This window comes from Pontibacter sp. YIM B11418, from assembly GCF_059278805.1.
The window spans coordinates 345,045-397,329 of record NZ_JCAEMH010000006.1; the positions used below are offsets into that span (position 1 = coordinate 345,045).

At 50.6% G+C, this 52,285-nt stretch carries 44 protein-coding genes (1 of these 44 running past the window's edge); 20 read left to right on the top strand and 24 right to left on the bottom strand.

All coding sequences use genetic code 11. From position 1 onward, the window contains the following. Together AC4QZR_RS16495 and AC4QZR_RS16500 are read right to left on the bottom strand one after the other, a co-directional pair. Nucleotides 1-973: the 5' portion of a M48 family metalloprotease gene (locus tag AC4QZR_RS16495; protein WP_494481910.1), read on the bottom strand. The gene continues 488 nt to the left of window position 1, outside the view; 973 of the gene's 1,461 nt are visible here — the first part of the coding sequence; it begins with the start codon at nucleotides 971-973; its stop codon lies off the left edge, out of view. A 135-nt stretch (nucleotides 974-1,108) separates the two neighbouring features. Continuing rightward, on the bottom strand, nucleotides 1,109-1,507 hold the full coding sequence (locus AC4QZR_RS16500) for a hypothetical protein (protein WP_494481911.1): 399 nt from the start codon (nucleotides 1,505-1,507) through the stop codon (nucleotides 1,109-1,111). A 114-nt stretch (nucleotides 1,508-1,621) separates the two neighbouring features. On the opposite strand from AC4QZR_RS16500, the gene AC4QZR_RS16505 reads away from it, so the two are divergent. Continuing rightward, complete coding sequence (locus tag AC4QZR_RS16505) at nucleotides 1,622-2,083, top strand: DUF4268 domain-containing protein (RefSeq protein ID WP_494481912.1); 462 nt, start codon at nucleotides 1,622-1,624, stop codon at nucleotides 2,081-2,083. 93 nt (nucleotides 2,084-2,176) lie between these two features. On the opposite strand, the gene AC4QZR_RS16510 is transcribed toward AC4QZR_RS16505, so the two are convergent. Then, entirely contained in the window at nucleotides 2,177-2,419 is a 243-nt protein-coding gene (locus tag AC4QZR_RS16510) for a DUF3820 family protein (protein WP_494481913.1), read from the bottom strand. A gap of 476 nt (nucleotides 2,420-2,895) precedes the next feature. On the opposite strand from AC4QZR_RS16510, the gene AC4QZR_RS16515 reads away from it, so the two are divergent. Next, on the top strand, nucleotides 2,896-3,660 hold the full coding sequence (locus tag AC4QZR_RS16515) for an oxygenase MpaB family protein (protein WP_494481914.1): 765 nt from the start codon (nucleotides 2,896-2,898) through the stop codon (nucleotides 3,658-3,660). 63 nt (nucleotides 3,661-3,723) lie between these two features. Here AC4QZR_RS16515 and AC4QZR_RS16520 read toward each other — a convergent pair whose 3' ends face one another. The 3 genes from AC4QZR_RS16520 to AC4QZR_RS16530 form a co-directional block, all read right to left on the bottom strand. Continuing rightward, complete coding sequence (locus AC4QZR_RS16520) at nucleotides 3,724-4,782, bottom strand: ArsO family NAD(P)H-dependent flavin-containing monooxygenase (protein WP_494481915.1); 1,059 nt, start codon at nucleotides 4,780-4,782, stop codon at nucleotides 3,724-3,726. 473 nt (nucleotides 4,783-5,255) lie between these two features. Next, the gene (locus AC4QZR_RS16525) at nucleotides 5,256-8,522 is read right to left on the bottom strand and encodes a S41 family peptidase (RefSeq protein WP_494481916.1); all 3,267 of its coding nucleotides are present in this window, start codon (nucleotides 8,520-8,522) and stop codon (nucleotides 5,256-5,258) included. Between the two features lie 63 nt (nucleotides 8,523-8,585). Further along, complete coding sequence (locus AC4QZR_RS16530) at nucleotides 8,586-9,896, bottom strand: NCS2 family permease (protein ID WP_494481917.1); 1,311 nt, start codon at nucleotides 9,894-9,896, stop codon at nucleotides 8,586-8,588. A 321-nt stretch (nucleotides 9,897-10,217) separates the two neighbouring features. Between AC4QZR_RS16530 and AC4QZR_RS16535 the strand changes: the two genes are divergently transcribed. After that, nucleotides 10,218-12,686, top strand: coding sequence for a TonB-dependent receptor (locus AC4QZR_RS16535; protein WP_494481918.1), 2,469 nt, complete (start codon nucleotides 10,218-10,220; stop codon nucleotides 12,684-12,686). A 114-nt stretch (nucleotides 12,687-12,800) separates the two neighbouring features. Continuing rightward, entirely contained in the window at nucleotides 12,801-13,529 is a 729-nt protein-coding gene (locus AC4QZR_RS16540) for a Mut7-C RNAse domain-containing protein (RefSeq protein WP_494481919.1), read from the top strand. 66 nt (nucleotides 13,530-13,595) lie between these two features. Here the strand turns inward: AC4QZR_RS16540 and AC4QZR_RS16545 are convergent, their stop codons facing one another. Beyond that, entirely contained in the window at nucleotides 13,596-14,669 is a 1,074-nt protein-coding gene (locus tag AC4QZR_RS16545) for a 3-oxoacyl-ACP synthase III family protein (protein ID WP_494481920.1), read from the bottom strand. 163 nt (nucleotides 14,670-14,832) lie between these two features. After that, on the bottom strand, nucleotides 14,833-15,483 hold the full coding sequence (locus tag AC4QZR_RS16550) for a CatA-like O-acetyltransferase (protein ID WP_494481921.1): 651 nt from the start codon (nucleotides 15,481-15,483) through the stop codon (nucleotides 14,833-14,835). 172 nt (nucleotides 15,484-15,655) lie between these two features. On the opposite strand from AC4QZR_RS16550, the gene AC4QZR_RS16555 reads away from it, so the two are divergent. The 4 genes from AC4QZR_RS16555 to AC4QZR_RS16570 all read left to right on the top strand — a co-directional run bounded on the left by AC4QZR_RS16555 (nucleotide 15,656) and on the right by AC4QZR_RS16570 (nucleotide 24,627). Further along, nucleotides 15,656-16,282: a hypothetical protein gene (locus tag AC4QZR_RS16555; RefSeq protein ID WP_494481922.1), complete on the top strand. Its 627-nt coding sequence runs from the start codon at nucleotides 15,656-15,658 to the stop codon at nucleotides 16,280-16,282. A 5-nt stretch (nucleotides 16,283-16,287) separates the two neighbouring features. Then, entirely contained in the window at nucleotides 16,288-18,423 is a 2,136-nt protein-coding gene (locus AC4QZR_RS16560) for a flotillin family protein (protein WP_494481923.1), read from the top strand. 76 nt (nucleotides 18,424-18,499) lie between these two features. Beyond that, entirely contained in the window at nucleotides 18,500-19,498 is a 999-nt protein-coding gene (locus AC4QZR_RS16565; protein WP_494481924.1) for an AlbA family DNA-binding domain-containing protein, read from the top strand. Nucleotides 19,499-19,662: 164 nt separating this feature from the next. After that, nucleotides 19,663-24,627, top strand: a complete 4,965-nt coding sequence (locus AC4QZR_RS16570) for a DNA repair ATPase (RefSeq protein WP_494481925.1) — start codon at nucleotides 19,663-19,665, stop codon at nucleotides 24,625-24,627. 78 nt (nucleotides 24,628-24,705) lie between these two features. Here the strand turns inward: AC4QZR_RS16570 and AC4QZR_RS16575 are convergent, their stop codons facing one another. Then, nucleotides 24,706-25,800 carry a redoxin family protein gene (locus AC4QZR_RS16575; RefSeq protein WP_494481926.1) on the bottom strand — a complete coding sequence of 365 codons (1,095 nt, stop codon included), beginning with the start codon at nucleotides 25,798-25,800 and terminating at the stop codon, nucleotides 24,706-24,708. A gap of 497 nt (nucleotides 25,801-26,297) precedes the next feature. Between AC4QZR_RS16575 and AC4QZR_RS16580 the strand changes: the two genes are divergently transcribed. Continuing rightward, on the top strand, nucleotides 26,298-27,137 hold the full coding sequence (locus AC4QZR_RS16580) for an MBL fold metallo-hydrolase (protein WP_494481927.1): 840 nt from the start codon (nucleotides 26,298-26,300) through the stop codon (nucleotides 27,135-27,137). A 692-nt stretch (nucleotides 27,138-27,829) separates the two neighbouring features. On the opposite strand, the gene hflC is transcribed toward AC4QZR_RS16580, so the two are convergent. Further along, a complete protein-coding gene (hflC, locus tag AC4QZR_RS16585) occupies nucleotides 27,830-28,768 on the bottom strand; it encodes a protease modulator HflC (protein ID WP_494481928.1) in 939 nt (312 codons plus the stop codon). 3 nt (nucleotides 28,769-28,771) lie between these two features. Next, nucleotides 28,772-29,755 carry an FtsH protease activity modulator HflK gene (hflK, locus tag AC4QZR_RS16590; protein ID WP_494481929.1) on the bottom strand — a complete coding sequence of 328 codons (984 nt, stop codon included), beginning with the start codon at nucleotides 29,753-29,755 and terminating at the stop codon, nucleotides 28,772-28,774. 228 nt (nucleotides 29,756-29,983) lie between these two features. On the opposite strand from hflK, the gene AC4QZR_RS16595 reads away from it, so the two are divergent. Further along, nucleotides 29,984-30,601 carry a hypothetical protein gene (locus AC4QZR_RS16595; protein ID WP_494481930.1) on the top strand — a complete coding sequence of 206 codons (618 nt, stop codon included), beginning with the start codon at nucleotides 29,984-29,986 and terminating at the stop codon, nucleotides 30,599-30,601. A 45-nt stretch (nucleotides 30,602-30,646) separates the two neighbouring features. On the opposite strand, the gene AC4QZR_RS16600 is transcribed toward AC4QZR_RS16595, so the two are convergent. The 4 genes from AC4QZR_RS16600 to AC4QZR_RS16615 all read right to left on the bottom strand — a co-directional run bounded on the left by AC4QZR_RS16600 (nucleotide 30,647) and on the right by AC4QZR_RS16615 (nucleotide 33,818). Beyond that, the gene (locus tag AC4QZR_RS16600) at nucleotides 30,647-31,018 is read right to left on the bottom strand and encodes a spore germination protein GerW family protein (RefSeq protein ID WP_494481931.1); all 372 of its coding nucleotides are present in this window, start codon (nucleotides 31,016-31,018) and stop codon (nucleotides 30,647-30,649) included. 224 nt (nucleotides 31,019-31,242) lie between these two features. Further along, a complete protein-coding gene (locus AC4QZR_RS16605; RefSeq protein WP_494481932.1) occupies nucleotides 31,243-32,265 on the bottom strand; it encodes an LLM class flavin-dependent oxidoreductase in 1,023 nt (340 codons plus the stop codon). A 146-nt stretch (nucleotides 32,266-32,411) separates the two neighbouring features. After that, nucleotides 32,412-33,113 (bottom strand): DsbA family oxidoreductase, encoded by a 702-nt coding sequence (locus AC4QZR_RS16610; protein WP_494481933.1) that lies wholly within the window; start codon nucleotides 33,111-33,113, stop codon nucleotides 32,412-32,414. Nucleotides 33,114-33,188: 75 nt separating this feature from the next. Then, nucleotides 33,189-33,818 carry an NAD(P)H-dependent oxidoreductase gene (locus tag AC4QZR_RS16615; RefSeq protein ID WP_494481934.1) on the bottom strand — a complete coding sequence of 210 codons (630 nt, stop codon included), beginning with the start codon at nucleotides 33,816-33,818 and terminating at the stop codon, nucleotides 33,189-33,191. Between the two features lie 116 nt (nucleotides 33,819-33,934). On the opposite strand from AC4QZR_RS16615, the gene AC4QZR_RS16620 reads away from it, so the two are divergent. The 3 genes from AC4QZR_RS16620 (at nucleotide 33,935) to AC4QZR_RS16630 (ending at nucleotide 37,145) form a co-directional block, all read left to right on the top strand. After that, entirely contained in the window at nucleotides 33,935-34,366 is a 432-nt protein-coding gene (locus AC4QZR_RS16620; RefSeq protein WP_494481935.1) for a winged helix-turn-helix transcriptional regulator, read from the top strand. Nucleotides 34,367-34,496: 130 nt separating this feature from the next. Further along, nucleotides 34,497-35,909, top strand: coding sequence for a DUF1800 domain-containing protein (locus tag AC4QZR_RS16625; RefSeq protein WP_494481936.1), 1,413 nt, complete (start codon nucleotides 34,497-34,499; stop codon nucleotides 35,907-35,909). Nucleotides 35,910-35,933: 24 nt separating this feature from the next. Continuing rightward, nucleotides 35,934-37,145, top strand: a complete 1,212-nt coding sequence (locus AC4QZR_RS16630) for a DUF1501 domain-containing protein (protein WP_494481937.1) — start codon at nucleotides 35,934-35,936, stop codon at nucleotides 37,143-37,145. Between the two features lie 175 nt (nucleotides 37,146-37,320). On the opposite strand, the gene AC4QZR_RS16635 is transcribed toward AC4QZR_RS16630, so the two are convergent. From AC4QZR_RS16635 to AC4QZR_RS16645, 3 genes are all read right to left on the bottom strand, one after another. Further along, complete coding sequence (locus AC4QZR_RS16635) at nucleotides 37,321-38,457, bottom strand: putative sensor domain DACNV-containing protein (RefSeq protein WP_494481938.1); 1,137 nt, start codon at nucleotides 38,455-38,457, stop codon at nucleotides 37,321-37,323. Nucleotides 38,458-38,678: 221 nt separating this feature from the next. Then, complete coding sequence (locus AC4QZR_RS16640) at nucleotides 38,679-40,277, bottom strand: M20/M25/M40 family metallo-hydrolase (RefSeq protein ID WP_494481939.1); 1,599 nt, start codon at nucleotides 40,275-40,277, stop codon at nucleotides 38,679-38,681. Nucleotides 40,278-40,434: 157 nt separating this feature from the next. Then, a complete protein-coding gene (locus AC4QZR_RS16645; protein ID WP_494481940.1) occupies nucleotides 40,435-41,004 on the bottom strand; it encodes a pseudouridine synthase in 570 nt (189 codons plus the stop codon). 419 nt (nucleotides 41,005-41,423) lie between these two features. On the opposite strand from AC4QZR_RS16645, the gene AC4QZR_RS16650 reads away from it, so the two are divergent. From AC4QZR_RS16650 to AC4QZR_RS16665, 4 genes are read left to right on the top strand one after another with little or no spacing between them, the layout of a single operon-like run. After that, on the top strand, nucleotides 41,424-41,813 hold the full coding sequence (locus tag AC4QZR_RS16650) for a hypothetical protein (RefSeq protein ID WP_494481941.1): 390 nt from the start codon (nucleotides 41,424-41,426) through the stop codon (nucleotides 41,811-41,813). 9 nt (nucleotides 41,814-41,822) lie between these two features. Continuing rightward, nucleotides 41,823-42,917 (top strand): toxic anion resistance protein, encoded by a 1,095-nt coding sequence (locus AC4QZR_RS16655; protein WP_253405636.1) that lies wholly within the window; start codon nucleotides 41,823-41,825, stop codon nucleotides 42,915-42,917. Then, nucleotides 42,917-43,105: a hypothetical protein gene (locus tag AC4QZR_RS16660; RefSeq protein WP_220627855.1), complete on the top strand. Its 189-nt coding sequence runs from the start codon at nucleotides 42,917-42,919 to the stop codon at nucleotides 43,103-43,105. Before AC4QZR_RS16655 ends, AC4QZR_RS16660 begins: the two co-directional genes overlap by 1 nt. Further along, nucleotides 43,102-44,034, top strand: coding sequence for a hypothetical protein (locus AC4QZR_RS16665; protein WP_494481942.1), 933 nt, complete (start codon nucleotides 43,102-43,104; stop codon nucleotides 44,032-44,034). Before AC4QZR_RS16660 ends, AC4QZR_RS16665 begins: the two co-directional genes overlap by 4 nt. Before the next feature lie 582 nt (nucleotides 44,035-44,616). Here AC4QZR_RS16665 and AC4QZR_RS16670 read toward each other — a convergent pair. Next, the gene (locus tag AC4QZR_RS16670) at nucleotides 44,617-46,173 is read right to left on the bottom strand and encodes a protein adenylyltransferase SelO (RefSeq protein ID WP_494481943.1); all 1,557 of its coding nucleotides are present in this window, start codon (nucleotides 46,171-46,173) and stop codon (nucleotides 44,617-44,619) included. Between the two features lie 186 nt (nucleotides 46,174-46,359). Between AC4QZR_RS16670 and AC4QZR_RS16675 the strand changes: the two genes are divergently transcribed. Both AC4QZR_RS16675 and AC4QZR_RS16680 read left to right on the top strand, forming a co-directional pair. Then, complete coding sequence (locus tag AC4QZR_RS16675; RefSeq protein WP_494481944.1) at nucleotides 46,360-47,289, top strand: 2-hydroxyacid dehydrogenase; 930 nt, start codon at nucleotides 46,360-46,362, stop codon at nucleotides 47,287-47,289. Then, on the top strand, nucleotides 47,290-47,703 hold the full coding sequence (locus AC4QZR_RS16680; protein ID WP_253405643.1) for a VOC family protein: 414 nt from the start codon (nucleotides 47,290-47,292) through the stop codon (nucleotides 47,701-47,703). A gap of 98 nt (nucleotides 47,704-47,801) precedes the next feature. Here AC4QZR_RS16680 and AC4QZR_RS16685 read toward each other — a convergent pair whose 3' ends face one another. From AC4QZR_RS16685 to AC4QZR_RS16695, 3 genes are all read right to left on the bottom strand, one after another. Further along, on the bottom strand, nucleotides 47,802-48,308 hold the full coding sequence (locus AC4QZR_RS16685) for a GNAT family N-acetyltransferase (protein WP_494481945.1): 507 nt from the start codon (nucleotides 48,306-48,308) through the stop codon (nucleotides 47,802-47,804). 29 nt (nucleotides 48,309-48,337) lie between these two features. Next, nucleotides 48,338-49,225 (bottom strand): dienelactone hydrolase family protein, encoded by an 888-nt coding sequence (locus AC4QZR_RS16690; RefSeq protein WP_494481946.1) that lies wholly within the window; start codon nucleotides 49,223-49,225, stop codon nucleotides 48,338-48,340. 226 nt (nucleotides 49,226-49,451) lie between these two features. Further along, complete coding sequence (locus AC4QZR_RS16695; RefSeq protein ID WP_494481947.1) at nucleotides 49,452-50,246, bottom strand: SDR family NAD(P)-dependent oxidoreductase; 795 nt, start codon at nucleotides 50,244-50,246, stop codon at nucleotides 49,452-49,454. Nucleotides 50,247-50,580: 334 nt separating this feature from the next. Between AC4QZR_RS16695 and AC4QZR_RS16700 the strand changes: the two genes are divergently transcribed. After that, nucleotides 50,581-50,796 (top strand): hypothetical protein, encoded by a 216-nt coding sequence (locus AC4QZR_RS16700; RefSeq protein ID WP_494481948.1) that lies wholly within the window; start codon nucleotides 50,581-50,583, stop codon nucleotides 50,794-50,796. 72 nt (nucleotides 50,797-50,868) lie between these two features. Here the strand turns inward: AC4QZR_RS16700 and AC4QZR_RS16705 are convergent, their stop codons facing one another. Continuing rightward, entirely contained in the window at nucleotides 50,869-51,303 is a 435-nt protein-coding gene (locus AC4QZR_RS16705; RefSeq protein ID WP_494481949.1) for a hypothetical protein, read from the bottom strand. Nucleotides 51,304-51,459: 156 nt separating this feature from the next. Next, entirely contained in the window at nucleotides 51,460-52,005 is a 546-nt protein-coding gene (locus tag AC4QZR_RS16710; RefSeq protein WP_494481950.1) for a YfiT family bacillithiol transferase, read from the bottom strand. Nucleotides 52,006-52,285: the final 280 nt, after the last annotated feature.

Consider the following 52,285-nt stretch of genomic DNA (forward strand, 5'->3'; position numbering starts at 1 on the left):
CAAGGGTTAGTGCCATCACGGCGCTTCCATCCTTCGGCCCCATCTGTACCTGCTGCGGGGAGTTCTGGTAGCCCCAGTCACTTGGGATATTAAACTGGAATTTGAGAACCGGATGATAGAAAACCTGATTCTCTACAAAGCCCTGTTTCGGATCCTCTCCATAGACTATGCCGTCAATCATTTTGAGGTAGCTGTTGCGCCCCACCTTCGGGTCAGTCAGGTTCTGTTTCTTTTGTTCCGCATCTGCCAGTTGATGCACAGTATTGTAGCGGTCGCCCGGGTCAGGGTGTGACGAGAGGAGAGAAGGGATCGCCTGACCGCTTTCCTCCTGCTTGCGCTGCAGGGTGGTGAAAAAGTCAGCCATTTCGGAAGCATCGTAGCCGATCTTGGTCGAGTACTCCACGCCCAGCTCGTCCGACTCCCGTTCCGCATCGCGGCTATACTTGAGCATCAGCAGACCAAGTCCCTGTGATACCTCCTGGCCGTACTGCGCAATCGTAGGCGACAGAATCATACCAAGCAGCAGACCGCCCTGCGCCAGAATGGACTTGCTTTGCTGCTGTGCCGAGTGGCGCGCCGTGATGTGGCCGATCTCGTGGCCGAGTACACCGGCAAACTGCGCTTCGTTGTTGAAGTGGGCCATAATCCCACGCGTAAAGTACACATACCCCCCCGGCACGGCAAAGGCGTTGATCACAGGGGAGTCCACGATCTTGAACTCGTAGTTGAGGTTGCTGCGGTGTGAGACCTTGGCCATTTGCTGGCCTTTTTCTTTGATGAAGCTTTGCAGTTTGGGGTCCTCGTAAAGTCCAAACTCTGCTACAATCTGTGGGTCCGCTTCCTTACCAAGGGCTATTTCCTGACTCTCCGACATGAACATCACGTCTTTTTTGCCCGTAACCGGGTTGGTCTGGCAGGAGCTGCCTATCAGGAACACGGATGCCAATAATCCGGTTATTATGTTCTTTCTCATCGTTTTGTCTTTTTATGCCTCCCGGTACCACCCAAAATGCAGGTATATCGCAGAGACTGAATATGTAACAAGCAACGATAATGCAATTTTTAAGTTGCAGAAAACGCTTGTCTGGTATCACTAAGCCATTTTTTGTTAGGGAGTGTAGTCCGGTATATGAAGCCCCAACGTGATATCGCGGTTAGCGACAAGGGTATCGCCATGCCGCCTGGCCCAGCCTTTTTCATCTCCTTTTTTAGGGTATATACCTGTTGCGTCGGTGTGGTAAACGTACAGAATGACATCTTGCGCCGGCGTTTTGCCATCGGGCAGGTATACGGTACCCGTCAGCACGAGCTTGTTTTCAGCACCCAAACGAAAGTCGGGCAGGGTGTCCGTCGGGCTGAGCGGCTTATCGCCGTACTCATGCAGCGCCTCGCAACCTTCGCAGGGGCCTCCCACTTGCCGGGCAGGCTGTTGGGTTTCTTGGTTGTCCTGTGCCTGGCAGCTGACCGCTGTGACGAGCATCAGGTATAGAAGAATCGATTTTTTCATGTGTGTCCCGTTGTAGGTATAGCATCCTTTTTACGTACTATTTACCCTACAAGGCGATTAGTGCGCTGCACTTCTGATTTTGCTATTTAATTCTACAATCACCAATTTTACTGCATGTATACACGGGAACAGGCTTCAAAACTCAGACAGGCATTCTGGACAGCATTCGGACAATATATGTCCCCCGTGCTGTCAGCAGAAGGGATGCCAACCAACTGGATCAATTACAAGACGGGCCTGAAGAACGTGTACTTCCGCATGCAGGCCGATAAAAAGCAGGCTTCCATTGCCATTGAAATGACGCAGCCGGACCCGGAGATACAGCAAATGTTCTTTGAGCAGTTTGAGGCCCTCAAGGAGCTGCTGCACGATACGGTAGGAGAGGAGTGGACCTGGGACCTGCACACTACAGACGAATACGGAAAAGAAATCAGCCGCATCTATACAGAACTGAAAGGAGTGAGCGTCTTCAAACAGGATGACTGGCCCGCGCTGATCTCATTTTTCAAACCCCGCATTATTGCCCTCGATGCCTTCTGGAGCGACGCCAAATACAGCTTCGACGAGCTACGCTAGGTATAGCCCCGATGACTATAACTAAGGCGTGCGCTCTTTAGAGCTCTATTATCTGAATCAACTCTTTGTAGCCTGATGATATGAGGTATAACCCTAGCGTTTTCGGGCCTGCCGCTTAAGTGGATCCAGCAGGTATTCCAGTCCGTTAAGCTTGATCTCGTAGAGGGTGGCCAGCAGCATACCCAGCTTGCCGGGCGGAAAACCTTCGCGGGCAAACCACTCCAGGTATGAGACGGGCAAATAGCACAGCACCGTGTCTTTGTACTTGCCGAAGGGCATTTTCATGCGTACCAGTTCGGTGAGCATGGAGGAGTCGGGTTGCATAGGCGTGTTCATTTTCCCAAAGATAAGGTAAGAAGGCAGCCACTAAAAAACATCTGGAAACAAAAGCAGCGTCAGCTCAAAAAAAAACGGGTTCGTTGTACCTCATACCTCGCCTGTGGATGTATTGCTTTTCAGAAAGTTTAGAGTTGCTTAAACAGCTATTTGCTGCTCATACAGACTGAGAACTGGATCGCAAGAAAAGGCGGACCAGTCTTTAGAGTTATAGGTGGTTCTAAAAAAAAATCCGCTTAGCCCGTCCCAAATGTGTGAGGGCAGGCTAAGCGGGGTTCAGTTTGGCTAAAAGCTGAACCTAAAGATAAGCACAAAATTTTTTAGCGTGCAAGCTCTGTTTCAGAAAATAAGCATATCGTTTTATTTATGTATTTGATTATCAATGCAATAAACTGATCTTAAGCTACGTGGTATGTTATGTTACTGAATTAGCATTCTTAGCAGCACATTTTGGCCACTACCTTTGTTCTCTCATTATGGAATACTTTGTAAAGCAAGACAGCGTAGTGCGCGAGATCTGGGGAAAGGGCGACACCATCCTGTTCATTTTTGCAGGCGCTTCGGCCGAGTTTGCCCTCAACAAGGCGGTTGACTGGCTTTATTTCACCGGGCGGCTGCCGGCCGACCCACTGGGACGCCTGTTCTCGACGGTAGGCTATGCCCGGCAGATCGTGTTCTCCAGTCTGGAAGGGGCGCACAAAGCGATCGATACCATGGCCAAGATACATGCCGGGGTGGAGGCCAAACGCGGCATGGCTATACCTGACTGGGCCTATCGTGACGTGTTGTTCATGCTGATCGACTATTCCATCCGCTCCTTTGAACTGCTGGAGCGGGCCTTAACGGAAGCAGAAAAAGAAAATGTATTTGAGGTATTCTGGCGGGTAGGAATACGCATGGGGCTGCAAGGGCTGCCAAACAACTATCAGGCCTGGCTGCACATGCGACAGCAGCACTTAGAGGAAAACTTGGCCTCCAGCCATTTCACTACCGATTTGTACAAGCAGTACCGCAAGCATTTGGGACCCGTCAGGTATAAGCTGTTGCTAGAAGGGCAGAAGCTGATCGTGCCTAACACCGTGCGCATACAGCTTGGCCTGCGTAAGTGGTCGGCGCTTAGGCCTGTGCTTGGAGTGTATAAACTGAGCCGCCATTTGCGTGCCGACTGGTTGATCAAATCCCTTATCCTGCCTCCGGCTTACAAATCCGAGATAAAAGAACTGGATGTACATCCCGCCTGAGTGCTATAGTTGGTTTAGGGTTGATTATTTATGTTAAATATAAATGGCTATACCTGAGGCGCGCTATACCTGCTTTAGAAAATCTTGAATCTCCGCCACCGTCTGACGTGCGCTTCGTCCCACACCGATCAGGGTAGCAGAGGCAAAACCAGTCCAATTGCCGTAGCCGACCAGCCACAGGCCGGACTGGAGTTTGGCTTTTGTGCCCTCCACTTCTACTTTGCCTTTCTGGTCTTTTAGGTTCAAGCAGTCCAGGTGATCGAGCGCATAACCAAAGCCGGTGCACCAGATCACCACATCCACCTTTTCCTTCTGGGTGTCTGACCATATTACACCGTCTTCATAAAAGCGCTGGAAAGGCCTTACCGTGTGCAACACGCCACGGCTTCGGGCTTCTTTCACGGCAGGTACCATCACAATATTGCCTACATGAAACTGGGAGGGATTGACTTCCTTACCATGCTGCATGGCGTAGTAGCGTGCTGATGCCTGGTCAAAGAGCACACGGCCGTCCACGTCGTCGGGCAGGAAGGTCACCTCATCGAGCGTAATCCAGCTAGTATTGGCCACATTGGATACCTCCGCCAGAATCTGCGCACCCGAATTCCCGCCACCCACTATCAATACCCGCTTATCTTTGAATGGCTCTGGATTTTTGTAGTCAGAGGAATGCAGTTGCAGGTTCCGGAATGTCTCGGCACCTTGGTAGTTAGGTATAAATGGCTTCCGAAACGTGCCCGTTGCACTGATCACGGTACGCGCCAAGTAAGTTTTATGGGCGCTCCTTACTTCGAAAAGCCCGTCACGAAAGCATACCTCCTGAACCTGCACAGGACGCTCGACGGGAAATTCGTAACGTTGCTCATACTTGGTCAGGTAGTCGATCACTTCTTCACGCGATGGAAAAGGGGCTTTGCTCTCCGGCATCAGCCAACCGGGCAGACTGCTAAAGGCAGCAGGAGAGAAGAGGGTGAGAGAATCCCAGTACTTGCGCCACGAGGCACCAGGCGCTGGCTGGTCATCCAACATGACGTAGTTTAGCTTGGCTCTGCGTAGGTAATAGCCACAGGCCAGGGCGCTCTGGCCACCGCCAATCACCACCGTGTCGTAAATCTCATGCATGCTTCTGCAGGTATAGGTATGGTCCCGAAGTTACTAAAATGCCCGATAAGTTTGAGAACACCATTCTCATGAAAGGATATTGAGCCCACTCTGTCATCTCGACAGCCTGGAGAGATTTGAAATTTTCCTTTGCTCACAATATTCCAGGTTTCTCACAAAGGTCGAAATGACAATAATATGCTTTCGTTGATACAACTGGGTATGTGACTTACGCATAAACAGAAAGCCCCGCTAGTGCGAGCTTGCAGCTCGTACTGTTAATTTCAGAAGGTATAGCTGTGTAGACAGATTTTGAAACGAACTACAAGCTCGCGCCAGCGGTGGTGGTCCTTACTCACAATATTTCGGATTTCTCCCATGGCTCGGAATGACAGATTCTTACTGAAACTGATGGTACCGTGACCAACAGCCCATCAAACCAAAAAACCCCGACTACTGCCGGGGCTTTCTAGATTTTGGTATACGAGCTTAGCCTATTTCTGGGCCTGGCCTTGTGCTTCCAGGTCTTTGAGCAGTTCCTGTACGGCTGCCTCCAACTGCTGGTCTTTGCCTTTACTTACCAGTTCGTAGGCGTTGGCTACTTTCACGTCGGGCTCGGTTTGCAGGTTCTCCAGGTACTGGCCTTTAATGTCTTTCACACCCAGTGGTGGCACACCCCAGCGCACGCTACCGTTCTGCAGCATTTCCCAGCCGCCAAAGGTACAGGTGCCCGGCACTGGCATACCTACCAGCTTGCCCAGCTTCAGGTCGATGTAGCTGTAGGCGAAACAGTGGCCGTCGCTGTAGTTGGCCTCGTTGGCCAGCGCGATGCTCGGCTTGGTCCAGCGGAAGGATGGCTCAAAGCCAGTCGAGCGAGTGTCGGTGGTATAGTCCAGGAACTTCTGTCCGCTCAGGAACATGGCCAGGTCGGCTACCAGGTCACCGCCGCCGTTGTTGCGGGTGTCGACTACCATACCTTTGCGATTGGCGTATTTGCCCATCACTTCTTCATACACGGTGCGGTAGCTCGGGTCGTTCATGCCCGGTATGTGCACGTAGCCCAGTTGACCGTTGCTCAGGCGATCCACCTCTTCGGCATTGCGGCGCACCCAGCGCTTATAGAGCAGTGGATTCTCTTCGTTCTGTGCAATCGGCTTTACCGTGATGTCTCTGCTGTTTTTGCCGTTGGCGTCTGTCACAGTCAGCAAGGTATTCTTGCCGGCTTTGCGGTTCAGGAACTGCGCCAGGTCTCTGTCCGGGGTAATCGTTTCGCCGTCGATCTTCTCGATGATCATACCTGGCTTCAGGCTCAGGCCGGCTTTGTCCAGCGGACCACCTACGATCACTTCATCCAACTTAATGCCGTTGCCGGTATAGGTCTGATCATAGAAGATGCCGAGAGAAGCCGTGGCGTCACTGTTCGGATCGTTTTTGTTGTAGCTGGCACCGGAGTGCGACACGTTCAGCTCACCCAGCAGTTCGCTGAGCATTTCAGAAAACTCGTGGTCGTTGCTGATGTGCGGCAGGTAGGCTTCGTAGTCGGCTTTCAGCTCATTCCACTTGGTGCCGTGCAGGTTGGCGGTGTAGAAGGTCTGCTTGGTGCGGCGCCATACGTGCTCAAACATGAAGGCACGCTCAGCTGCCATGTCCAGGTTCATCTCGCCGTCTACTTTCACGGTTTCCTGCTTGCTGTTGCTCGGGTCCAGCTTCACGATTTTACCATCCGACTCCAGGAACAGGTTTTTCTGCTCTTTGTCCCACAGCATGCGGGCGCGGTTGGCGTTCAGCGTCACCAGCATTTTGGTTTCTTTGCTGCGCAGATTCGTCGACCATAGGTTGTAGCCTTTCTCAAACTTGGCCAAGTAGTAAAGTGTCTCGCCGTCTTTCGACACCAGGGCGTCCGACAGGCTGGAAGAGTGCAGCGTGAGTTTGGCTTTGCGGTTGGTCAGGCCATCCCAGTCAATCTGCATATCTTTTTTCGGCTCGTCCTTCTTGGCCTTCTTCTTTTTCTCCTGCTCTTTTGCCTTCTCCTTCTCTTTGGCGATTTTCTCTTCCTGTTCTTTCACCAAGGCATAGTCCTCCTTGCTCAGTCTGTACTTGTCATAAGCGTCCTGTGTAAAGAACATGGCGTAAATGTCGGACTGGGCGCCGCCGCTGTTGGCTTGGGCGCGCATGCCGTCGCGGGTGCTGTTCCAGATCAACATCTCACCGCCCATCATCCATTTGGGGGCATAGTCGCTGTAGCCGCTCTCAGTCAGGTTGATCTTTTTGCCCTTGCCGTCAGCCGCGATGATGCCCACTTCGCCATTGGCAAAACCAGGCTCCGAGTATTCAAACAAGATCCACTTACTGTCCGGGCTCCAAGTGAAGTACTGGTCGTTGTCGCGCATCGAGAACAACTCGTTGGTGTTGAGCAGCGTGCGTACCTGCTTACTGGCCAGGTTCAAGACTTTCAACGTAATGCGATCTTCCAGGAAAGCCACTTCTTTGCCGTCCGGCGAAAACTGCGGGTCGTAATTTTCCTTCTCATTTTCAATTAGAGCGGTCTCCTTGAGCAGGGTAGAGGCATAGAAATAAGGCTCTTCCTTCCGCACGATATCCGTCTTGTAGATTTTCCAGTTCTTGCCGCGCTCGCTGGCGTAGAGCAGCGACTTGCCATCGGGTGAGAAGCTCACATTGCGTTCCTGCTCCGGCGTGTTGGTGATCCGCTTGGTCACCGATCCTTCCACGGCACTCACAAACACCTCACCGCGGTATATGAACGCCACCTCTTTGCCATTTGGCGACACCGCCAAGTCACGAAGGCCACCATTCACTTTCAGGATGCTTTCGTTGTTGGTCTTGGCATCCGTCGCGATGCGCACGTTCACTTTCTGCGCCTGTCCGTTTGGCTTCTTGGTATAGAGCTCCCCATTTTGGCTAAAGCTCAAGGTACCATCCTGTGCAGCTGTCAGGAAGCGAACCGGGTGCTTTTCAAAAGAGGTCACCTGCTCGGGTTTGGCAGGCCCCTGCGCAGTCATTTTATGCACGTTCAGGGTGCCGCTCGCCTCGCTCAGGTAATAGAGCGTTTTGTCGTTGTCGGCAAACACCGGGCTGCGGTCTTCGCCTTCGTAGCTGGTGAGTTTGGTGTGCTTGCCGGTTTTGGTGTCGTATTCCCAGATGTCCCGGGTAACGGAGGACACGTGGTGCTTGCGCCACTGGTTCTCACCGCCTTTTCGGTCCTGGTACAGCATTTTGCCGCCATCACGGCTCAGTTTTACCTCCTCGGCCGGCGTCGTTAGCACTTGCTTCACGCGACCACCCGACACGGCTACCTGGTATAGTTCCGGCTGGTAAGCTGTCGGGAACTGCCGGTTGCTAGCGGCGTCGTGACGGGTAGAGCCGAAGTATACGGTTTTGTTGTCCTGGCTGAACTCATACGGATACTCGTGCGCCGAGTGGAAGGTGATGCGCTGGGCGGCACCACCGGTAGCTGGCATTACGAAAATATCGAAGTTGCCGTAGCGGTCGCTGGCAAAAGCGATCGACTTGCCATCGTGACTCCACACCGGCATGAAGTCATGCGCCTCGTGCAGCGTAAGCGGCGTTGCGTTTCCGCCTGCTGCCGGTACGGTATAGAGGTCTCCTTTGTAGGTGAAAACAATGGTTTTGCCATCAGGGGAGATGGCCGGGTAACGCATCCAGGAGGGTGCGTCCTGCGCAGCAACTGAAAGCGCCGATCCGGCGGCCAGCAATGCTGCTAGAGCAAACTTTTTGATCATAGGGTTCGGATTGAAAGCCCCTAAGATAAGGAAGATGCCATTAATATAATATAGGCAAATTGCCTAATGCGACTGCATGACGAGGGCCAGCACGCAAAACGCAACGATGACCCATAGGGTAGGGGAAATGCTTCGGGTCTGTCCAGTTGCTACTTTCAAAACAGCCCAACTCAGGAAGCCCCAGATGATGCCCTGCGAGATAGAGTGGGTAAAAGGAATCAGCACCATGGCCAGAAAGGCCGGGATCGCCTCGTCCATTTTCAGCCAGTTGATCCGTACGATCGGGCGCACCATAAAGGCGCCCACCAGCACCAGGGCCGGCGCGGTGGCAATGGCCGGAATCATGGAAAGCAGCGGCGCCAGGAACAGAAAGGGCAGGAAAAGCAAACCAGCCACGACAGCCGTCAGGCCGGTGCGGCCGCCAGCTTCTATACCTACCGCCGACTCCACATAGGCGGTGCCGGGGCTGGAACCCAGCAAACCAGCTATGGTGGTGGACAGCGCATCGGCGGTCAGCGAGCGACCTACGTTGCGGGGCTCTCCGTGCTCGTCCGTCAGGTTGGCGGCTTCGGCCAGGCCCACGAACGTCGAAAGGCTATCGAATAAATCAGTGAATACGAAGGCGAAAATGACAGGAAAAACTGCAAACTGCAGCGAGTTGACCAGATCCAGCTGCAAAACCAGGCTGAAGTCGGGAGCCGCGAACAGGCCTTGCCAGCTGATGACGGGGGCCGCATCCAACGCCCACCAGCGTCCCAGCGGATAGGCGGCCAGCGTGGTAAGCGCTATACCTACCAGTATGGCGCCTGTCACGTTGCGGGCAATCAGAATGGCCATTAAAAACAAGCCGGCCAAAAAAGTAAGAACAGAGGGAGAGAGCGGCCCCAGGCCCGTCGTGGTAGCCTCATCAGGAACAATAAAACCGGCGTTGGCAAAGCCGATGATGGTGATGAACAGGCCTATACCTGCGGCGATGGCGTAGCGCAATGGACGAGGTATAGCCTTCACAATGAGGATGCGCACTTTAAAAACGGAGAGCATCAGGAATACGATGCCTGACCAGAAAACGGCCCCCAGCGCCACCTGCCACGTAATGCCCATCCCCAGCACCGCTGAGTAAGTAAAAAAGGCATTGAGTCCCATACCTGGCGCCACAATGATCGGGTTGCGGGCATACAGTCCCATCATCAAACTACTAAAAAAGGACACCAGCACCGTTGCAGTCAAGGCTCCCGAAAAAGGCATGCCCGCCTGACTCAGGATGGCTGGATTCACCGCTATGATATAGGCTGTGGCCAGAAAAGAAGTGAGTCCGGCCAGGACCTCTGTTCGGACGCTCGTGTTGTTCTTAGTCAGCTCAAAGTATGACTCCATGCTCGGACGTGGGTTAGAAAGGATGGCACTTTAATATTAGGCAATTTATACGGGCAAGCGTTAAAAATATGTTAAAGTCCTGCCTCTTCGCTTGATTTTTCCTGCCTCCAAGCAACCCTCTCCCTGCCATCTTTCTCTTTTGCTTATACCTATCATCAGGAGGGTGTCCGAAATCAAAAAAGGGTGTTCATTTTCAGACACTTGTTATATCATGCAGCTGTAAAAAATGCATGTAATTACCTGTTAATCAAAGATTTAAACAGTTGGCACACATTTAGGATAAGCAAAATAACTCTATGAGAAAATAAATACCAGATTCACATGAAAGAACCTCTAACTCTCCAGTCTCAACGCAACGGCAAGATATACCTGCTGCTGCTTTTTTTCCTCTTTGTTTACACTTCCGCTTCGGCACAGCAGGCCACCATTGCGGGCAAGGTGCTGGAAACGGCTGACAAGCCCATGGGCTATGCCAACGTGCTCCTGCTTAAAGCGGCAGACTCCTCACTCGTAAAGGGCACGCTGTCTGATGAAAGTGGATCTTTCCTGTTTGAAGGTATAGCCGTTGGCAAGTACAAGGTGGTGGCCAGCATGGTCGGCTTCGGCAAGTCGAAGGCCATGGAAGCGAACGTAAACGCTGAAGCAGAAGCCCTCAAGCTAAATCCGATTGTAATGAGCCAGTCTGCCACGGCACTGAAAGAGGTCGTGATCGAAGCACAGAAACCGCTGATCGAGCAGCACCTCGATAAAACAGTATTAAATGTGCAGAACAGCATTGTGTCGGCGGGTAACACGGCACTTGAGGTGCTGGAGAAGGCGCCGGGCGTGGTCATTGATCAGAACGACAACATCAGCATGCGCGGTCGCCAGGGTGTGATTGTGATGGTGGACGGAAAACCGGTGCCGATGTCGGGCTCGGAGCTGGCCAACATGCTGCGCGGCATGTCCGCCAGCAGCGTGGAGAAGATCGAACTGATCACCAACCCTTCGGCCAAGTACGATGCGGCCGGTAATTCGGGCATCATCGACATCCGCCTGAAACGTGACAAAAGCCTGGGCACCAACGGAACACTCAGCGCCTCTTACGGACAGGGCCGCTTTGCCAAATCGAATCAGGGCGTGCAGCTGAACCACCGGACTAAAAAATTCAACCTTTTCGGCAGCTACAACTACGTACTGCGCAAAGATTTTAACGACCTGGACATTTACCGCCGCTTCCTGGACGAAAACGGCGAATTCATTGGTGCTTATGATCAACAGAACAGGTTCGACTTTTTATTTAACAACCACAGCGGCAGAGTAGGGGCTGATTACTTTTTGTCACCTAAAACAGTATTGGGCGTGGTGGCCAGCGGCTTTGCGTCGGACATAGACCGTGGTACGAACAACCGTTCCAGTGTGATCAACGCAGGCGGGCAGCCAGAATCCTCTTTCGTGACGGGCGCCGATGTGGAGCACGGCCGTCGCAACCAGGCCTACAACTTTAACCTGAAGCACACGATCGACAGTCTGGGCCGGGAGATCACGGCTGACGTGGACTACATATCGTACCGCAACACCGACGAGCAGAACTTCACCACCAACTACTACAACCTGAGTAACGAGCAGATCCGCGACCCCTACCTGCTTTACGGCACATTGGACGGTAACCTGACCATTAAGTCAGCACGCGCTGACTACCGGCAACCGCTGGCTGGCATCGGCGGCAATTTTGAAGCCGGTTTAAAAAGCAGCCTGGTGACAGCCGATAATGACCTGGCCTTCTACGACCGCAGCAACGGCGGCAACGAACTGGACACCGATAAAAGCAACCATTTCCTGTATGACGAGAACATCAACGCGGCCTATGTGAATGCGAATAAGAAGTGGAAAAAGGCAGTGCTGCAACTGGGGCTTCGTCTGGAAAACACCATCGCGAAGGGCAGGCAGCTGACGGATGGGCAGAAATTTGACCGCAACTATACTCAGTTGTTTCCGAGTGCAGCCGTTAACTACAGCCTGAACAAAAAGCATGACGTGGGCATGTCGGTGAGCCGCCGCATTAACCGTCCGTCTTACAACCAGCTCAATCCATTCAAGAACTTCCTGGACCCCAGCACTTACTCGGCAGGCAACCCCTTCCTGAAACCAGAGCTGTCCTACTCATTCGAGCTGACCCATACTTTCGATCAGCGCTTCATCACCAAGCTGAGCTACAGCCATACCAGCGGTGTGATGGTGCAGGTGCTCTCACCAGATCCGGGCGCAGAGAAACTTGTAGTGCAGACCTTCCGCAACCTGTCCTCGCTTGACTACTACGGCCTGACAGTGACAGCGCCTTTCTCGATTGGCAACTGGTTCAACAGCGTGAACAATGCCACAGTTTACTACGGTCATTACAAAGGATTCGTAGCGGACACCGACCTGAGCAACGGTATCCCGACCTTTAACCTGAACTCGAACAACACGATCAAGCTGCCGAACGATTGGTCAGGTGAGCTGGTGGGCGTGTACCGCGGCCGCGAGGTATATGGCTTCCTGGAGGTAGACCCGCTGTGGTTTATGTCGGTGGGCGTGCAGAAACAGTTCTGGGACCGAAAAGCCAGTTTGAAGCTGAACGTATCGGATGTGTTCTATACCAACAAAGCCAACGGCTATACCGCCCTGTCCCGCTACGAAGAGAATTTCTACCAGCGTCGCGACACGCAGGTGGCGACCCTGAGCTTCAACTACCGTTTCGGACAGGCGCAATCTGGTCCGTCGCGCCGCCGCACCGGTAGTGCCGAAGACGAGACAAGAAGAGCAAATTGAGTAAAAGTGAAAGAGTGTTAAGACTGGTTTTTGTTAATTGATAAAGCGCCCGGGTTTTGCCCGGGCGCTTTTACTTTTGGGTCCGTATACCTGATTGGCTATACCTGACGCCTTATGTTGCATACCGCCCATTTTCGGTTTCACGGCTCGCTGAACGACTTTCTGCGCCCCCGCCAACGGCATACCGCCATCAGCTATACCTTCGCAGCACACCAAACGGTAAAAGACATGATCGAGGCTATGAGTGTGCCTCATGTGGAGGTGAGAAGGGTGCAGGTGAACGGGGAGAAAGTAAGTTTTAGCCATCGGCTTGAACATGACGACCAGGTAGAGGTATACTCTTTCGAAGCAGGGGAAACGGAACTGCTGATAGGTATAGCAGACCGGCGTTTCGTGCTGGATGTGCACCTCGGCTCGCTGGCCCGCTCGCTGCGCATGCTGGGCTTCGACACGGTATACGAGCAGCAACTGCATGATTCGGAACTTGTTCAAATCTCCAAAGAAGAGCAACGGATTCTGCTGACACGCGATGTGAACCTGTTGAAGCACAATGCTATACCTGCCGGCTACTGGCTGCGCTCCCAAATAACCGAAGTGCAACTACTGGAGGTGGTCAACAGGTATAGATTGGCAGATCAGTTCCAGGCTTTTACCCGCTGTATGGTTTGCAACGGCCCCATTGTAGCGGTAGAAAAACAGACGATACTGGAGCAGCTGCCACCTAAAACCCAACTATTCTTCGATGAGTTTTACCAGTGTCAGCAATGCATGCGGGCCTACTGGAAAGGCTCGCATTACGAGCGAATGCAGGAGTTGATCCGGCGAATAAAGGAGCAGGTATAGCTGAATAAAAAATGAAGGCCTCACTATTTTTAGTGAGGCCTTCATTTTAAGGTTTAGAAGTTTAAATTATACCCGGTAGCAGATCGCGTTGATGTTCATACCTGCTCCCACCGAAGCGAATAGAATAATGTCGCCATCATGTAACTCGTGCTTCTCATCCTGACCTCTGCGCACAATGTCGTAGAGCGTTGGTACGGTGGCTACAGAGCTGTTGCCCAGGTAGTGGATGCTCATCGGCATGATGTCTTCCGGGATGTCGCGTCGGCCGTAAAGTTTGAAGAGCGCCTGTATCATGCCTTCGTCCATTTTCTCGTTGGCCTGGTGGATGAACACTTTTTTCACGTCTTTGATGTCCACACCGCACATATCCAGGCATTCTTTCATGGCCTCCGGTACCAACTTGATGGCGTACTCGTATACCTTGCGGCCCTTCATTTTGATGTAGCGCACCCGCGGATCACCGTCCGGCATGTAGGACTTGTTCATGTTGATGTAGTAGGCCTCCTCTACACTGTGGCTGCGGGCGCAACTGGCCAGTATACCACTGCCGTCCTCCGGCACCTGCTGGTACTCCACCACCGAAGCACCGGCGCCATCACTGAAGATCATGCTGTCGCGGTCGTACATGTCGATCACGCGGGAGAGGGTTTCGGCTCCGATCACGAGCGCCTTCTTCGCCATACCTGCCTTAAAAAACGCTTCGGCCTGGATCATGCCCTGCACCCAACCCGGACAGCCAAACAGAATGTCGTAAGCCACACAGTTCGGACTCTTGATCTTCAGGTTGTGTTTCACGCGACTGGCCAACGCAGGCACGGCATCGGATTGTATCGTTCCCTCTAACACATTGCCAAAGTTGTGCGCTACAATAATCATGTCCAGCGTTTCTGGATCGATGCCACTGCTGCGGATGGCTTCTTCAGCGGCGAGCGTGGCGATGTCGGAAGTAGTGAGGTGGGAGGCTACGTAGCGGCGCTCCGCTATACCTGTTATTTTTTGAAATTTCTCAACGACCACATTCGGGCAAACCCCGATTGGCTCGTTTTGATCAGTGTAGAAATTGTGAGAGGTAAAGTCCTGATTGGTTTTTACTTCTGTCGGAATATAACTGCCGGTGCCAGTAATAACGGATCGCCACATATTGGTAAGATAAAAGGTAAGAAAGATCAGTCGGGGATGAGCCTCAACTACCACCCAATATATTGGTTATCACTATATACGGCAAGATAAATTTAGGGAAAAAGTTGAAACATCAGTGCGTTTAATACTTCCCTCAGGTATAGCGCAATAAATACGTAGAATTCTACAAGGTATAGCGTTGGACTACCTGCGTCAGCTCTTCCAAAAACAGGTGCATGTGGTAGCCGTCGGCCAGGGCATGGTGCAGGCCGATGCTGATGGGCAGGTATACCTTGTCGTCACGCATTTCCAGTTTGCCATACCCAATCCTGGGTACGCCCGGATCTTCGTGGCCGGTCGAGAATGCGTGTTCCATCCCTTTAAAAGTGAACCAGGGCAACGTGGTCATGTGCAGCAGGTCTGCACCCTGATGGCCGTTGAACAGTTTGGCGCTTTGCTTTACGGCTGCAATAATACGGGCACCTTCAGCGCAAAAATCCTCTAGTTTTTCGTGGAAAGGGAAGTGGGTGAAAGCGATCTGCTTATTGTCTTTCAGAATGGTAGTAGATAGGTCCAGTCCGCTATACCTAACCACTTGTCCGTTTTCGATGCGTAGCAGAAAGTTTTCTACCGTACGGGCAGCCTGCACAGTGGCATGCATGTAGGCCAGCGAAACCGACAGGCCGTGCTGTTTACAATATAGGTATAGCGGGGTGATGTCCGCTTCCGTGTGCACGTTAAAAAACGGTTGGGTGAAAGTGCTGAAAAACTGGAATGTCTCTTCGCGTTCCCATCCTTCAATAGGTATAATTTCTTTGCTGTAGCGGCTTTGCATGTATAAGCAGGGCAGTTTTTTGTTAGACTGTCATTTGTAAATAACAGTGCAAAGATAGCGGATGGTGCTTACTTCTCTTTTCTTTCAGGAGCGAAATACAAAAAGTATATGCTTTGTTATGAATATTCTTTTATATTTATAGCACAATACTTTTTTCAACCTGCTTTTGCCTATGAACGAACTTTTACAAGCTACTTTTTCCGCCGTTAACATCCTTCCAACCGCCCTGCTGGCCTTCGTACTACTTTACTGGGTGGCCGTCATCTTCGGCCTGCTGGACCTCGACTTTTTCGATGTGGACGTAGCGCCCGATGTGGATGCCGATGGCGTGTCGGCCGTCAGTTGGCTCAACAATGTCCTGGCCTTTTTCAACCTGGGCAAGGTGCCTTTCATGGTATTTCTGACTTTCCTGGCGCTGCCTTTCTGGGCGATTTCGATCCTGGCCAATTACTACCTCAACGATGGCTATACCTTGTTAGGCTGGCTATACCTGATCCCGTCCTTTATCGCAGCGCTTTTTGTGGCTAAATTCCTGACCATGCCTTTCATTCGCGTGTTTGCTGCCATGGAAAAAGAACACGAATCGGCTGCCGCTATCATCGGGCAGATCTGCACGGTTACTTTGCCTGCCAACGGCAACGAGCTGGGCCAGGCTGCTGTGAAGACGACCGGCGCGCCACTCCTGTTGAACGTCAGAACCACCCAGGGCTCCGCTGTGCAAAAAGGCGAAACCGCGCTCGTGCTCGAGTACAATGCTGAAAACAAATTTTACCTCATAGAACCTTACCAAACCATTTAATTCGCATGCTAGAATCTTTATCCTTGTCTATCGTCATTATACTGGCGGTATTCGCGATTGGCTTTATCGCCATCGTTATCAAAATGTACCAAAAAGCCATTCAGGGCGAGGCCCTGGTGCGTACCGGTCTAGGCGATACGAAAGTGTCTTTCTCCGGCATCTTTGTAGTGCCGGTCATTCACAAGCTGGAGGTGATGGACATCACCCTCAAAACAATCGTGATTTCCCGGACAGGCTCCGAAGGATTGATCTGTAAAGACAATCTGCGCGCTGACATTAAGGTGAATTTCTTTTTACGCGTGAACAAAACGCCGGAAGACGTGATCCAGGTGGCACAGTCCATTGGCTGTAAGCGTGCCTCTGACCATTCTGCACTGGAGAGTCTGTTCGATGCCAAGTTTTCAGAAGCGTTGAAGACCGTAGGCAAGCACTTTGATTTTGTAGACCTGTACCAGAGCCGCGACGATTTCAAGCGTCAGATTCTGCAGACGATCGGTACCGACCTGAATGGCTATGTGCTGGACGACTGCGCGATCGACTACCTGGAGCAAACGCCACTGACCCACCTGAACGAAAACAACATCCTCGACGCCGAGGGTATCAAGAAGATCATCGACCTGACGGCCAAGCAGAAAGTACAGGCCAACCTGATCGAACGCGAGAAGCAGAAGACCATCAAAAAGCAGGACGTAGAGGCCCAGGAAACCATTTTGGAGCTCGAGAAACAGCTGGCTGAAAACGAAGAGAAGCAGAAGCGTGAGATTGCCAACATCAAATCGCGTGAGTTTGCCGAGATGGAGAAAGTGCGCCACGAAGAGCGCCTGAAAGCAGAAAAAGCCCGCATCGCCACCGACGAAGAAGTCAAAATTGCCGAGCAGAACAAAGACCGCCAGATACTGGTGGCCGAGCGCAGCAAGCAACGCACCGACGCCATCGAAACAGAGCGTGTGGAGCAGGCGCGTTTGCTGGAGGCCAATGAAAAAGAACGCATCGTGTCATTGGCTCAGATCGAGAAAGAGAAAGCCATTGAAGAAGAGCGCAAGAACATTCAGGGCATTATCCGCGAGCGTGTGACCGTGGAGAAAGCCGTGGTAGAAGAGGAAGAAAAGATCAAGGACACCAGGGCCTTCGCCGAAGCAGATCGTGTGAAAGCCGTGGCGATTAAGAATGCGGAGCGTGAAGCAGAAGAGTCGCTGGTGAAAGAGATCAAGAGTGCCGAAGCAGCCCGTCAGGCATCGGAGTTCCGTGCGAAGCAAATGCTGATAGACGCAGAGGCAGAGCAGGTGTCTTCTAACAACCGTGCACAGGCCATCAAGACCATGGCAGAAGCCGAGGCAGCGCAGGCAGCAGCCATTGGCCTGTCTGAAGCACAGGTAATGGAGGCCAAAGCACACGCCCGTCAGAAAGAAGGCGAAGCGGAAGCACTGGTGATCAAAGCCAAAGCCAACGCGCAGGCCGAAGCCGACGAGAAACTGGGTATGGTAACCGCCAAAGTGACTAAAGAACAAGGTATAGCTGACGCAACTGTAGTGGAAAACATGGCTACTGCCGAAGAGAAACGTGGTCTGGCAGAGGCCCGTGTGATCGGCGAGAAGTTCACCGTAGACGCCAAAGGTATAGAGGAGAAAGCAGAAGCGATGCGCAAACTGGACGGCGTAGGCAAAGAGCACGAAGAGTTCAAGCTGCGCCTGGAGAAAGACAAGGTCATCGAACTGGCCCACATCAATATCCAAAAAGACATTGCTTCTTCTCAGGCCGAGGTAATCTCCGAGGCGCTGAAGTCAGCGAAAATCGACATTGTGGGTGGCGAGACCATGTTCTTCGACCAGATTGTGGGCTCCATCACCAAAGGCAAGCAGGTAGACCGACTGGTAAGCAACAGCGAAGTGCTGAACACCGTGAAGGACACGTTCTTCCAACCAAACGCCAACGGCCATATGGATTTCAGAGAGAACCTGCAGCAGTTCATCAAGCAGTTCGGTATGACCTCCGACGACGTGCGCAACCTGAGCGTATCGGCCATCCTGCTGAAGATGATGCAGAGCAGCGCCGATGAAGGCACGCTGAATACTCTTAAGCAGCTAACTTCAGCGGCCACGGCCATGGGTATAGCGGATAAGCCTTACATTTCTTTGAACTAACCTCACCCCAAACCCCTCTCCTAAAAACAGGAGAGGGGCTTTTTTATACCTGTGTTGTAAAACATTTATATTATCAATGAGCACAGACTTAAAACAAATTATCAAATATGATTCCGAAGGATCCAATTTGGATTATAAAAAAGAAGAGTATGCTTTAGGGAAAAATGAGAAAAAGAATGAGGTTTTAAAAGACATTTCTGCTTTTGCAAATCATCATTCAGATGCTGATAAGTACATCATAATTGGAGTTAAAGAAGAAAACGGAATTGCTAGTGAGGTCTTTGAAGTTGAAATGTTAACAGACGAAGCTAAGTATCAGCAATTTTTAACAGATAATATAGAGCCTAAAATAAATTTTGAATATAAATCAGCAACTTATGAGGGTAAGCGGATTGCATATTTCAGAATCTTTGGCAACAAAAATAGACCTTACCTATTTAAAAAGAACTTGGAAAATCCAGTTACGAAAAAATCTGAATACAAAATTGGAGATGGATTTATAAGAGTTGGTTCTTCATCAAGAAAACTCGAAAGGAATGACTTTGAAAATATCTATAAAACACGGTTTTCCGAAAAAGACAGAAAAAATGATTTAAAGATTGAGTCTTATTTTGGTTCTACTGACAATGATGAAATAATAAACTGGAACATAAAATACATAGATGTTAGAATAACTAACCAGTCAAATAAATCAATCGAATTTAATATAGAAATGAAAGTTTTTAAAAATGAAAATTTTGGATTGATATCAGAAGATGAGTTAATTAAAGAATTAAAAGATAATCGAAGAAAGAATAGTAATGGCTTTGGAACTAGCTTTGAGATTATACAACCTCAAATAAAGAATTTGCATGTTGATTATCGAGAAAAAGAGGAGTATGTAGTAATTTCAAGAAATAGCCTTTCCAAAAAAACAGCAATTAGTTTAGCACAGCACTCATCAGAGAGTGATATCTTCTGTAAACATTTATTTGTTCTGGGAGAGGACGCTGATAACATTAAAGCAGAACTTACAATAAGAAGTGATGACTTTACAGAAGGCCCTTTAATCAAACAATTGCTTTTCAAAAGATAAAAACATTTTACAACACGGTTCAGCCTTTATGCTTGGTTACGCCTCGCCCATCGGCTGCACGAGTAAAGTTATACAAGCCACTTGTACAAAATAAGCCGTGATAACACTTGGCTTTAAATAAAGCCAAAAACTTACTATCATTCATTTTTAATCCTCCAACCTAAATGGAAGATACCAATACCGCCGCCACACCAGCTGCCGAAAATGTGCAGCTGGAGGGTGGTACTTATGAAATCTTACGGAACCGTCTGCAGAAAAGCGGGGCCGAACTGCGCACGCAACTCGAGCAGCTGAACCAGGAGCGGAAGAGCGTGTTTGGCGCCATTGAAACGCAGCTGATCACCACGGAGCGCATCACTACTGAGAACAACTGTGTGCCTTGGGACATGGTGCCGGTGGGCTATACCTTGCTTTTTGGCTACAACGTATACCTGGGCCTCAAGTCGGAGGTGGAGCTGTCGGATGTGTTTGGCGTCTATACCTACGAAGGCCACAGCTTCCATCAGCAGACGCTGGACGTGCTACAGGACAAGACGTTTCAGGACGATTTCCAAAAGCTCTACAAATACTACAAGAACACACAGTTCGTCAAGTTCGCACACATCGGCAACTACCTGTACATGGTGTTCCGGGTGGGCAAGGGCGTCAACGACATCAAGACCTTTAAGTGGTTGCTCAAAGGCGACACCATCACCTACATCGACAACCGCAGCGACCACGAGTATGTGTTCCCCAACCAGCACGACTTCAGCTGGAAGCGCACCACCCGCGAGGCGCAGCGCAAAGGCAAGCACCCGCACGTGTCCATCGAGGACAAGGTGTTTGTGGAGACAGTTGGCGGCGATCTCACCATCAAGGTAGAAGACAATACCGAATCGGGCCGCGGCATTTACTCCGAAGAGGTAGAGGACAAGGATCAGACGCTGGATGATTCGGAAATCTATTACGCGGTTCTCGGCAATATCATACTCCTGAAGATCCGGCCATACCGCGAGAACAACTACCGTTATTTCGTTTACAACTCCAAGTTGCAAGAAGCCCGCCGCATCGACGCGCTGGAGCACAGCTGTGTGCTGTTACCGGACGGACAGGGCATTATTTATGCCTACGGTTACTACCTGCAGACGGGCGAGTTCAAGCAATTCGATAACAACCTGCAGGACATGCTGTTTGAGAAGCGCATTGCTTCCCCAAACGGCGAGGATTTCCTGTATGTGTTTTACAACAAGGAGACGAGCGTTTACCTGTTGCTGTCCTACAACCTGATCACGCAGCAGATCGAAACGCCGATTGTGTGCCACGGCTACGCCATTTACGAAAACGGGGAGCTGTGCTATTTCAGGGCGGATGAAGAGGCACAGAAGCACCACGCCATCCAAATCTGGCAGACGCCTTACATCGGGCCGAACTTTACGATACCGGTTACGCAGGAATCCTACCTCTACAAGATCGGCAACAAGGACATTGTGCGGGCGATGGCCGAGAGCAATGAGGTGTTGTCGCTGATAAATAAAGAGGACTCCTACGCCAACCTATACCTGGACCTGATCAAGAAGACGACAGATGTACTGGACTCTTACCACTGGCTCAACCGTGCGGAAACCTACAACCTGGCGGGGCCGATTTCGGCGATAAGGCAGACGGCCACGGCGGCGGTGGAGGAGTATGAGAAGGTGCTCAGCATCAAGAAAAACACGCAGGCACAGATCAGTCAAGTGCTGGGACAGGCCGACGCGCTGATCCAGACGCTGAAGCACAAAAAGGCCGAAAGCATCAATGATTATGTGAAGTATCTGGCCGATTTGCGCGGTATACGTGGGGAGGTAATCTCACTGAAGGAGTTGCGCTATACCGACCTGCCAATAATAGATAAATACGAAGCACAGCTGCAGCAATTTGCGCAGGAGACGGCCAACGGAGCTGTAGCTTTTCTCTTACAACCCAATGCGCTGGCGCCTTACGAGAAGAAGGTAAAGGAGATTAATACTGCCATCGAAGGTATAGCTAAGGTGGTGGAGGCTGACGCGACGGACAAGGAAATTGCGGCGGTTTCGGCGGAACTGGAAATGCTGATCGATGTGGTGAGCAACCTCAAGATCGAAGATGCCACCCAGACCACCCGCATCATCGATACCATTTCTGCCATTTATGCTACCTTCAACCAGACCAAAGCCACGCTGCGCCGCAAGCGCAAAGAACTTTTGAGTCAGGAGGGCAAAGCCGAATTCAATTCCCAGATAAAGCTGATCAGCCAGAGTGTGGTCAATTACCTCGACGTGTCTGATTCACCGCAGAAGTGCGAGGAGTACCTGGCTAAACTGATGGTGCAGCTGGAGGAACTTGAGGGTCGCTTCCCGGATTTTGACGAGTTCATTGAGCAGCTCACGGTCAAGCGGGAGGAAATCTACAGCGCTTTCGAATCGAAGAAGGTGCAGCTGCAGGAGGCGCAGAACAAACGAGCCAACAGTCTGCAGCAAGCAGCAGAACGCATCCTGAAAGCGGTGCAAAATCGCGCCGGTAAATTGACTTCGATAAACGAAATCAACGGCTACTTCGCCTCCGACCTCATGATTGAGAAGGTGCGGAGTACGGTGGAGGAATTGCTCAAGATTGGCGACACCGTGAAGGCTGACACCATCCAGAGTCGCCTTAAAACCCTAAAGGAAGACGCTGTGCGTCAGCTCAAGGACAAGCAGGAACTGTTTGTAGAGGGCGCCAACATACTCAAGTTCGGCAAGCATCAGTTTACGGTGAACACCCAGCCGCTGGAACTGAGCGTGGTGCACCGCGACGAGGCCATGTACTACCACCTTACCGGCACCAACTTTTTTGAGAAGATCACTGATGACCAGTTTTTGAGCTACCGTCCGGTTTGGGAGCAAACGCTGGTGTCGGAGAACAACCAGGTATACCGCTCCGAGTACCTTGCCTTTAAAGTGCTGGAAGCAGCGCAGAGCAAAGGGACAGCCACGCAGCAGACGGAGAACAGTCTGCTATACCTAAGCATTGACGAACTGCACAAACTCACCGAGGCTGAGCTGACCGAGTACGTAAACAAATTCATGGCTGTGCGCTTCAACGAAGGCTATATGAAAGGCGTGCACGATCACGACGCAGCCTTGATTTTAGGAGCGCTGATCCGCCTGATCAAAACAGCGGATTTGCTACGCTATACCTCCATCGACCGGGCCTGTGCGCAACTGTACTGGCAAGTGTTTGTGCCGGAAGCCAAAAAGAAAACGCTCCATCACCAGCTACAAGGTATAAGCGCCATCCTGCAGGTCTTCCCCGACACCCACGAGTTTGATGACGTGAAAGCCGATCTGCAGCAGGAACTCTATACCTTCCAGCAGGAGACCGGGCTATGCGAAGAAGCCAGTGCCGCCGAGGCAGGGGAGTATCTGTTTTATGAACTCACCCGCGGCAACCAATTTGTCATCGATAGTCAGGCCGACGTGCTTTATGTTGGCTTCAAGCATTTCCTGACGGAACGCAAAGTGCTGGATCGGTTTGAAGAATCGGTGAAGGCACTGCAGGAAAATGTGGCACACCAGTTCGAACTGATCCAACACTGGCTGAAAGCCTACATCGCGCAGGCTGGGCAGCATGACAAGACGGAGTTTGTGGCCGAAGTGGCGACACTCTTGCTCACCGACAGCTACAACCCGTTGCAGGTTGTGCACACGGTGCTGAAAGAAAATCTGCAAGGTATGCAGGGCGCGCACCAGCAGGTGCAGGGCCAGCAATACCAGCTGCATTATCATGGTTTCCTGCACCGTCTCCGCGACTATACAAGCAGCACGGCCACCGCTTTTACAGCTTTCACGGAGCTTAAAAAGAACATGACACAGCAAGCCGAGCAGGCGCTTCGTCTGAATGAGTTCAGGCCGCGGGTGCTGTCTTCTTTTGTGCGCAATAAATTGATCGACCAGGTATACCTGCCGCTGATCGGCGCCAACCTGGCCAAGCAGATTGGTGCGGCCGGCGAGACCAAGCGCACCGACCTGATGGGTATGCTGCTCCTGCTCTCGCCGCCAGGCTACGGTAAGACGACCATTATGGAGTACATCGCCAACCGTCTGGGCATCATTTTTATGAAGATCAACGGGCCGGCTATCGGGCACCAGGTAACAGCGCTGGACCCGAAAGAGGCGCCCAATGCCGCTGCCCGCGAAGAGCTGGAGAAACTGAACCTGTCGTTTGAGATGGGCGACAACGTGATGATCTACCTCGACGACATCCAGCATTGTAACCCGGAGTTTCTGCAGAAATTCATCTCGCTTTGCGACGCGCAGCGCAAGATCGAAGGCGTGTACAAAGGCCGCAGCAAAACCTATGATTTCCGGGGCAAGAAGGTATGCGTAGTGATGGCTGGTAACCCCTACACCGAAACAGGAGAGAAGTTCCGCATCCCGGACATGCTCGCCAACCGTGCCGATATTTACAACCTCGGTGATATCATCGGCGACACTGAGGATGTGTTCAAACTGAGCTACATCGAAAACTCCCTCACCTCAAACACCGTGTTGGCAAAGCTGGCGGCAAAGAGTCAGAAAGATATTTACGCGCTGATTCAGCTGGCTGAGAGCGGCAACAGCGAAGGACTCGAGTTCGAAGGCAATCACTCGGCAGCCGAATTGAACGAATATGTGCTGGTGCTGAAAAAGCTGCTCAAGATTCAGGATGTGATCCTGAAAGTGAACCTCGAGTACATCCGCTCTGCCGCGCAGGCTGACGAGTACCGCACCGAGCCGGCCTTTAAGCTGCAGGGCTCTTACCGCAACATGAACAAGCTGGCCGAAAAGGTGATGCCGATCATGAACGACCAGGAACTGCAGATGCTGATTTTGTCGCACTACGAAGCCGAGTCGCAGACGCTCACTTCCGGTGCCGAAGCCAACATGCTCAAGTTCAAGCAACTCATCGGCATTATGACTGAAGTTGAGGCGCAGCGCTGGGAAGATATCAAAACCACCTTTGTGCGCAACAACAAGCTCAAAGGCTTTGGTGGCAACAACCAGGTAGGGCAGGTGCTTTCTGAAATGGAGAACATCTCCGGCGGACTGGCAGGTATAAAGGATGTGCTCAGTCAGTTTAAGCCGAGCAGATTGGAAGCCGAAGAGATTTAAGGTATAGCATTAGCCAAATAAACAGCCCCTGCAGGTATAGCTACTGCAGGGGCTTTTTTATCTTAAATGGTCGGTTACTTACTTCAACAGACTGGCCAGTTTCTCAGAGAGTTCGGCGCCTTTCACATTAATGGCCGCAATGTTACCTTCCTGATCAATCAGGAAATTATAAGGTATAGCATTTACATTGTACTTCTCAGCTAAATGGCTGTACCAGCCTTTCAAGTCAGTATAATGAATAAAAGGCATCTGGTACTTGTCCATGGCTTTTCGCATTTTCTCATCGTCCACATCGAGCGAAATAGCCAGCACCTCGAATCCCTTTTGCTTGTGGCTATCCGCGATTTTGATGAGTTCAGGCATTTCTTTTAAACAGGGTGCACACCAGCTCGCCCAAAACTCCAGCAGCACCACCTTACCTCTAAACTGATCAAGCGTGAGTTTCCGGGTGTTGTGGTCAAGGGCAAAGGCCGGGGCTTTGGATCCGACGGCAATCGTATTCTTAGGGGCCGTCATACTCATAAATTGCTGTCCCATGTCAGAGGTTTGCACTTCGGGGCTCAGCGATCTGAACAGAGCCAAAGATTCCTCCGGGTTCTCTTTATTGTAAATGGCAGGCAAAAGAAAGGCGCTTGCATAGGAAGTTGGGTGCTGCCTGATAAAGGATATGATTTCTGTTTTCATTAATGCCTCACCCTTCGCTATTCGCTCCTTTAACTCCTCCGCTCTCACCATATCTTTTCGTTTCATGGCAGCCGCAAGGCTATCCTGAATGGCAGGGATACTACCTCCGTTGGCATGCGTGATTCGCATCTCTAAATCAGCGAGTTGGTTATTCAGGCTGTTGGGAGCAGACGAGTGAATTTTTGCCTCATGTAGCTTCTTAACCCCGTTGAAAAAAATGGTTCCGGGCTCCACAAAGAAGAACTTTCCCCCGGTATGATCATCTCCTATGCTGACCATGTAAGGCTCATCAACAGGAAGCGTGAATGAAAACTCCCCGTTTTTCATGAGCACATTTTGTGACAGAGGGTAACTTTTAGAGATGGATACTACCCGGAGCGTGTCGGTTAGGCCTGAACTCAGCCTCCCCTTGATGATACACTGTTTCGTTTGTGCAAATGCTGCCATAGGCAATGCAAAAACAATAAAAAGGATGAGAAGCTTTTTCATATAGGTGAGGGTTTTGCTGAGAGATACAAATGCATTGATCAAACCTGAAGGTTGGGTTTTCTTTTATCTTTAAAGATTCAGCATGCCGCCCTATTCAGGTATAGTTGCCAAATTAGGCCAGGCAGTTGACACCTCGTTCTCCTTTTGCTGATAATGTAGGTATTTTAGAAAATGCCATGCAGCACCTGAACTTTTAATCCAGGCTAAGACTTTCTTATTTTAATCTTTAACGGAAAGTTAATATGCTTGTTAAAGTTTTAATATATCAAAAATACAATAATTATCCATCTATGCAAATGAATTTAGGTATAGCTTCTAACCCGATTCATACTCTCAGAAATTAATCATAAGAAGTATTCAGTAACACTTGGTTTTGCTTATGCGGTTGGTATAAGTAGACTGGATATTTTTGTACTCCCTTATAACAGGGTATAATCAAATTTTTGGAACTTCAGCAAGTTGACTTATCCCTTTAAAAACCCGACCTTTGTACTTCTATGCAATTAGCCATCACCTCATTAAATTCCGGCAGCAACGGCAACTGTTACTACATCGGCAACGAGCAGGAAGCCGTGCTGGTGGACGCAGGCATTTCGTGCCGCGAGACTGAAACGCGTATGCGCCGGTTGGGTCTATCCATGCGCAAGGTGAAGGCTATTTTTGTGTCACACGAGCATTCCGATCACATCAAAGGTATACCTGTGCTGGCGCGTAAGTACAAATTGCCGGTTTACATTACAACCAGTACATTGTACCGTTCCCGCATGGACCTGAGTGGGGTGGAGGTGGTGTCCTTCACAGGATACGAGCCGGTGCAGATTGGTGGCTTGTCCGTGACCGGATTCCCGAAGTTTCATGACGCGGCCGACCCGCACAGTTTTGTGGTGGAAGGTAATGGCGTAAAGATCGGTGTGTTCACGGACATCGGCGCGCCCTGCGCCCATGTGATCAGTCACTTCCAACAATGCCATGCTGCCTTCCTGGAAACGAACTACGACGAGGGTATGCTGGAGCAGAGTTACTACCCTTATTATCTTAAACGACGCATTAGCAGCAACCACGGACACATGTCCAACAAGCAGGCGCTGGAGCTGTTTGTGGCGCACAAGCCGGCCTTCATGAGCCATGTGTTCCTGTCGCACCTCTCCAAAGACAATAACTGCCCGAAACTGGCGAAGAGTCTGTTCGAGACCTGTGCCGATGGTACTGAAATAGTAGTTGCCTCCCGATTTGAAGAGACCCCCGTTTATAACATTTGCTGCCAGGGCGATATTTTTGAGCGTACTTTGTCTGTCAGCGACATCACACCGGCCGGCGAGCAGTTATCGCTGTTTTGAGCCTGTTACTTAAGATAGGGTTGCTATGAAATTTAAGACAAGTAAAAGCGACTTTATTAAGAGTCTATTTTATGCAATTTCCTTGATGGCAGCCGGTATATGGATGCTAGTGAATGATAGAGTTGCAATGGGTATTCATAGTAGAACACTTTCTTTATCGGGTTTCGGCGGACATCTACTAATCTTAATAAGTTTGATTTTCTTCTATGTCGCCTACTACTGTCTGTCCCCTTTCAGCAAAATCAGGCGGTTTTTTGAGGGTGGGAGAAGAAGAAAGAAAAAATAAAATGAGGGCTTAGCAGCTTCACCGAATCGTGTGGCTATGAAACCTCATCCAACTTGTAGACAAGCCCTATACCTACGCCTTCCGGGCATATAAATTTTCAGTGCACGATTCGGACAGGTAGCTACCTGTCCCTACAAGTGGTCACGTTTTCTAAAAGACCTTTCAAAAGCCCTTTCTAAAAAGCTCTTCGGGATTTATCAATCCCGAAGCAAACTGTAGTGGATTTCCTAATCCCCGTGTGTAGGTTTTGCAGGTATACGGGGACAAGGATGTCCCCTGCAGAAATGCTTGCGGACATGGATGTCCGCAAAAGCCAGTGTTAAGTCACCGAATGGATACGACGTTGGGTATAACATCGCTTTATCACAACTTTCAAACTCCAAAACTCCCCAACTCTTAAACTTCCTCAGTTCGCCCGCTTCAGATACTTATATAATTCTGAATCAGTAGACAGAATAATACTTGTCTTATCATCAAATGATTTTTCCAGTGTTTCCATGGAGCGTAGGAAGGAGTAAAGTTCTCGTGCCTGAGCATTGCGGTTGTAAGCGGAAGCGTAGATGGAAGTGGCCTGCGCGTCGGCTTTACCGCGGATCACTTCAGCTTCGCGGGTGGCCTGGGAAGTGATCTGGGCCAGGTCACGCTCCTTGTTACCTTGAATCTTGCGGGCCTCTCCCTGACCTTCGGAACGGAACTGATCGGCGATACGGTTACGCTCACTGATCATGCGGTCGTATACCCGGTTACGCACTTCGTCCACGTAGTTCATGCGCTTAAATCGGAAATCCAGGATCTGCACACCCAGGTCAGAAGTACGTTCGTTGGCTCGTTTCAGGATCAGTTCTTCAATTTTGTCACGGCCGACTGTGATCTTATCCAGGTTTTCCAGGTCTTCCATCACCTCGTCCGATACTTCAGGCTCCCGGTTAGTGGAACGCACGATATCGAGCAGGTCGTGGCTGGCGATGGCGTTGCGGGTCTCACCGTCCAGTATGTCGTCGAGGCGTGACTGGCCGGAACGCTCGTCACGCAGACGGATGAAGAACTGCAGCGGATTGGTGATCTGCCAGCGGGCATAGGAATCCACGAAGATAAACTTCTTGTCCTTTGTAGGTACCTGATTAGCATCACCATCCCACTCAAGGTAACGCTTATCAAAAAACTGCACCTTCTGCACGATCGGGATCTTGAAATGCAGGCCCGGCTGGGTGAGCGGTTTGCCTACGGGCTTGCCAAACTGAGTGACAATGGCCTGCTTGGTTTCGTCGAGCACAAATACGCTGGTGAAAAGCAGGGTAAGTAGCAACACAGCGGCTAAAAGCGATAATATCTTTGGGGTTTTCACAGGCTATTTCGTTTGCGTTTGTGTTTTGTTTTGATCCAGGTTTAGGAGGGGCAGCACGTTGTTGCCGCGTTCGTCTACAATCACTTTTCCACCAATTTTTGGTAGGATACGTTCCATCGTTTCCAGGTATAGACGTTTCTTGGTTACCTCCGGAGCTTTCACATACTCTTCGAAAAGCGAGTTGAAACGGGCAGCCTCACCCGTAGCCACGTTGACACGCGTCAGCGCATAAGCCTCGGCCAACTGAACCGTTTCATCGGCCTCGCCACGTGCACGCGGAATAATGCGGTTATACTCCGACTCCGCCTGGTTGATGAGGGTTTCGCGCTCCTGCTGGGCTTGGTTCACGGCGTTGAAAGACGGTTTCACCGTTTCCGGTGGGTTCACGTCCTGCAGTACTACCTGGTCGATGCGAATACCGTTTTCATATTCATCGCACATTTGCTGTAACAGTTCTTCCATACTGGAGGCCACTTCCTGACGACCCACGGTGAGGACTTCGTTCACGGTGCGGTCGCCTACAATTTTACGCATGGCTGACTCCGACATGTCGCGCAACGCTTTCTCGGCGTCGCGCACCTTGAACAGGTAATTGTAAGAGTTTACGATCCGGTACTGCACTACCCATTCTACATTCGCCAGGTTCAGGTCGCCGGTCAGCATCAGCGACTCGTCGTTAAAATCTGCTTTCGAGTACTGGGTGTTTCGCTCTAAATCCGTCGTTCTAAAACCAAACTCCTGCTTGAGCTGCCGCTGCACCGGAATCTTCTGCATTTCCTCTATACCAAAGGGCAAAATAAAGTTCAGGCCGGGCTGCACGGTGCGGTCGTAGTGGCCTACGTACATCACCACGCCTTCTTCTTCAGGGCCCACCGTCTTGACGGAAGTAAGCAAAATGATCAGCAAAAACAGTCCGAGTAAAATTTTGCGGAAGTGCTTGCTGAGCAGAAACATGTAATGCTGTAGTCGGTAATTCGGCTCGGCCATGGGCAATGCGTCGATTAGTTGATAGCGTTAAGATAACTAAAATATCTTAATATGTTAATGTCTTGATAGGTATAGCCGACTGAGTTCAAGGTGCCCGTGCACAGATATAGGTAGCTTGTTGAGCCTTAGCTGTAAGGGAGTTCTAAGCTTTTTCCTGGTTTTCTTCGTACAGGGTAAAATCGAACAGGTAGCTTTTATTTTGTCATTTTCACTTAGCCCCATAACGATATGAAGCAATTTTTCACTTGTGTTTTCGCCCTATTGTTAGCGTTTAGCGCCCAAGCTCAAAATACGACTATACCTGCTGCTGAGAATCAGATAAAGACTGCCGTGCTGGCTGCCCCTGCCGACAAGCGGGAAGGTGCCACCGTGCTGGGTTATAATCAGAAAGGGGAGGTAGTGACGTTGCGCAAAGGTACGAATGAACTAATCTGCCTGGCCGACGACCCAAGCCAGCCAGGCTTTTCGGTGTCGTGCTACCACCACGATCTGGAGCCTTTTATGGCCCGTGGCCGTGAACTGCGCAAGCAAGGTATGAGTGCCAATGATATTTTCGGGATCCGCGAGAAAGAAGCCAAAAGCGGAAAGCTGACTTTACCCAAGCAGCCGACTTCGCTCTTCGTGTACAGCGCGCCGGATGAGCAGGTGAACGTTCGCACTGGTGAGGTATCCGATGGCTACCTGCGCTATGTCGTTTACATCCCCTGGGCGACTGCCGAGAGCACCGGCCTTCCGATCAAACCAAACCAGGGTGCGGTTGCCATGCCCTGGATCATGCATCCGGGCACGCATGGGGCCCACATCATGATCAACCCTCCAAAAGTTAAAGCAGGCGCTAGCAAGTAGTAGCCTTTTTATACCTGTGCAGACTGGTTAACCACCGTTAACTGATCAGCGTTTTCGATTGTTAACCAGTTTGTTAACTGTTCTTAACAGGATAAAGGCCATTACACCACTCACACCAATTATTTTGATGACTCTTTCCGGATCCGGGATTGATCTGAATTTGGTAATCCCATCCTTAATCTCGATGTAGCCTACTGGTTTAATGGCCACGCCGCCACCGCCGCCGGTTCCTTCTTCGCCCGCTTTAGAGCCACTGCCACCACCGAAGCCATACATGGCCTTGGCCGCAGGTATAACCGTTACACCGTCGCGCTCTACTGGCTCACCGTAAATCGTGCTGGCATTTGCTGAAATGCCCAGCCGCTGTGCAAGACGCTCGATAAAACTGTTCTGATCTTTCTTTGCTACCTCTTCCATGCGCTAAAGTTTGATGTGTTTAGAAATGATGTTCTGATTAGTTGTACGTGATGGAATCGAATCGTTTCAGAAAGCAAGAGATCCGCAGTATTTAAAGGGTGAGCATTTCTATAGGGAAGGTATAGGTGTAAAAAACAGACCCGAACATCGCTTCGGGTCTGTTTCTGAGCAGTTAATCAGGTATAGCACCTGTGCTGCTTTTGTTTTATAGAACAACTACTAGGCTATACCTTAACTGCTTTCAAATCTACCAGTTCCGAGAGCAAGGTATAAGAATACTGGCGCTTCTCCGGATCAAAGATGCCCGTTGAAATCATCAATTCATCTACCTGCGTTTCATCTACAAAGGCTTCCAGTTCTTCCTGTACCGATTTCTTGCTGCCCACAAAACTGTAGCGCAACATTTGCTTCACCGCATACTCCTCCTGCAGACTCCAGCGGTCTTTCATACTTTCGACAGGCGGTTGCATCGGCAAGGCCTTGCCCTGTATCACGTTTAGGAAAGACTGGTAAAGAGAAGTTGCCAGGTGATTTGCCTCTGCGTCTGTGTCGGCGGCCACCACATTCACACAAGCCATGGCATAAGGCTCCTGTAACTGCTCAGACGGCCTGAAACTGTCACGGTATACCTTGAGGGCATGGTGCAGGGCGGCAGGGGCGAAGTGACTGGCAAAAGCATAAGGCAGCCCCATGATGCCAGCCAGCTGTGCCCCGAAAGTGCTCGAGCCCAGAATCCAGACAGGTATATCGAGACCCTCGCCAGGTATAGCGCGTACCTTGGCCGTGCTGTTTTCTTTGTTCAGGTACTGTTTTAACTCAGCCACATTGTTCGGGAAATCTTCCACGTTGCCCTGCAGGTCGCGGCGCAGGGCGTAGGCCGTTACCTGGTCGGTGCCGGGCGCGCGGCCCAGTCCCAGGTCGATGCGGCCGGGGTACAGGCTCTCAAGCGTGCCAAACTGCTCGGCTACTACTAACGGTGCATGATTGGGCAGCATGATACCACCGGAGCCTACCCGCAAAGTAGATGTACCGCCGGCAATGTAACCGATCAGCACGACTGTGGCGGAGCTGGCAATACCGGGCATGTTGTGGTGCTCTGCCAGCCAGTAACGGGTATAGCCCAACTGCTCGACGTGACGGGCCAATTCCAGACTGTGCTGAAAAGAGTCGTGGATACTTTTGCCGGTGCGGATCGGCACCAGGTCGAGTACGGAGAGTTTGATATCGCTTAGCTTTTTATCTGCCATCGTTCTTGGTTAATATGCCGGACAATAGCCTTTTGATTTTACCAAAGCACACTGAAACAGGTCCTCAGCTATTCGTAATTGCTTTGAACTTCAAAAAGTCTTTCGTCCTTTGTCTAGAGTTCTTTTGTCTTAATATCTGTCATTGTTTAGCACACACCGCCCACTTCGCAGCTGTTGCCTTCGATGTCGAGCTTCTGGATGCTAGGTGCTACTTGCTTGAATACGTTCAGGAAAGCTTCGGCAGGCTGAGCACCACTCACCAGGTACTGGTCGTTGATCACAAAGGCGGGCACCCCGGTTATACCTGCGGACTGCGCAAAAGCTTCCATCTGGCGTACTTCCTGTTTACCTTCTTCGCCTTCAAAAAAGTTCTCTAAACGCTCAGCCGGTATACCCTGTGCTATACCTATTTCCTTGAGCACCGCCGTGTCGTTCATCTGGCGGTTGTCTGTAAAATACGCTTTGAACAACGCACTTGCCATTTCGTGCTGCACACCGTACTGGCCAGCCAGCCAGATCAGGCGGTGACCGTTAAAGGTGTTGTTCACTGTCATACCCTCTGAAAAGTTGAATTTTATACCTTCCTCAGCTCCGGCCTCGGTCATACGCTGGTCCATAGCCGGCACCTGCGCCACAATTTGTTCGCCGTAGCTACCTTTGAAATAATCGAGGCGGCCCAGGCCACCCTGGGGGATATTCGGATTGAGCTCAAAAGCTTTGAAACTGATCTCGGCTTCGTATTGGTCTCCCACCTGCTGCAGGGCTTTGTCGAGTCTGCGCTCGCCCACGTAGCACCAGGGGCAGTTGATGTCGGAAAAGATGTCTATTTTGATTTTCTGCTTTGTCATGGTCATTAAATTAAATGCGTAAGCCGACGGCTACCCTATTGAGGCAGCCGCCGGCTGAACATGCTATGCTGAAGCTTATGCTTCCAGTACGAATTTTTCTTTCTGGCGTCTTACTTTTGGCAGTTTTACCAACCAGTCGTTGTCGGCGTCGCGGTAACCAAGCGGCATCAAAGTAACGCTTCTCAGGCCCTTTTCTGGTAGGTTGAGCAGTTTGTCCAGCGCGGCTGCGTCGAAACCTTCCATCGGGGTGGCGTCCACTTTTTCGGTGGCGGCAGCTACCAGTCCCACACCAAAAGCGATGTATGCCTGGCGTGCAGCCCAGTTGAAATTCTGCTCCTGTGTGTTGCCTTCGGCTGTACCTAACAAGGTGTTTTTAAAGTCCTGCAGATTCTCGACAGGCATGTTGCGCTCAGAGGCCGTGTGCGAAATAAACTCATCGATATGTGCAGGAGTGACGTCGTCCCAGGCGGCGAATACCAGCAAGTGAGAGCTTTCCTCGATCTGTGGCTGATTGTAAGCAACTGATCTGATCTGCTTTTTCAGTTCTTCGTCCTCAATCAACAGCACTGAGTAAGGCTGCAGACCCATGGATGAGGGAGCCAGGCGGATGGCCTCCAAAATACGTTCTACTTTATCGGACGGCACGCGCTGGCCGTTCATGCGCTTGGCGGCGTAGCGCCACTGCAAAGTTTCTAGGATATTCATGTCTATACAACAGTTAAAAACCCAGTAATGTTTCATAACTAGGTTACTTTTGGTAACTCAAAGGTATTTTTTAAATTTGTACCTGTCAAGCAGGCACTTTAGCCGCACCTAGTAACATGGAAGTAACTATAGTTGATAATCAGCGACTTGCAATCCAGAAAAAGATTGATAAAGTTTTGTGCAGCAAAGCAGATGTTACGTCCTGCTGCCCGATAAAGGATATTCTGGCCCGTTTCGGAGACAAGTGGTCCATCTACACCATCCTCACGCTGGGGAAGGAGGAAAAACTACGCTTCAACGAACTCAAAAGCCAAATCAATGGCGTTTCCCAACGCATGCTCACCGTCACACTCCGCTCGCTGGAAGAAGACGGCCTGGTGAGCCGTGCAGTATACGCTGAGATTCCGCCCCGCGTGGAGTACAGCCTGACGCCGCTGGGAGAGGGCTTGCTGCTGCAACTTCTGCAATTGGCCGATTGGGCCAAGCTTAATATTGATCAGATTCTGGAGGCGCGCAAAAGGTATGGAAATAGAGAAATGCAGGCCTGACATTCTTGATGGCAGGATGGCTTGAACCGACTAGCTGTAAGTTTATTAGAGGCTATACCTGTCAGTATATATTTTCAGGTATATTTAAACCCTGATGAGACCTTTTCATCTAAGTTTAAATGGCATCTGCATGAAAACTTCAGCACGCGAACAAAAGCTACAGCACCTCTACTGGCGGGCTGGCTTCGGTATACCTTTCAGGCCTGATCAGGCAAGCCCCGGCATCAAACAGGCCGTTCGCGAGCTCCTTCATGCGTCGAGCCAGGCAGTCCCCCTGCAGGTAGCGCTTCCACACACAGAAACAGCCTTGCCGGCTGATTCGCAGAATGCCGAGATGCGCCAGCTGCGGCAGCGGGAACGGAATAAAGGATTTGTGCTCCTCAACAATGCCTGGCTCCAGCAAATGGCTACTTCCGAAGCCCAGCTGCGCGAAAAGATGACCCTTTTCTGGCACGGGCACTTTGCCTGCCGCCTGCGGGAGCCCCGTTTTGCACTGCTGCAGCACAACACCCTGCGTGAATATGCACTGGGCAAATTCCCCGACCTGCTACTGGCCATCTCAAAGGACCCCGGCATGCTGCAGTTCCTCAATAACCAGCAAAATCGCAAACAGCGCCCCAACGAGAACTTTGCTCGCGAGCTGCTCGAGCTTTTCACACTTGGCCGGGGACACTATACCGAACAGGACATCAAAGAAGCCGCCCGCGCCTTTACCGGCTGGTCTTACAACCCGCAGGGTGAGTTCGTGTTCCGTGCACGGCAGCACGATCGGGGCCAGAAAACCTTTATGGGGAAGCGGGGGAACTTTGGCGGGGAGGAGATTCTGCAAATGATCGTGGAGAACCCGCGCACAGCCGAATTTCTGACCGAGAAAATCTATGCCTTTTTTGTGAGCGAAGAGCCTCACCCGGAGCGCATCCAGGCCCTGAGCAGCTACTTTTACGAAACAGGCTACGATATACCAAGGTTGCTGGAGAAAATCTTCACATCGAAATGGTTCTACGGACCGGATGTGGTCGGGAGCAAGATCAAATCCCCGATCGAGCTGCTGGCTGGCTTGCAACGCCAGTTTGACCTGAGCTATGCTGATGGCCGCAGTCCGCTGGTGTTGCAGCGGGCGCTGGGGCAGGAGCTGTTCAGGCCGCCTAATGTGAGCGGCTGGGCCGGGGGCCGCAATTGGATCGATAGCTCCACGCTCGCTTTCCGGCTGCGCATCGGGCCGGCGCTGCTGCAGGAAGCGGCGCTGGAAGTCAACCTAAAACCTGACGACGATACTGAGCCAACCGCCCCGCGAAAGCGCAGGCAGGATGGTTTACGGATCGTGCGCGCCAAAGCCGACCTGAGCGGACTGCACCAGCAACTGCAAAAAGTGAAGGACCGAGAGCTGATCGAGGAACTTAGCCAGAAGCTGCTGCAAGTGCCGCTGCAACCAGAAACTGCTGCTTTGCTCACCCAGCACATACCATCGGGGGCCGCACACACCGACAAAATCACGCTGCTGACGCTTCGACTGCTTTCTTTACCTGAGTACCAGTTATGCTAGTCTTCCACCACTCACTTTCGCACTATGGCAAGTAAATCCAGAAGAGAGTTTATTAAAATGTCGGCGCTGGCCTCCGGTATGCTGCTGGTACCTAATTTTCTGCATGGCCTTGACCGTAGCGGACTGCCGCTGCTGGCCAACTCCAACGGTAAAAGGTTGGTGGTGATTCAGCTCAGCGGTGGCAACGACGGCCTGAACACGGTGGTGCCTTACCAGAACGACCTGTATTACAAAGCGCGCCCTACCCTGGCTATACCTTCCCGTGAAGTGCTCACGCTGGAAAAAGGGCTCGGGCTGAACCCGGCGATGGAGAAGATGCGCCTGCTCTACGATCAGGGCTACGTGTCTGTCCTCAACAGTGTGGGCTACCCGGATCCGGACCGCTCCCACTTCCGCTCCATGGACATCTGGCAATCGGGCAGCGCCTCCGACGAATACCTGAACACCGGCTGGCTGGGCCGCTACCTCGACAGCTTATCCGGGCCTTCGGCCAACTACGCTGCTATTGAGGTAGACGACACGCTCAGTCTGGCGCTGAAAGGGGAAAAGTACACTGGTATAGCCGTGCAGGATGTGAAGCGCTTTTTTCAAGCGACCAACGACCAGTTTCTGAAGCAGGCGGCGCAGTTGCATGTAGAAGAGCATTCTCACCACCAAGTCGACTATCTTTATAAAACGCTGATCGATACGCAGCAATCGGCTGGTTACCTGCAGGAGAAAACCAAGGTATACCGCAGCAAAAAAGATTATCCGAACGGGGAGTTTTCCCGTAACCTGAAAACCATTGCAGAGTTGATCGCCTCCGGAGTGGAGTCTAGAGTGTATTATGCCTCCCTCACCGGTTTCGACACGCATGTGCGGCAGGCGGGGCAGCAGGCAAACCTGTTGCAGGAGCTCTCAGAGGGCCTGTACAGTTTTGTGGAAGAACTGAAGCAGCAGCAGGAGTTTGACAATACGGTTATCATGGTATTTTCAGAATTTGGCAGGCGCGTCGCCCAGAACGCCAGCAACGGAACAGACCACGGCACGGCCAACAATCTTTTCCTGATCGGCGGAAAACTAAAGCAGGCGGGCATTTACAATGATGCCCCCAACTTGCAGGACCTCGACCAGGGTGACCTTAGGTATAGCATCGACTTCCGGAACATCTACGCCACTTTGCTGCACAATTGGCTGGGCGGGGACGTAGCAGGTATACTGGGGAACAAAACCCAGTTGCTATCAGGGCTTGTGTAAGGCATCGTTTTAAAAAATCCCGCCGCTCAGGTATAAGCGGCGGGATTTTTTAAAACGATGCCTTGCGGATTGACTATTCCAAAATTTACATCAAGAGGTGTTATTTCCGTCATAACCCATTAAGAATCAGTCTTGTAGCCATTGAAGATGCCGCTTACGAGTTGAATAATAGCTCTTACAGCAGAAGCGAGTCAATGCGGTTGGCTTGCACCATGTTCTCGCAGGTGGACCAACTGAAGATGGTGAAGCGGCCGTCCTGGGAAGCGACCAGTGCAATCGCGTCGCGCTGGTCGTATACGAACTGAGCCGCCGATAAATGCCGTGTGCCGCCAGTCAGTGCAGGCTGGTCTATGATGGCTCCGCCTCCAATCACCGGCTCCGTCAGAATCAACTTTTCGACCGGAGTGCTTCCCAGCTTTCGGTCAATCTTGGCGCCAAAACCATACAGTTCATACTTGTCGCTGATGATGGTGGCACCGTCCACGGCTGTGAAACCTGCCATCGCATCGATCGCCCGTTTCATCTCATCCGGCCAGAGCGGGTCCTTATCGTCTTGTCGTAGCATCAATTCTGCCAGCTCAGAATAGGCAGGCCCCACCGCATACCGCATCGGGTGCCGGATAGACTCGCGCCATGTCTCTGAACCTTTAGGCACAACCAGCAGGATACCGCCTTTCTGATGGGAGCGCATCGACACAGCCAGCTGCACCAGCACATTGAGTGACTTGTTCCAAACGGTAAGCGAACTGAAGCCCAACAGCGAGTACAACAGATCAGGACAATCAGGTATGTTGACGCTTTGTTCATCTACGATCTTTACCTGATCTCCTGTCAGCACGGCCACGTTCACAAATTTGCCAAAACCATCTTTTCGACGGTGCTTGATCACCAGCAGACCAGGCTCAGACACATCGAGCACAAAGCAAAAATCAGGTATACTGCGCGTCATCCCCCAGATGTGCAGGAAGTCTCCTTCGTACCACACGCCCAGGTGGATGCCCGGGCGCTCCACACCCGGCCCGATCTTGGTGAGCACAGCAGAGGTGAGACTGAGGTGGTGCTCGAACAGCAGTGGCTGCTCAGATTGTTCCGGCGGCAGAAAGGCAAGCGATAATCTGGGGGAATGACCTTCTTCCCGTCGCAGGCTCGCCCAGAAAGCGGCATCGATCATGGTTTCGATGATGCGAGCCGGGGGGATGGTCGCCAGGTTGGTATCGTTTATTTCTTTGGCTGCATTGATCTGGCTGGCAAAATGGTCTTCTGCAATCTGGGCTACTTCACGTGCGGCCTTGTATGTCGATTTACCGATCATGTGTGTCTTCGGGTTTCAGATATAGGCGACAGCACGAAAGTGAATGAGGATGTGGCACTGCCAAAAGTTTTATACGGTGTTCTGCAAGAAAACTTATAATTGCCTTCAAAAACGATGGTCGGAGTGGAGGTAGGTATAGCCAAAAAAAGCACAGCCGCTACAGAAAGTCTGCAGCGGCTGTGCTTTTAGAAATGCAGGTATACGACCTGCGAAATGTTAGTTTAGTCTAAACCACCTTTGCGGGTTGCAGGTCTTGGTTCAGGCCAGGTCATCTGGTCGCCCGTACGTGGGTTAACCGGCATCACACTACGCTCACGCGATACCAGTTCCGGCTCTTCGCTGGCCATGTATGCCAGAATAGCCGTAAGGATCACGTTGCTGCGCACATCGTCGAACACCACTTTGTCGTAGGTGTCGCGGTTGGTGTGCCAGGTATAGTTGCCATAAGACCAGCTCAGGGAGCTCAGCATAAAAGCAGGAATGTTGTGCGGAATGAAAGAAGCATGGTCAGAACCGCCGCCGCCCGGGAAACCAGGGTATGAGGTCTGAATGTCTTTGGTGATTTCACGCGGCACGGCGTTCAGCCAGCGGCCCATGTAGTCGTAAGAGTTCAGGAAGCCCTGACCAGAGATGTTAGCCACGCGACCTGTACCGTTGTCCTGGTTAAACACAGCCTGTGTCTTCTTCACAATTTCAGGATTGTCCTCTACGAAAGCGCGCGAACCGTTCAGGCCCTGCTCTTCACTACCCCAGTGACCTACCAGAATGGTACGCTTCGGGTTCGGGTATACCTGCTTCAGAATGCGCATTACTTCCATCATCAGGATCGTGCCGGTACCGTTGTCAGTAGCACCTGTACCGCCATCCCATGAGTCGAAGTGAGCGGAAAGGATCACGTACTCATCCGGCTTCTCAGTGCCCTTGATCTCAGCGATGGTGTTGAACGTAGGAACCGGCTTCTTAGAATGCTTCGACTCGGCTACTACTTTGATCTTTGGCTTGCTGCCGTTCTCGGCCAGACGGTACAGCATACCGTAGTCTTCGAGGGCGATATCAACCGTAGGGATTTTCTTGGTATAAGCGCTGAAAATCTTGTTCACGCCAAAACCTTGTGACCAGTTTGACATCACGATACCGGCAGCACCGGCCTGCTCCAAAGCAACAGGCAGCGTACGGGCGTTTTTGCCGGTGGCGGCGATGCGCTTGCCCCAGGCAGCGTTCTGCTCGTCACGCACTTTCTTCATTTTCTCAAATGACTCCGGCGTGGCGAACTCTTTCCAATTGTACTCCGGGCGTCCGCTCGGCTGGTTCATCGATACCATCACCATTTTGCCTTTCACACTTGGCAACCAGCGCTGGAAAGCAACAGAGTCAGCGAATTCCGGCATCGTGATCACCTCAGCTGTTACGCCTTTAGAAGGAGTGGAAGGGCTCCAGGCCAGTTGCATACCTTCAATTGACTTAACGCGTGGGTGTACCATGTCGATGTGCGTCACACCGCGCTCCCAGCCGCGCCACTCGCCGTAGTTCTGAACGCGGGCATCAATGCCCCAGCCTTTGTACTTGTTCACAGCCCAGTCAGCGGCCTGCTGCATCTGCGGGGTGCCTACCAGTCTTGGTCCGATGCCGTCCATCAGTTCGTGGCCCAGTTTCTCGAGCTGCGAATTTTCATTGGCCATCTTGATGATTTTCTCGATAATCGGATCTTGTGGTTTCAGCGCCTGCTGTTGCTGCTGTGGTCGCTGCGCGAAAGCCACGCTGCTCACACCGCCTGACAGCATCAAGGCCAGGGCCAGCATGTGAATAGGGTTTTTCTTCATGGTTAAGTTTAAGGTATGGATTGTTTGTATGATATGTTAAGGGTATGCCCGCTCAAGATAGTAAATTTGTGTTATTTAAGCTGAAAGCCATCAATAGACTAGCGAATGCTGCTTTGGTTTAACAGCCGCTGAAATTTTAAGGTATAAGCGACTGCTTTCACCCCAAATCGAAGTTCTCTACTTCGGCCACTGAACCCGGCATAAAGGCTTCCAGCCGGATATTCCCAATCCGAACACGCACCAGCCGCAGTGTCGGGAAACCTACGGCGGCGGTCATTTTGCGAACTTGCCGGTTTTTCCCTTCCGAGATGGTGATAGACACCCAACTGGTCGGGCCGTGGCGGTCGTCGCGGATGCGGCGGCTGCGCTCCGGAAAATCAGGCGCATTTTCCAGGCGAAAAGCGGTGCAGGGGCGGGTACCGTATTGCTCACCGTACAACCCGATGGCGACGCCTTCCTGCATTTGAGCGATGGCTTCGTCGGTGATCAGGCCGTCGACCTGGGCGTAATATTCCTTCTCCACATGCTTGCCGCGCACCAGTTCGCTCGTTTTGCCGTCGGTGGTGAGCAGAAGTAGGCCCTCGCTTGCCTCGTCCAATCGCCCGATGGCCATGGTACCGGCCGGAAAATCGTGCAATTCGCCCAGTAGTTTCTGCTTTTTCTTGTCGGTGACGAACTGGCTGATGTAGCCGTAGGGTTTGTGCAAAATAAAATGCCGGTGCTGCATGCAAGCGAAGGTATGAAATCAGGTATAGAATTGGTCGCAAAATAGACAAAACCCCCGAATTTATCGGCAAGCCACGTAAAGGCAGCGGCCCGTTTTGCGTAATAGGACAAACATAAGACACAGTCGCCACGGGAACATGCGCACGCTATACCTTGTTAATCCTATCCCGGCCCCGGTGACAGCCCGTGCAATCGCTTCCGCGTATAGAAGATGAAAGAAGGCCGGTCAGGTATAGACAGAAACAGTGCAGAAAGGAATCATTCAGGCTTTGATTGGTCAATGCTAAAGACATCCGTCCCGCCTACACTTGATTACTTCAATTTATTTTGCTTCTTTACATAAGTAATTGAGCTTTTAACTATATTAATACAAAAGTGATTTTTTGGACATTCTTAATAGCAGCTTTACTGGGTTATATTGTGGGGCACTACGTGATACCGAACCGCAAACTACGGCAGGCCCTTCTTGATGTGCGCAAACAGTGCGCTGCCGCCCTCGAGGAAGGCAACAAAGGCGTGTATAAGACCATCGTGACTGATAACGGAAAGTCGTCGGAGCTGGTGGTGGAGGTGCGCGAACTGGCCGTCACCAAGACCGGGCAGGTAAAGGTAGACTACGTGAGCGCCCAGTACCGCAACCCCGATTTCAGAAATAAAAAAGGCGAAGCATTGCTAAGTGAAGTGCGCGACCTGCTGGGCGAGTACCTGCCCCTCAACGATATTGAGTGGTACGAAACCACCGACCGGCACGAGAACATCAAAAAGTACTTAAACTCATTGGACCTAATCAACCACAACCTTTTCAGGTAATAAAACAAGATGGAAAAAACAGCGAAAACAGAGATCACGATCGTAGAGAATCAACAGAAGATACAGGAGAAAGCTCTGGCGATCTCTAAATCCATAGATCCGGGGAATCCGGAAAGTCTGAGCAATTTTGGTGTGGAGACGCAGCGTAAACTGGGACACTATTCCAACGAACTGCTCACCAAAGTAAAAGCCAAAGATTCCGGCGAAGCAGGCGAGGCCATCAACGAACTCCTTAACCAGATCAACATGATCAAAATTGAGGAGCAGGAGAAAGGTGGGTTCTTTTCCAGACTTCCATTTGTAAAAAAGATATCTGATAAGTCGAAGCAACTGGCTACCCAGTACAATACTGTTTCGGCCAACGTGGACGATGTGGTGGTAAAGCTGGAGCGTACCCGCCAGAGCATCATGAAAGACTCGACCAGTTTGGAAGTGATGTTCAACCAGGCGGTGGAATACATCCACGAGATCCGTTCAGTGATCGCGGCCGGGAAGATGAAAATCGATGATATCGAGCAAAATATCATCCCGAAAATGCAGGAAGAAGTGGAAACAAGCGGACAGGATGAACTGGCTGTGCAGCGTCTGAGCGATATGATCTCTTTTAAAGAGCGTTTAGAGAAAAAGGTGCACGACTTTCAGTTGTCGCACACCATTGCCACGCAGTCGATGCCGCAGATCCGTATGATCCAGACCACGAATGATGTGCTGGCCCAGAAGATCCAGAACTCCATCGTGACGGTGATTCCGGTATGGCGTCAGCAGGTAGCCATTGCCCTTGGTCTGGAGAAGCAGCGCAAAGCGCTCGAGATTCAGAAAAAAGTGACCGATACTACCAACGAAATGCTCCGCAAAAACTCTGAGCTGCTCAAGAAAAACGTGGTGATCGCGGCACAGGAAAACGAACGCGGCATTGTGGATGTGGATACGCTCAAGAAAGTGAACAAGGACATGGTGGAAACGCTCGACCAGGTGATCAAAATATCAGAAGAAGGCAGCAAGAAACGCGCAGAAGCCGTAAGAGAACTGGCGCAGGTGCAGGAAGAGCTCAACAGCAAGATCATCGGCACTTTCGGTAAGTCCAAGCAGATCGAAATTGAATAATGATATACAAAGGGGATAAGAAAGAAGAAGAACTAGCCGTCCGGCACCGCATCCTGAGCGACGAGCAGGAGGCGGTGCTGGACCTCTACATCCAGCACATCGACAATGTATTTGAGGAGATGAAGCTCTCGGAAAAACTGCAGGTCGAAATCGAAACCCAGCACCTCAAACGCATCCTGTCTAAATGATCGGTTTTTTTCGTTCGCTTTTCGGAATGGGGCAGGAGAACACCCGCACGGTCGTGACGCATCCCGGTGCTGCCGATGCCCGTGCTATGCAGTACATCCGTGCTTCCAACGCCCGACTCAATGCCCTGCACAGACTCTACGAGCGCTATCAGCACACACCGCACGCCGAAAAATTACTGGCCGTTTTTGAAAAGACCAAGTTAGTGCACAATTACCTGGTGACGCGTAAGCGCATACAGGAGCTGGAGCTGTTTCATGTGCAGAACACGGAGCATTTTATCAATACCTTCACGACAGTGATCAACGTGCACGAGCGGCACATCAAAGACAGTTACATTCCGGAGCGCGAGAAGCCAAAACCGCTGGCGCAGGTACAGAAACCACGTCAGCCAAGCCAGGCACAGCCACGACCTACTGCTCCCCCCCGTCAGGAGAATCCCGGTCAGCCTTTTGAGTCGAAGGTAGAGCAGGTGCTCAAACGCATCGAATCCGAAACGATCAAGGGCATTTATACGGCCCAGAAAGTAACGGAGATGGTGAAGCGGGTTGCCAATCAGGCGCCAATGACCCCGCCGGATGTGCTGCAGGCCAAAGTGCCCACGCTAGTTGTTCCCATTATCGCCATCGAAACTTATTCCCGCGTGTTCTACTCGCCGGAGTTAGAAGGTGGCGCTACTATTTCGCGCGAGATTTCCTTTACGTCTTCAGATTCCGATAAAGAGGTTTTTCTGCAGCATGTAGCGGGTAAGTTAGCGATTGATAAAGGAGAATTGAGCTATATCGGCAATACCATGCTGGCTATACCTGACACCAAGGGCCCGAGCCCCGCCCGGCATGTGCCGGTTGTGCATTGGCGGGGGTTTCCGTATGCCGTGAGTTTAATGGATTACCGGTTGTTTCCGGTGAGGATGCATCGAAAGAGTTTTTAGATTTAATTCAATTTATGGAAGAGCCCCTGAGATTTCAGAGGCTCTTTTTTTTGCCTGGCTGACAGGGATTATGGCGCGAGCGTCCTCGCTCATGTTTGCTATCGTGGGGCCTCCGGCCCAGGTGTAGGTATAGCTCACTGTTGTTTTCTAGCAACTTCTGTTGCAGGTATAGCTACTTGAATTGTTTCATTGCTTCGCCTGTGCGGCGGGCACTCACTTTTTGTCTTGACACAAAAAGTAAGCAAAAAGGTCAAGACTCCCCAAACTCGCTGACCGCTCAAACAGTGGGTAGTCGTAATGGTGCACCTGGCAAAGGCTATTTGTTTCATTGCTTAAGGGGCAAGTTACTCTTGCTATACCTGCCAGGGGCCTTTGAGATGAAGCTATACCTAACAACTGGCAATAGCTGAAGGTCCCCCTCCTGTTTTTAGGAGGGGCTAGGGGAGGTAAGTCCCCCTTCGAAGGGGGCAGGGGGATGTGAATCATGCATATGAAACTTCAGCCACGAAGCTATACCTTAAAATTAATAAGGGCCTTTTCCCCTTCAGGAAAAGGCCCTTATTAAATGGAGATCGACGAAGCTTACGAACTACACGACAGCATCGAGCATCCTGCTTTCTGCGATGCCCACTCCGGACGTGTCTGGAAAAATTCGTCAAACTTATCGGAATATGGTTCTTTGATCGCCTCCTGTAGCTTCACAAATAGGGGATCATCGCCTTTCTCTAATTCCTCGATGGCCTGGTGCAGCAGGTAGTTGCGGAGGACAAAACGTGGGTTGGCTTTTCGCATCATTTCCTGAGCATCTGAGCGCTTGATCTTGTTCGTGTTCAGTCGCTCCAGGTAGTTGCTGATCAAGGTATAGAGTGCAGTTTTTTGTGCTGCTGTCAGGTCGTCGTACAAGGCCCGTTTGAAGAAATCAGCTACTGCGTCTTCACTTTCTACCGAAAGCGGCAGATCGATGAGCAGCTGGTAGAAAATGGTCATGTCAGGCTGTAGTTCGGACAGTGTTTTCTCGAACTGACTGATCAGGTCGCGGTCCAATTGCGATACCTGGTCGAAGCCCAGTTTGCGGCCCATCATAGCGTAGTAGGCTGTCCAATAAACGTCCTTAAATATTTCGAGCGTCGCAACCAGTTGGTCTTTGTCGGTTAGCGGCAACAATGCTCCGGCAAGAGCGCCCAGGTTCCAGTAACCGATCGAAGGCTGCTTTCCGAAGGCATACCTACGGCCGGGAAGGTCGGTGGTATTTGGGGTGAAGTTCGGGTCGTAATTGTCCACGAAGGAGTAGGGACCGTAGTCGATGGTCAGGCCGAGGATTGACATGTTATCGGTGTTCATCACGCCGTGTACAAAGCCCACACGCATCCATTCCACCATCAGGTGGGCGGTGCGATCCACGATCTCTTTGAACCAATCGATCACTTTGTTCTCACCCGTAATATGCGGATAATAGCGGCTGATGGTCCAGTCAACGAGCTGACGCAGGTTATCGAGTTCTTTGCGAGCGTTCAGCATCTCGAAATTACCGAAGCGCAAAAAGCTTGGCGCTGCCCGCATCACGATCGCACCGGGCTCGTAAGCCGCATTGCCATTGTAGAACATATCGCGCAGCACCGGCTCACCGGTACTCACCAGACTGAGCGCACGGGTGGTCGGTATACCCAGGTAATGCATCGCTTCGCTCATCAGATACTCGCGCACCGAAGAGCGCAGCACAGCACGCCCGTCAGCGCGGCGTGAGTAGGGGGTAAGGCCGGCACCTTTCAGCTGCAGCTCCCAGGTTTTACCGTCGGGCGCTTCCCACTCGCCCAAGGTAATGGCGCGGCCATCGCCTAGCTGACCAGCCCAATTGCCGAACTGGTGACCGGCATAGCACGCGGCGTAAGGATACATGCTGTCTGTCACGCGGTTGCCGCCCAGTATGTCGATCTCCTGCTGCTCCGTTGGCTTGGCTATACCTAGGTCGCTGGCCAGCTCATCTGACCAGGCCAGGAGCGTTACTTTTTCAACCGGCGTAGGTTTGGCTTTGCTGTAAAGTACACCCGGCGTTTGGCGTGGCGTGAGCGTACCGCTGTCATCACCCGCAAACGCTTCTACAAATTCTTTTTTATAAATTTTTGAGCTCAGTTGCTCCATCTTCTTCAGTTTTAGGTATAAGGTAGCTGGATCTGGCACTTGTTTTAAACCTTTTGCCAGCCTTTTGATTTCTCTTTAACAAGATTTGTGCAAGATTAGTTAAATTTAGCAGACTTACCCCGAATAACACGTAAGCAGGGGCAGGCTATACCTTGCCACGCATCACCGAACAGACTTACAACTTTTATGTCAATCACCATATTCAGCCAGGGCAGAAACACGAGCCGCTGGGAAAATGCCCTGAAGGAACGCCGTCCGGGCTTAGAAGTACATGTTTATCCGGACACAGGTCCAGCCGAAGAAGTGGAGTTTGCCCTTGCCTGGAACCATCCGCCGGGCGCTTTTGCTAACTTTCCGAACCTGAAATGCATCTCGTCCACAGGCGCCGGTGTCGATCATATTCTCCGCGATCCCGAGCTTCCTCAAGGTATACAGATCACCCGCATTGTAGACGAAAACCTGACCCAGGACATGGCCACTTTTGTGACCGCCCAGGTGCTGAACCATGTGCGCGGTATGCACAGGTATAAGGAGGCACAGCGCAGCCATACCTGGAAGCAGCACAGCTACAAACGCACTGCCGACGTCGTGATCGGGGTGATGGGTATGGGCGTGCTCGGTATGCACACGGCACAGCAGCTAAACAAACTCGGCTTTAAAGTACATGGCTGGTCACGCACTCCTAAACTGCTGGAAGGTGTCGGAACCTTTGCCGGTACAGAGGAGCTGACTACTTTTCTGGGAAAAGCCGACATCCTGATCTGCCTGCTGCCCTTAACCAGCCAAACCGCTAATATTCTGAATAAAGACACGCTGGGTAAACTTCCCAAAGGAGCTTATGTCATAAACGTGGCGCGTGGCGAGCATCTGGTAGATGAAGATCTGATTGAATTACTCGATCAGGGGCATCTGTCCGGCGCCAGCCTGGATGTGTTTCGGGAGGAGCCGCTGCCTGAGGAGCATCCGTTCTGGGAGCACCCGCTGATCCATGTCACGCCGCATATTGCCAGCATTACCAATCCGGCTTCGGCTGTGTCGCAGATTCTGGAAAACTACGACCGCATGCGTCACGGGGAGTCACTCATCAACGTTGTATCTAAAACCAAAGGATATTAAATGAACCCATTTCACTATGCCTTCAAAGTGAAGGACATCGAATCGACGCGTCAGTTTTACGTAGACATTTTAGGCTGTAAAGAAGGGCGCAGCACCGAGCATTGGATCGATTTTGATTTTTTCGGTCATCAGCTTTCTGCCCACGTGAGCGCCAGCATACCCGAGCCCGATTACTGCGGACAAGTGGCCGGCATCAGTGTGCCGGTGCCGCATTTTGGCTGTTTGCTCAGCTATGCGCAGTTTGATGAAGTGCGCGAGCGACTGGTGCAGCATGCTATACCTTTTGTGGTAGAGCCCTATACCCGCTACGAAGGTCAGGTAGGAGAGCAGCGCACGATGTTCATTCTCGATCACAGCAAAAACCCGCTTGAGTTCAAGGCTTTCAAAAATCCGGAAGAGGTGTTTGCTTCCTGACCGTTTGCTATACCTGCTTAAAAGCAAAGGCCAGTCTGTATGTGTTACGGACTGGCCTTTGTGTTTAAAAACTGGGAATGCTATACCTGGGTTTCAGACTAAGTTGGTCGCCTGACAGCGTAGATCAGTTCATCCAGGTATTTTCCGTTTTTGTAAAAAGTCTTCTCCAGTTTCGCCTCCAGCACAAAACCGGCTTTCTCGAGTGCACGCTGTGAGCCGACATTATACCCAAAAGGACGGGCGTAAATGCGCGTGATATCCCAGTTTGCAAAGCTGTAGTCCACCATCTGGCGAATCGCCTCCGTGATGATGCCTTTACCCCAGAATGGCTCGGCCAGCCAGTAGCCCATTTCGGCGTTTTTCCGGTAAATGTCGTGTTGTGGGTGTACGCCTATACCTCCGGCAGCTTCGCCTTCTACCTCTATTGCCAGAATGTTCGGTGGATCGCTTTGGGTTGCCATTTCTATAAATGCCCAGCCTTTCTCGTAGGTATAAGGGTGCGGAAAAATATCCGACATATTTCGGGCAATGTTGATATTGTCTGCATACCGCACCAGACTGTCAAGGTCTTCCAGGGTCCAGGGGCGTAGTTTGAAATTGATCATCTGCCTGCGTCAGGTATAGCTTTGAGCCGTTATTTCAAATGTTGATCGAAAAAGTCGACAGTGCGTTGCCAGGCGAGTTCTGCTGCTGCTTTGTCGTAACGGGGTGTGGTATCGTTGTGGAAGCCGTGGTTTGTGCCCGGGTAGAAGTGCGCGGTGTACTTCTTGTTGTGCGCTTTCAAAGCCTCTTCGTAAGCCGGCCAGCCTTCGTTTACGCGGGTGTCGTGCTCGGCGAAGTGCAGCAGGAGCGGCGCCTTGATCTGTGGCACATCCTCAACGGGCGCCTGACCACCGTAAAACGGAACGCTAGCTGCCAGATCAGGTATACGCACGGCCATCATGTTCGAGATCCAACCACCGAAGCAAAAGCCTACCACACCGGCTTTACCAGTGCATTTCTTGTGATTTTTGAGGTAATCGTGTGCTGCTATAAAATCTTCGAGCATTTCGTTGCGGTCGCGCTGGCTTTGCAGGGTGCGGCCTTCGTCATCAGAGCCCGGATAACCACCGAGGGGAGTGAGCGCATCCGGCGCAAGTGAGATGAATCCAGCCAGAGCCGCTCTTCTGGCCACATCCTCGATATGCGGATTCAGGCCCCGGTTTTCGTGCACGACCACCACGCCCCCAAGTCTTTTCTTCGCATCAGCCGGCATCGACAGCAGCGCCTTTATCGGGCCGCCACCTTTGGGTGACTGGTAGGTAATATACTCCGAGATGATGCGCGGATCGTCGGCTGTGAGCTGTACCTTACTCTTGTAATCCGGCATCAGAAAGCTTGCAAGCGACCCTACCGTAAGTCCGCCCACCGCATAGATCGAGAGCTTCTGCATAAAATCCCGCCGGTTGATGCGGTTGTGGGCATAGTCGTCGTACAAGTCGAACACTTCTTGCTTGATGTCTTCTTTTTTGATCTCGTCCATAGGAGGTGGTTTTTTGTTATTGATGAAGCAGCTTTGCTATACCTGTCGGAATCTTGAAAAGTAACAAAACATCATTTAAGGTAATGAAAATGAGTGGGATAATAGTTAGGTAAGACTTATATTATTTTGATTTTGATAGAGAAAGTAACCTGTAGCTGCTCTTGTGTGTTCGGCTTCCCCTTTTTTCCTTCAAGGTCAGAATATGTGTTTTACTTTACTTTTCTCTTTAGGCGTCTGGTTTCGGGCTTTTTGAAATGATGAGTCTCATCAATCCGGGAAACCATCGTTGCAGCCAAACAAATGTTTTGCCATGGCCAGTAAAAATATAATTTCTCTTTCGTTTCAAAATAGCCTTTACCATTACTTTTGCAGCTTTATCAGTAGGCCAAATTAGATTTGACGGACGTGGATCTGGTCGCTCAGGATGCCAAACTCCATCATTGTCAATCCTTGCAATTTCTGAAACTACAAATCCAGGATGCATCGTCGTGCAACTCACACCAGTACCCATTAACTCAACCTGTAAAGTCTGACCAATTGAATATACAGCAGCTTTTGAAGCCCCATAGGCACCCAAATTTGGATTAGGAAGATATGCGCCCACACTGCCCACTAAACCGATCCTTCCATTGTTTTTCTTTAAATGGGGCAGGGCATATTTAACCGTTAAGGCTAAGCCTGTAACATTGCCTTGTAATTGTCTATTCCAATCTTTGGCTGTTAGCTTTTCTATACTTCCAAAAACACCAAAACCGGCATTAGCTACCACAACATCCAAACGGCCCCAGGTTGCAATAATTTGTTGGACTGCATTTTCAATAGCATTTTCATCCGTTATATCACACGGAATTGCCAATGCTTCCCCACCTGAATGACTAATCTCGTCTGCCACTTTATTCAATAGTTCTTTACGCCTGGAGGAAAGAACTACTTTATATCCTAATCTTGCCCATTCAAAGGCCATTGCCTTGCCGATGCCAGACGAAGCACCAGTTATCCAAACTACGTTTTTATGTGTCATTTTAATGATTTTTAGTTAGGATGATTGCTTTCTGAACTGACGGACAAGGGATTAGTGCAGGCAATGTGTGAGGCGTCAGCCGAACGTAATCCCTGTGCTTTGTTGGCGTATCATGTTTGTTTATTCAGTATAGGGTTCTTCTCTATGCTCAACGAAATCTCTAACCTTCGTCTTTTCAAGTATCTCTAAGTTTAGCTACCACTCCTTTAGACCAGGATAAAGCGGCAAGCCTACCATGTACCTTGTGCAAATAACTTTTTAGGAACGGTTGGGCAAGTAAGTAAAACTTCATATTCCAAATGTCGTTTCTAACGAGAAACATAAGAATACTACTATGAATAACTTATTCAGAGGATTGCTTGCTGGCTATGGCGCTAAAAAACTAGGTGGAGGATGCTTCAGTACGATTTTAATTTTTGTAATTATATGGGTGGTGCTTGGTCAATGTAGCAATACTTTTAAATCGAACGAAAGCGAAGAAAATACGACTAATCAAACCGAGATAAAAGAATCTGGATTTGCCACTTCCTGTGCCCCCGCCATTTGGTAAAAGTTTGTGTGCTTTTATGCTAATCTACTGCTTCCCCAATCATGGGTGTAAGTAGGGCAGTGGGTGGCAGCTTTATAATTCTTTATACTTTTTCCAAAAATCATAGTTGAAGCCAAGCATGTCTTCACCTACAGTAATTAAGGGCCAGTCATTGACAGCTTCATGTGTTAAGAATACACGCTTCTGACATCTTAAGGACAACCGCGTCATAAACTCAATTATTTTGTTTAAGTCAGCGGTATTAGTTATTTGCTTTGGATTAAAGTCGAATTGCCAATCCTTATTCTGATAGATATAAAATGCGATTTCGTCTATCTGAAAGCTATCAGCTTGGCCAGTAATTTCTGCTGTATTTATGCCGTATGTTTGGTCAATAAAGCTAACCAAGTCGTTGTGCTGGTGCAGAGAATAATTTTCAATTACTATTTGCTTCCAGTCTCCTTGATATTCAAATAGTATTGACTCCTTTATTTTATCCCAACTTTCCATTATCTCAATATTGCCCAACGTTTCGGGGCTTTGCGTTCGGGCGGGAAATCGAAGCACAAAAGCTGATATTATTAATAAGTTCAATTGAAAAACTACCATTGAATTTTGCACTTAAGCCCGCTTGGCGCAAAACCCTTGTTAGCGGTCCGGGCTTTTTATTCACTATTTTTCTGTTTATTCCCAGTTATGTCTCTTTTTGGTTTCAGTTATGTGAGCAAGATGATGATTACAATGCCAAGCATAAACACCTATATTTTCGTCAACTCTAAATGTCATTCCGTGTTCTGGATGAATAAAAACTCGTTTGTAATTTTCGTCGGTCAAGTTTATTAATAAAACTGTCCATCTTTCGTGGATGCCGTCTAGCATTTTCAATGATGATTGGATAGGCATATTTTTAGTGTCAATAAGTTCTGCCCAACGTTCTTCAAAATACGGCTTAATAGTAGGTTCGTCTTCCGTTAATGTAAGTTTTAGCCGAGTTAAACTATTCATATGACTGTCTGCACAATGATGAATAACCTGTCTAATTGTCCAACCATTTGGTCTGTATTGTGTATCAAGTTGTTGGTCAGTTAGGTTAATTACTTCGCTGGTTAGCCTCGCAGGAAATGTCGAAATATCATCAATCCATTGTTCTAGTATATAATTTGTTATTGTTGTTGGTTTGTCAAACTTACCAATCGGAAATTTTAATTTTTCTATTTCCATTTCTGTCATTTCGTTGATTTCGTGGGGTGTTGTTTTAGCTTGAACGCTAACGTGTCTGGCTTCGCGATGGCCGGGAGATTTACCTAGTGAACCTGCCCACTCAGGAGGACCTGCTTAGAATGATAAGGGGATGTAAGAATACAACCCGGCTGACGTGAAGCCTTGGTTGCACTAAACCTTCGGTAGCTGGTTTTAAAAAGCAGCGGATAAGGGCTATCTTTTGGATTCACATTTAACTTCTAATTAAGATGAAAAAAAAGAGCCTACCCTTATCCAGACTGCCTGCTCT

Coding starts and splice junctions, on each gene's coding strand:
- AC4QZR_RS16520 (WP_494481915.1), bottom strand. CDS start 4,782: ATGCATGAGATTTACGACACGGTGGTGATTGGCGGTGGCCAGAGCGCC.
- AC4QZR_RS16565 (WP_494481924.1), top strand. CDS start 18,500: ATGAGCACAGACTTAAAACAAATTATCAAATATGATTCCGAAGGATCC.
- AC4QZR_RS16600 (WP_494481931.1), bottom strand. CDS start 31,018: ATGGAAGAGGTAGCAAAGAAAGATCAGAACAGTTTTATCGAGCGTCTT.
- AC4QZR_RS16665 (WP_494481942.1), top strand. CDS start 43,102: ATGATCGGTTTTTTTCGTTCGCTTTTCGGAATGGGGCAGGAGAACACC.
- AC4QZR_RS16540 (WP_494481919.1), top strand. CDS start 12,801: ATGTTGCATACCGCCCATTTTCGGTTTCACGGCTCGCTGAACGACTTT.
- AC4QZR_RS16670 (WP_494481943.1), bottom strand. CDS start 46,173: ATGGAGCAACTGAGCTCAAAAATTTATAAAAAAGAATTTGTAGAAGCG.
- AC4QZR_RS16620 (WP_494481935.1), top strand. CDS start 33,935: ATGGAAGTAACTATAGTTGATAATCAGCGACTTGCAATCCAGAAAAAG.
- AC4QZR_RS16545 (WP_494481920.1), bottom strand. CDS start 14,669: ATGTGGCGATCCGTTATTACTGGCACCGGCAGTTATATTCCGACAGAA.
- AC4QZR_RS16580 (WP_494481927.1), top strand. CDS start 26,298: ATGCAATTAGCCATCACCTCATTAAATTCCGGCAGCAACGGCAACTGT.
- AC4QZR_RS16570 (WP_494481925.1), top strand. CDS start 19,663: ATGGAAGATACCAATACCGCCGCCACACCAGCTGCCGAAAATGTGCAG.
- AC4QZR_RS16595 (WP_494481930.1), top strand. CDS start 29,984: ATGAAGCAATTTTTCACTTGTGTTTTCGCCCTATTGTTAGCGTTTAGC.
- AC4QZR_RS16700 (WP_494481948.1), top strand. CDS start 50,581: ATGAATAACTTATTCAGAGGATTGCTTGCTGGCTATGGCGCTAAAAAA.
- AC4QZR_RS16625 (WP_494481936.1), top strand. CDS start 34,497: ATGAAAACTTCAGCACGCGAACAAAAGCTACAGCACCTCTACTGGCGG.
- AC4QZR_RS16710 (WP_494481950.1), bottom strand. CDS start 52,005: ATGACAGAAATGGAAATAGAAAAATTAAAATTTCCGATTGGTAAGTTT.
- AC4QZR_RS16530 (WP_494481917.1), bottom strand. CDS start 9,896: ATGGAGTCATACTTTGAGCTGACTAAGAACAACACGAGCGTCCGAACA.
- AC4QZR_RS16660 (WP_220627855.1), top strand. CDS start 42,917: ATGATATACAAAGGGGATAAGAAAGAAGAAGAACTAGCCGTCCGGCAC.
- AC4QZR_RS16505 (WP_494481912.1), top strand. CDS start 1,622: ATGTATACACGGGAACAGGCTTCAAAACTCAGACAGGCATTCTGGACA.
- AC4QZR_RS16685 (WP_494481945.1), bottom strand. CDS start 48,308: ATGATCAATTTCAAACTACGCCCCTGGACCCTGGAAGACCTTGACAGT.
- AC4QZR_RS16675 (WP_494481944.1), top strand. CDS start 46,360: ATGTCAATCACCATATTCAGCCAGGGCAGAAACACGAGCCGCTGGGAA.
- AC4QZR_RS16555 (WP_494481922.1), top strand. CDS start 15,656: ATGAACGAACTTTTACAAGCTACTTTTTCCGCCGTTAACATCCTTCCA.
- AC4QZR_RS16550 (WP_494481921.1), bottom strand. CDS start 15,483: ATGCAAAGCCGCTACAGCAAAGAAATTATACCTATTGAAGGATGGGAA.
- AC4QZR_RS16615 (WP_494481934.1), bottom strand. CDS start 33,818: ATGAATATCCTAGAAACTTTGCAGTGGCGCTACGCCGCCAAGCGCATG.
- AC4QZR_RS16690 (WP_494481946.1), bottom strand. CDS start 49,225: ATGGACGAGATCAAAAAAGAAGACATCAAGCAAGAAGTGTTCGACTTG.
- AC4QZR_RS16500 (WP_494481911.1), bottom strand. CDS start 1,507: ATGAAAAAATCGATTCTTCTATACCTGATGCTCGTCACAGCGGTCAGC.
- AC4QZR_RS16695 (WP_494481947.1), bottom strand. CDS start 50,246: ATGACACATAAAAACGTAGTTTGGATAACTGGTGCTTCGTCTGGCATC.
- AC4QZR_RS16630 (WP_494481937.1), top strand. CDS start 35,934: ATGGCAAGTAAATCCAGAAGAGAGTTTATTAAAATGTCGGCGCTGGCC.
- AC4QZR_RS16560 (WP_494481923.1), top strand. CDS start 16,288: ATGCTAGAATCTTTATCCTTGTCTATCGTCATTATACTGGCGGTATTC.
- AC4QZR_RS16680 (WP_253405643.1), top strand. CDS start 47,290: ATGAACCCATTTCACTATGCCTTCAAAGTGAAGGACATCGAATCGACG.
- AC4QZR_RS16610 (WP_494481933.1), bottom strand. CDS start 33,113: ATGACAAAGCAGAAAATCAAAATAGACATCTTTTCCGACATCAACTGC.
- AC4QZR_RS16645 (WP_494481940.1), bottom strand. CDS start 41,004: ATGCAGCACCGGCATTTTATTTTGCACAAACCCTACGGCTACATCAGC.
- AC4QZR_RS16655 (WP_253405636.1), top strand. CDS start 41,823: ATGGAAAAAACAGCGAAAACAGAGATCACGATCGTAGAGAATCAACAG.
- hflK (WP_494481929.1), bottom strand. CDS start 29,755: ATGGCCGAGCCGAATTACCGACTACAGCATTACATGTTTCTGCTCAGC.
- AC4QZR_RS16525 (WP_494481916.1), bottom strand. CDS start 8,522: ATGATCAAAAAGTTTGCTCTAGCAGCATTGCTGGCCGCCGGATCGGCG.
- AC4QZR_RS16510 (WP_494481913.1), bottom strand. CDS start 2,419: ATGAACACGCCTATGCAACCCGACTCCTCCATGCTCACCGAACTGGTA.
- AC4QZR_RS16535 (WP_494481918.1), top strand. CDS start 10,218: ATGAAAGAACCTCTAACTCTCCAGTCTCAACGCAACGGCAAGATATAC.
- AC4QZR_RS16515 (WP_494481914.1), top strand. CDS start 2,896: ATGGAATACTTTGTAAAGCAAGACAGCGTAGTGCGCGAGATCTGGGGA.
- AC4QZR_RS16575 (WP_494481926.1), bottom strand. CDS start 25,800: ATGAAAAAGCTTCTCATCCTTTTTATTGTTTTTGCATTGCCTATGGCA.
- AC4QZR_RS16635 (WP_494481938.1), bottom strand. CDS start 38,457: ATGATCGGTAAATCGACATACAAGGCCGCACGTGAAGTAGCCCAGATT.
- AC4QZR_RS16640 (WP_494481939.1), bottom strand. CDS start 40,277: ATGAAGAAAAACCCTATTCACATGCTGGCCCTGGCCTTGATGCTGTCA.
- AC4QZR_RS16605 (WP_494481932.1), bottom strand. CDS start 32,265: ATGGCAGATAAAAAGCTAAGCGATATCAAACTCTCCGTACTCGACCTG.